At 44.1% G+C, this 57,671-nt stretch carries 53 protein-coding genes and 1 other annotated feature (1 of these 54 running past the window's edge); of the genes, 41 read left to right on the top strand and 12 right to left on the bottom strand.

What is annotated here, in order from left to right; translation table 11 throughout:
* On the bottom strand, window positions 1-558 hold the 5' portion of the coding sequence (locus T525_RS0106970; protein WP_027406616.1) for a sulfite exporter TauE/SafE family protein. The gene continues 201 nt to the left of window position 1, outside the view; 558 of the gene's 759 nt are visible here — the first part of the coding sequence; it begins with the start codon at window positions 556-558; its stop codon lies beyond the left edge, outside the window.
* Between the two features lie 187 nt (window positions 559-745).
* Complete coding sequence (locus tag T525_RS0106965; protein WP_232219198.1) at window positions 746-2,518, bottom strand: M48 family metallopeptidase; 1,773 nt, start codon at window positions 2,516-2,518, stop codon at window positions 746-748.
* A gap of 190 nt (window positions 2,519-2,708) precedes the next feature.
* On the opposite strand from T525_RS0106965, the gene T525_RS0106960 reads away from it, so the two are divergent.
* Entirely contained in the window at window positions 2,709-3,137 is a 429-nt protein-coding gene (locus T525_RS0106960; RefSeq protein ID WP_027406614.1) for a hypothetical protein, read from the top strand.
* Between the two features lie 96 nt (window positions 3,138-3,233).
* On the opposite strand, the gene T525_RS0106955 is transcribed toward T525_RS0106960, so the two are convergent.
* The 8 genes from T525_RS0106955 to T525_RS0106920 all read right to left on the bottom strand — a co-directional run bounded on the left by T525_RS0106955 (window position 3,234) and on the right by T525_RS0106920 (window position 7,616).
* Window positions 3,234-4,493, bottom strand: a complete 1,260-nt coding sequence (locus T525_RS0106955; protein WP_027406613.1) for a hypothetical protein — start codon at window positions 4,491-4,493, stop codon at window positions 3,234-3,236.
* A gap of 222 nt (window positions 4,494-4,715) precedes the next feature.
* Window positions 4,716-4,865: a hypothetical protein gene (locus T525_RS16300; protein WP_156945640.1), complete on the bottom strand. Its 150-nt coding sequence runs from the start codon at window positions 4,863-4,865 to the stop codon at window positions 4,716-4,718.
* 27 nt (window positions 4,866-4,892) lie between these two features.
* Window positions 4,893-5,087, bottom strand: coding sequence for a hypothetical protein (locus T525_RS0106945; RefSeq protein WP_027406612.1), 195 nt, complete (start codon window positions 5,085-5,087; stop codon window positions 4,893-4,895).
* A gap of 99 nt (window positions 5,088-5,186) precedes the next feature.
* The gene (locus T525_RS0106940) at window positions 5,187-5,768 is read right to left on the bottom strand and encodes a DUF2284 domain-containing protein (protein ID WP_027406611.1); all 582 of its coding nucleotides are present in this window, start codon (window positions 5,766-5,768) and stop codon (window positions 5,187-5,189) included.
* A gap of 33 nt (window positions 5,769-5,801) precedes the next feature.
* Window positions 5,802-6,014, bottom strand: coding sequence for a hypothetical protein (locus tag T525_RS0106935; RefSeq protein ID WP_232219196.1), 213 nt, complete (start codon window positions 6,012-6,014; stop codon window positions 5,802-5,804).
* Between the two features lie 339 nt (window positions 6,015-6,353).
* Window positions 6,354-6,782 (bottom strand): hypothetical protein, encoded by a 429-nt coding sequence (locus T525_RS0106930; RefSeq protein ID WP_027406609.1) that lies wholly within the window; start codon window positions 6,780-6,782, stop codon window positions 6,354-6,356.
* A gap of 29 nt (window positions 6,783-6,811) precedes the next feature.
* A complete protein-coding gene (locus tag T525_RS16295) occupies window positions 6,812-6,988 on the bottom strand; it encodes a hypothetical protein (protein ID WP_156945637.1) in 177 nt (58 codons plus the stop codon).
* A 100-nt stretch (window positions 6,989-7,088) separates the two neighbouring features.
* Window positions 7,089-7,616, bottom strand: coding sequence for a hypothetical protein (locus T525_RS0106920; protein WP_037325413.1), 528 nt, complete (start codon window positions 7,614-7,616; stop codon window positions 7,089-7,091).
* A gap of 226 nt (window positions 7,617-7,842) precedes the next feature.
* On the opposite strand from T525_RS0106920, the gene T525_RS0106915 reads away from it, so the two are divergent.
* The 15 genes from T525_RS0106915 to pheT all read left to right on the top strand — a co-directional run bounded on the left by T525_RS0106915 (window position 7,843) and on the right by pheT (window position 23,563).
* Window positions 7,843-8,724: a fructosamine kinase family protein gene (locus tag T525_RS0106915; RefSeq protein ID WP_037325411.1), complete on the top strand. Its 882-nt coding sequence runs from the start codon at window positions 7,843-7,845 to the stop codon at window positions 8,722-8,724.
* Window positions 8,725-9,017: 293 nt separating this feature from the next.
* On the top strand, window positions 9,018-9,380 hold the full coding sequence (locus tag T525_RS0106910) for an MmcQ/YjbR family DNA-binding protein (protein ID WP_027406606.1): 363 nt from the start codon (window positions 9,018-9,020) through the stop codon (window positions 9,378-9,380).
* Window positions 9,381-9,395: 15 nt separating this feature from the next.
* Window positions 9,396-9,704 carry a TIGR04076 family protein gene (locus T525_RS0106905; RefSeq protein ID WP_027406605.1) on the top strand — a complete coding sequence of 103 codons (309 nt, stop codon included), beginning with the start codon at window positions 9,396-9,398 and terminating at the stop codon, window positions 9,702-9,704.
* A gap of 229 nt (window positions 9,705-9,933) precedes the next feature.
* Window positions 9,934-10,713 carry a hypothetical protein gene (locus T525_RS0106900; protein WP_027406604.1) on the top strand — a complete coding sequence of 260 codons (780 nt, stop codon included), beginning with the start codon at window positions 9,934-9,936 and terminating at the stop codon, window positions 10,711-10,713.
* 27 nt (window positions 10,714-10,740) lie between these two features.
* The gene (locus T525_RS0106895; protein ID WP_027406603.1) at window positions 10,741-11,145 is read left to right on the top strand and encodes a hypothetical protein; all 405 of its coding nucleotides are present in this window, start codon (window positions 10,741-10,743) and stop codon (window positions 11,143-11,145) included.
* A gap of 367 nt (window positions 11,146-11,512) precedes the next feature.
* On the top strand, window positions 11,513-12,313 hold the full coding sequence (gene speD, locus T525_RS0106890) for an adenosylmethionine decarboxylase (RefSeq protein WP_027406602.1): 801 nt from the start codon (window positions 11,513-11,515) through the stop codon (window positions 12,311-12,313).
* A 15-nt stretch (window positions 12,314-12,328) separates the two neighbouring features.
* Window positions 12,329-13,777 carry an aminotransferase class I/II-fold pyridoxal phosphate-dependent enzyme gene (locus T525_RS0106885; RefSeq protein WP_027406601.1) on the top strand — a complete coding sequence of 483 codons (1,449 nt, stop codon included), beginning with the start codon at window positions 12,329-12,331 and terminating at the stop codon, window positions 13,775-13,777.
* Window positions 13,778-13,788: 11 nt separating this feature from the next.
* A complete protein-coding gene (gene speE / locus T525_RS0106880) occupies window positions 13,789-14,643 on the top strand; it encodes a polyamine aminopropyltransferase (protein ID WP_027406600.1) in 855 nt (284 codons plus the stop codon).
* Entirely contained in the window at window positions 14,630-15,508 is an 879-nt protein-coding gene (gene speB / locus T525_RS0106875; RefSeq protein ID WP_027406599.1) for an agmatinase, read from the top strand. Before speE ends, speB begins: the two co-directional genes overlap by 14 nt.
* A gap of 16 nt (window positions 15,509-15,524) precedes the next feature.
* Window positions 15,525-16,733: a saccharopine dehydrogenase family protein gene (locus tag T525_RS0106870; RefSeq protein WP_027406598.1), complete on the top strand. Its 1,209-nt coding sequence runs from the start codon at window positions 15,525-15,527 to the stop codon at window positions 16,731-16,733.
* Window positions 16,733-17,923 (top strand): carboxynorspermidine decarboxylase, encoded by a 1,191-nt coding sequence (nspC, locus tag T525_RS0106865; protein ID WP_027406597.1) that lies wholly within the window; start codon window positions 16,733-16,735, stop codon window positions 17,921-17,923. Before T525_RS0106870 ends, nspC begins: the two co-directional genes overlap by 1 nt.
* Window positions 17,898-19,268: a lipase family protein gene (locus T525_RS15605; protein ID WP_051533466.1), complete on the top strand. Its 1,371-nt coding sequence runs from the start codon at window positions 17,898-17,900 to the stop codon at window positions 19,266-19,268. The genes nspC and T525_RS15605 overlap by 26 nt, the downstream gene beginning before the upstream one ends.
* Window positions 19,269-19,279: 11 nt before the next feature.
* Window positions 19,280-19,741, top strand: coding sequence for a MarR family winged helix-turn-helix transcriptional regulator (locus tag T525_RS0106855; RefSeq protein WP_027406596.1), 462 nt, complete (start codon window positions 19,280-19,282; stop codon window positions 19,739-19,741).
* Window positions 19,742-19,790: 49 nt separating this feature from the next.
* Window positions 19,791-19,990 (top strand) — a binding site (T-box leader).
* Window positions 19,991-20,080: 90 nt separating this feature from the next.
* Complete coding sequence (gene pheS / locus T525_RS0106850) at window positions 20,081-21,109, top strand: phenylalanine--tRNA ligase subunit alpha (RefSeq protein WP_027406595.1); 1,029 nt, start codon at window positions 20,081-20,083, stop codon at window positions 21,107-21,109.
* Window positions 21,110-21,127: 18 nt separating this feature from the next.
* On the top strand, window positions 21,128-23,563 hold the full coding sequence (gene pheT, locus T525_RS0106845; RefSeq protein ID WP_027406594.1) for a phenylalanine--tRNA ligase subunit beta: 2,436 nt from the start codon (window positions 21,128-21,130) through the stop codon (window positions 23,561-23,563).
* Window positions 23,564-23,646: 83 nt separating this feature from the next.
* Here pheT and T525_RS0106840 read toward each other — a convergent pair whose 3' ends face one another.
* Window positions 23,647-23,907, bottom strand: coding sequence for a hypothetical protein (locus tag T525_RS0106840; protein WP_027406593.1), 261 nt, complete (start codon window positions 23,905-23,907; stop codon window positions 23,647-23,649).
* A gap of 189 nt (window positions 23,908-24,096) precedes the next feature.
* Here T525_RS0106840 and T525_RS14565 point away from each other — a divergent pair, with 189 nt between their 5' ends.
* The 6 genes from T525_RS14565 (at window position 24,097) to T525_RS0106805 (ending at window position 29,001) form a co-directional block, all read left to right on the top strand.
* Complete coding sequence (locus T525_RS14565) at window positions 24,097-24,390, top strand: LysM domain-containing protein (protein WP_051533465.1); 294 nt, start codon at window positions 24,097-24,099, stop codon at window positions 24,388-24,390.
* 393 nt (window positions 24,391-24,783) lie between these two features.
* On the top strand, window positions 24,784-26,703 hold the full coding sequence (gene thrS / locus T525_RS0106825; protein ID WP_027406591.1) for a threonine--tRNA ligase: 1,920 nt from the start codon (window positions 24,784-24,786) through the stop codon (window positions 26,701-26,703).
* Window positions 26,704-26,917: 214 nt separating this feature from the next.
* The gene (gene infC / locus T525_RS0106820) at window positions 26,918-27,457 is read left to right on the top strand and encodes a translation initiation factor IF-3 (RefSeq protein ID WP_072031637.1); all 540 of its coding nucleotides are present in this window, start codon (window positions 26,918-26,920) and stop codon (window positions 27,455-27,457) included.
* On the top strand, window positions 27,457-27,654 hold the full coding sequence (gene rpmI, locus T525_RS0106815) for a 50S ribosomal protein L35 (protein ID WP_027396134.1): 198 nt from the start codon (window positions 27,457-27,459) through the stop codon (window positions 27,652-27,654). Before infC ends, rpmI begins: the two co-directional genes overlap by 1 nt.
* Before the next feature lie 40 nt (window positions 27,655-27,694).
* A complete protein-coding gene (gene rplT / locus T525_RS0106810; RefSeq protein WP_027396133.1) occupies window positions 27,695-28,048 on the top strand; it encodes a 50S ribosomal protein L20 in 354 nt (117 codons plus the stop codon).
* Window positions 28,049-28,170: 122 nt separating this feature from the next.
* Window positions 28,171-29,001 carry an RNA methyltransferase gene (locus T525_RS0106805; protein WP_027406589.1) on the top strand — a complete coding sequence of 277 codons (831 nt, stop codon included), beginning with the start codon at window positions 28,171-28,173 and terminating at the stop codon, window positions 28,999-29,001.
* Window positions 29,002-29,159: 158 nt separating this feature from the next.
* Here the strand turns inward: T525_RS0106805 and T525_RS0106800 are convergent, their stop codons facing one another.
* Window positions 29,160-29,894 (bottom strand): thiamine diphosphokinase, encoded by a 735-nt coding sequence (locus T525_RS0106800; protein WP_027406588.1) that lies wholly within the window; start codon window positions 29,892-29,894, stop codon window positions 29,160-29,162.
* Window positions 29,895-30,066: 172 nt separating this feature from the next.
* On the opposite strand from T525_RS0106800, the gene T525_RS15600 reads away from it, so the two are divergent.
* From T525_RS15600 to T525_RS0106705, 19 genes are all read left to right on the top strand, one after another.
* Complete coding sequence (locus tag T525_RS15600; RefSeq protein ID WP_051533464.1) at window positions 30,067-32,229, top strand: AAA family ATPase; 2,163 nt, start codon at window positions 30,067-30,069, stop codon at window positions 32,227-32,229.
* 16 nt (window positions 32,230-32,245) lie between these two features.
* Window positions 32,246-33,922: a PcfJ domain-containing protein gene (locus tag T525_RS0106790; RefSeq protein WP_027406587.1), complete on the top strand. Its 1,677-nt coding sequence runs from the start codon at window positions 32,246-32,248 to the stop codon at window positions 33,920-33,922.
* Window positions 33,923-34,133: 211 nt separating this feature from the next.
* A complete protein-coding gene (locus T525_RS0106785; protein ID WP_027406586.1) occupies window positions 34,134-36,866 on the top strand; it encodes a PD-(D/E)XK nuclease family protein in 2,733 nt (910 codons plus the stop codon).
* Window positions 36,859-40,224, top strand: coding sequence for an exodeoxyribonuclease V subunit beta (locus T525_RS0106780; protein ID WP_027406585.1), 3,366 nt, complete (start codon window positions 36,859-36,861; stop codon window positions 40,222-40,224). The genes T525_RS0106785 and T525_RS0106780 overlap by 8 nt, the downstream gene beginning before the upstream one ends.
* A 140-nt stretch (window positions 40,225-40,364) precedes the next feature.
* Complete coding sequence (locus T525_RS0106775) at window positions 40,365-40,655, top strand: helix-turn-helix domain-containing protein (protein WP_027406584.1); 291 nt, start codon at window positions 40,365-40,367, stop codon at window positions 40,653-40,655.
* A gap of 30 nt (window positions 40,656-40,685) precedes the next feature.
* Window positions 40,686-42,596 (top strand): hypothetical protein, encoded by a 1,911-nt coding sequence (locus T525_RS0106770; protein WP_027406583.1) that lies wholly within the window; start codon window positions 40,686-40,688, stop codon window positions 42,594-42,596.
* Window positions 42,597-42,744: 148 nt separating this feature from the next.
* The gene (locus T525_RS0106765; RefSeq protein ID WP_027406582.1) at window positions 42,745-43,443 is read left to right on the top strand and encodes a sigma-70 family RNA polymerase sigma factor; all 699 of its coding nucleotides are present in this window, start codon (window positions 42,745-42,747) and stop codon (window positions 43,441-43,443) included.
* A gap of 26 nt (window positions 43,444-43,469) precedes the next feature.
* Window positions 43,470-43,898, top strand: a complete 429-nt coding sequence (locus T525_RS0106760; RefSeq protein WP_156945629.1) for a hypothetical protein — start codon at window positions 43,470-43,472, stop codon at window positions 43,896-43,898.
* 26 nt (window positions 43,899-43,924) lie between these two features.
* Window positions 43,925-44,494, top strand: coding sequence for a hypothetical protein (locus T525_RS0106755; RefSeq protein ID WP_027406580.1), 570 nt, complete (start codon window positions 43,925-43,927; stop codon window positions 44,492-44,494).
* The gene (locus T525_RS16290) at window positions 44,491-44,661 is read left to right on the top strand and encodes a hypothetical protein (protein WP_156945627.1); all 171 of its coding nucleotides are present in this window, start codon (window positions 44,491-44,493) and stop codon (window positions 44,659-44,661) included. Before T525_RS0106755 ends, T525_RS16290 begins: the two co-directional genes overlap by 4 nt.
* 14 nt (window positions 44,662-44,675) lie before the next feature.
* Entirely contained in the window at window positions 44,676-45,779 is a 1,104-nt protein-coding gene (locus T525_RS14555; RefSeq protein ID WP_051533463.1) for an SPFH domain-containing protein, read from the top strand.
* 39 nt (window positions 45,780-45,818) lie between these two features.
* Window positions 45,819-46,943, top strand: coding sequence for an exonuclease SbcCD subunit D (locus tag T525_RS0106740; protein WP_027406579.1), 1,125 nt, complete (start codon window positions 45,819-45,821; stop codon window positions 46,941-46,943).
* Window positions 46,943-49,966, top strand: coding sequence for an AAA family ATPase (locus tag T525_RS0106735; protein ID WP_027406578.1), 3,024 nt, complete (start codon window positions 46,943-46,945; stop codon window positions 49,964-49,966). The genes T525_RS0106740 and T525_RS0106735 overlap by 1 nt, the downstream gene beginning before the upstream one ends.
* A gap of 128 nt (window positions 49,967-50,094) precedes the next feature.
* A complete protein-coding gene (locus T525_RS0106730) occupies window positions 50,095-52,098 on the top strand; it encodes a hypothetical protein (RefSeq protein ID WP_027406577.1) in 2,004 nt (667 codons plus the stop codon).
* A gap of 289 nt (window positions 52,099-52,387) precedes the next feature.
* Window positions 52,388-53,074: an SbcC/MukB-like Walker B domain-containing protein gene (locus T525_RS0106725; protein ID WP_037325404.1), complete on the top strand. Its 687-nt coding sequence runs from the start codon at window positions 52,388-52,390 to the stop codon at window positions 53,072-53,074.
* Window positions 53,075-53,413: 339 nt separating this feature from the next.
* Window positions 53,414-53,923: a helix-turn-helix domain-containing protein gene (locus tag T525_RS14550; protein ID WP_051533462.1), complete on the top strand. Its 510-nt coding sequence runs from the start codon at window positions 53,414-53,416 to the stop codon at window positions 53,921-53,923.
* Between the two features lie 98 nt (window positions 53,924-54,021).
* On the top strand, window positions 54,022-55,644 hold the full coding sequence (gene dcm / locus T525_RS14545; RefSeq protein WP_072031636.1) for a DNA (cytosine-5-)-methyltransferase: 1,623 nt from the start codon (window positions 54,022-54,024) through the stop codon (window positions 55,642-55,644).
* Between the two features lie 21 nt (window positions 55,645-55,665).
* Window positions 55,666-56,091, top strand: a complete 426-nt coding sequence (locus tag T525_RS0106710; protein WP_027406575.1) for an EVE domain-containing protein — start codon at window positions 55,666-55,668, stop codon at window positions 56,089-56,091.
* Between the two features lie 177 nt (window positions 56,092-56,268).
* A complete protein-coding gene (locus T525_RS0106705; protein ID WP_198022629.1) occupies window positions 56,269-57,474 on the top strand; it encodes an IS256 family transposase in 1,206 nt (401 codons plus the stop codon).
* Window positions 57,475-57,671 lie beyond the last annotated feature (197 nt).

Genomic DNA, 57,671 nt, shown 5'->3' with positions numbered 1-57,671 from the left:
GAGAATTACCATCATGCAGGTACCAATGGCGTAGAGCACGGGAACCCCGAAGATTATCATAAGAGTCAGCTGTATAAAGGCCGCCGCCCCAATACCAAAGGCTCCGGATATAAGGCCGTTCACAATCCCCGCAATACTTCCATAGATGTAGAGCTTATGGCCTTCAAGCAAACCATCCCGGGGCGGAAAGTGCTTATTTAGCCACTGGGGCTGATACACCTTGGTGTAAAGGAGTACAGCGGACAGTACCATGATGGATCCGGACATTTTACCCAATATATCGGAAGGAATAATATTTGATATATTTGCTCCCATAAAGGCTCCCACCATGCCGCTGATGCCCAGCACAGCACCAGTTTTTGGAATAACATTCCCTTCCTTGAAATGGCTGAAGGCCCCTGACATGGTGGTAAAAACCATGGCGGAAAGAGCCACTGCCAGAGCAGTGTGTATAGGAACACCAAAGCCCACAGTCAAAAGGGCAATGGTGATACCGGCCCCGCCAATTCCAATAAATCCAATTATCATACCCATTATCAGCATGGAAACAAATAACATAATTCTTACCTCGTGTCTACGTTCTGCAATACGTCAATATTACATTTTTTCGAAGGAAAACACAACATATATTATTCAACAAAAAACTCCTGTGCTATATGTTCATTTGTTGAACAAATATAGCAAGGAGTTTTTTATTATGTGGTAATTTGAATGGATAATAAAGCAGCTTATTCTTTATATTGTATTACTCGTTGGAATCATATATTTCATCAATGGATCTTGCATCTGCCTGTACTTCATTGGAAAGCTCAGCAGGAACCATATCTCTGTCACCGCCGTGGTTCAGATAGAGGGAGTAATACTTAACAGCACTGCCCTTATCTCCCAGCATAAGACTATTGTAGCCTACAAAACGGTAGTTACTCTTTTCATCAGGCTTGAGAGTGATGGCCTTCAATGCCGCCTCATTGGAATCCGCATAGTTCTGGGCCTGCATCTGATAATATGCCATGTTGCTGTAAAGCCAGTAGGTATCATCAATGGAGTTATCCTCACATATCTTCAGCGCCTTGTCAGTGTATTCAATGGCCTTCTGGGTATAATCATCATTCCAGGTGTCATGCTTTTCCTTATACTCAGCATTCAGGGCATTAAGGGCACGGGACATATTGCCGGTGTGAATATAGCTGTCAGGATTTGCCTTGTAGGCTTTTTCAGCTTCTTTATAGGCCAATACATTAAGCCCCAGCTTGTTGTAGGATTCAAAGTGCCTCTCATAGGAAGATGCGTTTTCAGCAGACATTGCCATATTTTGGCGGCTGGTAATCTTGTCATTGCGTTCCTTTTCGGCCTTTTTCAGCTTTGCCTTGGTGCTTCTGTGCTCCTTGTCATAAATGTCAAGGGAATAGGAATTGGCAAGCATGGTCTGAAGGCTGTCAGAAAGTGCGGTGTCGGACAGGGCAGATTTCAGTTCCGTATAGGCTTTGTCATTAAGAAAATCAGGAGTGCCAAAGCCCCAGGACTCCACGGTGGAATAATCGTGAATACCCTTGCATATACCCCCGGCAATGAGATAAGCATTTTCCCAATCAGTCAGATTAGGTGTTTCACTGGCAGTCATAAAGTGCTTGTCGTCAATGAAAATATCAGTGCCATTTTTCACCTTTACATGGTTATAGCCATATTCCTCCATGCGCTGCTGAGCCTGTTCAAAGCGCTTTTGTGAAGCAGGATGGTTATATGCACCCACAAAGATTTCCTTTAAAAGGTTGCGGTCAGAATTGTCTCCCTTGGCCATATCAAGGGTCATGGCAGGGAAACCGCCAGGGTTAAAGCCTGCACTGCAATGGAGATAGAAGCCGTATTCGTCCGCATCGGCCTCAGAGAGGTTTGTGGTGTTCTTTACAGTAATGTAATTGCCGATATACGATCCCAAAGTTGCCTCCAATACATTGGCATTCATGGTGAGAAGTGCTGTGCCATAAGTGTAGAGTACCTGTTTTGGGGCATCCTTGGCAATATGCTGATGAAGCCCGTGAATCATTTCATGGGACATTACCGCTGCCACCTCGTCATCATTGTTAAGCTCTTCTAAAAGGCCACTGTTGACTTCAATAAAATCATTTGGATAGCAGGCGGCATTAAATTCGTCATTGTTGATAACACGCCATCTGAAGGGCAGACTGTTAGGCTCCATGGCATAGTGGCCCTGTTCTATGAGCTGGTTCAGAACCCTTGAAACCCGCTCGTTGTGCTCCACAGATGTATCGATACCATATTTATTCACGGTTTCATCAAGGGTTTTCTGCTGGGTTTCAGGGCTGTTGCCCCAGTTCAGCAAATAATTTCTCACCTGCTCGTACTCAACGGCAGCCTGGCCAACTGTTCCCAAAATGTTGCCTACCACATCCCAACCGCTGGCTTCTGCCACAGCAGGAGCAGAAAGGGGGGCAAAAGAAAAGGTACAAGCCAGCAAACCAGTGCTGAGGGTGTACATTATTTTTTTCTTCAAATCCATTTTTTTCAATTCCATCACCTCATTATTATTATGTAATTCATCATACTACTTTTGCTGAGTAAATTCATTATAAGAATATTAATGCTTCATTAATAAAAGGCTAATTTTGTTGGTGGATGTGGAATGAAATCAAAATTTATAATACAATAATGCTGGATATGGATTTTGCATCGGGGGAGGCATGGACTGCATGAAATACTACAAAATATTGGCATCGCTTATTTATATTGTGATGCTGTCAATTGTGATTTTTGGTGTTAATATTTCCTCCTGTCAGGCGGCACAGTGGGAATGGGTGACATCGACGGATGAAGTGGACTATGAAATTGACGTTTCCTCTGTGCAAAGAGCAAACCTTAAATTTGCAGGGGATAACGTGTTGTGCTGGGTGAAAACCACCACATTGGACAACACATACGGCTTGGCCAGATTTGCCTTCAGAAACAAGAACGGCAGTAAACAATATGTAATGCTCTCCGGAACTGGTTATGATGAAAACGGAAATGTTACAGGATGGGCCCCAACAATAAATGAACCCTTTGACATTCATTATCGGGCAATCAGCAAGGGCAGTATTTACGACGCTCTATATGACAAAGCTTGGGAATATGTAGATTAATTTGGGAATATGTAGACTAATATATTTGGGGCTGCTTCGGCAGCTCCTTTGTATTTTGTGATGCCAGCCCAGCGGATGGAAGTGGAGTATTGGTCATTAAAGTCGTATCTTTTCGTGGAGGAAGGGGGATTTCACATATTTTACAGGCATAGGCGGTGAAAGTATTGTACGCTCTCCTCCTTTAGTGAAAACATAGGGCTTTATTGGCTCTGCAGTGCGTATTATATCCCTTTCCCTTGGGCTTAGAATCAATGCCGCGGCTTTCCCCGTTTGGCCGTTGACCATTACACGGATCTGACGGTCATTTTCCCCTGCCTCTCTTTTACAGTCCAGAAAGTAAATCGGCAGCAACAAAAAGGCAAATTTATGCTTTCGGAGGTCGTGTGATGCCTGCAAAAGCTTACATTGCCAAATACCCAGTCCGGACCGAAGCCAATATGGTATTTTACTTTGCAAAACATAATTTGGGATGGCCGCCTGCCATTCCCCGATATTCTGGGAGGCAAAAAGCCGCACATTTCCCTCCAGATAGGCTGGCTTCATAATGGAAATCTTTCCGTAATCCCAAGGAGCCAGTTCATCCAGAAGATACCAGTCAAACATCAGCGTGCACACCCATGCCCAATTCAGGCACTCCTGGTAAAACCAGAAGGTGCCACGGTCTGAGCTCACCTCATATTTCCAACGGAAATCCGCCAGCTGGACGGGAACATAGGCAGCTATCAGTTCTGTTTCTGCCCGTGCTTCTATATCGTCATCCAAAAAATCATTCCTGTTCTGCCGCCCCAAGGCACTAATCGCCTGCCGCGCTTCAGATGGTTTTATATTGAAGGGAAGGCATTTTCCGTCAAAATTATACTTCCGTCCCACAATCAACGCTTCATCAAAATCCCCCGTTGACAAATGTCCAAAATCACCAAATTTCTGCCCGCAGTGGGGGCAGGTGAAAATATTATCCGTCAGACGCGGTGTCAGCTTCTTTCCGCAGTGGGGGCAGTTCATATCAATATAGGTTTTGTCATTAATGGCATTGAGTGCGGCTTCATCATATTCACGGATTTTGTCCACCAGACGGGTTCGCCGCATGTGCCACTCAACAGATGGTGGTGGCTGTAATGCCTTCTTGTCCATGATGGCCACATGTCCCAGCTTCAGATAGCCGTCGATTTCCTGCAATGGCTGGTGGCGAAAGGTCATGCCCGGGGTAAAATCCGCATCTGTCAGCGCAAAGGAAAAAAACTCCCCACAATAGGCACAATGAAAGCCACCTTTTTCCATGTCAGGGTACATGGGGGCACCGCATTTATTGCAGGCCAGCACCCCAACGGATACTTTTCCTTCCCTGGTATCGGTCATAAGATATACAATCCTCCTGTTTAAAATCTGATTGATTAATAATATTCCATTTTCTTTGTCAAAACCCTTTTGTGGAATGATCATCTTTTCTTTTTGTTCGTGTTGCCTTTGTTTTTATCCCATTTATTCAAATCAAATTAAAAAAAGGCCCTGCCTGTTATTGTGAGCATAACAGACAGGGGGAGAGTAATGAGAGAAGTGTAAGAAGTGTAAGTTAGCTTATTATTTATTAGAGATTACGCCTTCGCCAAAGGTGATGACTATGCGCTTCGGTGGGGTATACTGTGGAGGATATTTGGCCAAACCGATTCCCCTTGCAATCTTCTTTAATGATTCATTGGTAATTTTCTTTATTAGTAAATCCTTCGTCATAATCATTCACCTCTTTTTCCTACTGGTTTATGCGGCTTTCTCCTGGGCTGGCTTAGTGTCCTTCTGAGGCTTGGTATCCTCTGGCTTAACGATTTTCTTAATCAGCTTGATGATGTCCTTAATAATAGATCCGTTGCCACGGCCCTTGCCAAGGTGAATGCGTGGACGGCCGCCTGCAACCATATCTAATTCCATTTCGTTGAGTTCAAATTTCTTGTTCATAATATTATCTCCCTTCTTTATGGGCTGTGCCCTTGTTGTTTTCTGTCCTTACATACGGACTGGGGAGAAAAGCATTACAAAAATTTTAAAAAAGTTACCTTATTTTTTCCATAATTTTTCTGGTATGGTGGTTTTTGACAGCAGGCCGTGGATTAGGGTGAAGTAATCCGGCAATCTGTCCTTGCACCATTGAATATCAATGGAAAACATATCCTTGGTGATGGCGGTAAGGTCAAAGCCAAAAGCATCCATGGAGTAGCGCATTTTATCCGGTTGCCTGCAGGGGAGACCTTCTTTTCGGCTGCATGCTTCGCAAAAGATGCAGCCCCCTGAGGATAGGGCTACACTATCGGGGATGTGCTTTTCCATATCGAGAAGCTTTTCATCTAAATCAGTTTTCACCGATGATACGATTTCCCAACCCATATCTTTTATTTTGCCAGATGTATCAGCTTCGGCTATGGTATGGCTGCTAAGTTTTATTTTGGCACAAATTACATATATATAAGTGAATTTATCCAAGTATTTATCTACGTCAAAGAACAGGGGAGGGCAGGACCAGGTGGAATTGTAGCGGGGACATTCACGGCAGAACGCCATAAACTTTTCCTGATTCTGATATTTTCCCCTGAAATCACTGATGGTTATGTGGTTTGTATGGTATTCAACAGAATAATTCATAATATTTTTCCCTTTTCATGAGCCCTTTTGTCGTCAGTGGATGTTGTATCTGGCATTGTATTCCATGTTTATGTCGCGTATTTCCTTTTTACCCTCTATGTAAGGGCGGTACATTTCAAAGGCATCGCCAACTCCCAACTGACAGCCAGTGCAATTTTCGCAGCCCTCAGAACAGGCCAGGGCCTTGCGGACAATTTCCTCGCGCTCCTCACGGGTCGTATCTTTGATGAGTATACTTTTTGCCATAAGTTTGCCCTCCATTGCACGATACAATATCATTATCGTGGTCAATTTCTTTGGCAAAATTATAGCATGATGTGGTAGTTCATACCATTTATTTGTGGGTGGGCGTATGTCGGGGGGCTCGAGCGAAACGAAGTGAAGCAGTGCCGTTAAGCCCTCCTTTTATTCAAGTCAAATAAAAAAATGTCCTGGCTCGCTTTTGCCAGAACATTTATATTGATTTTCTGTCTTTATCTCACTTTGCGCGTCAGGCCATCCAAATAAATAATTATCGGTGGTTTCCAAGGACAAAAAAAGAAGGGGTATCGACGCTAATTTCTTAGTGTGATGCCCCTTTGTTTTTTATTTTGCATATCTTTTGGCTATTTGAAAGAATTGCTCTCCATCACTGCCCGGAACAACAGGCCTGTAAACGGAATTGTCAGGAGTGCTGGTGCCCTGATGGTCTATTTGATTGCCTTCACCATCAAATGATATTTTTTCAAAAATGGCATATTCAGGAGCACCGTTGGTTTCCCTAAAGGCGCAATGGTATACATTGCTTGATTTATCCTTTTCGATGTACTTATACCAGCACACTATATTGCGACCCAGCTCAGGATATTCCACCCATTCCACGGAGGATGCATCTATCTCCACAGTCTGCTCAGTACTTTCCGCTACCTTTTCCCATTGGGCAGCCTGACAATAAGATACATTGAAGCTGACCATGGCAAACATAACTACTGCAACACACATTTGGACTATCAAAAGTCTGCAATGCTTTTCCATATTTAACGTCTCCTTTAATTTAAATTCTCTCAGCGGAGATTATCATATCTTTTGGAAGGTGGGGTGAAGATCTTTTTGAAGAAATCACCGATGGCAGTAAGGCCCTTATGAACAGCATTGCTTAAAGCCGGGTTAGGGCGAACACGTGGGCGGCCACCAGCAACCATATCCAGTTCCATTTCGTTGAGTTCGAATTTCTTGTCCATAATATTATCTCCCTTCTGTGTGGGTTGTGACCCTGTTGTTTTCCGTCCTTACATACGGGCTATGAAGGGGTGTATTACAAAATATTTTAAAAATACCTTATTAGTTTGCTGCCATATAGAAATCATCTGAGAATGGTCCGTAATAACTATTGGTGTATTTACTGTATTTGCTGTATTTTTCCATATCTCCATAAAACTTTAGTTTATTAGCCAGATAAAAGCTCATTTCCCCGGCGGGCATTCTTATTCCTGTTTCTGCCCAGCTTCCCCAAGGATCAAGGTAATCCCGCTTGCCGTTGAAATCCTGATACATCCGTCGGGTGTCCCAGTCATAGAAGAAGCGGTATTCCATTATACTGACTATTACCCCCTGTCCGCCTTCGTAAAAATCCCGTTCATCGTCAATGGCACTTCTGGCAGTAACTACATTGACATCGATAATGTATTCAGGCGGTGCACACTTCTGAACCTTAAGTGAACTGCGGTCCACATACCATGCTGTTCCCATATGTCCGTCCACCAGGATATAATTTTTGTCCCCGTTAAGGTGGGTGGGGTAATTTGCTGAGGCAATGGCTGCAATGGCCAAAAGCATCAAACATAAGAAGAACATTATTACTTTTTTCATACTGATTATCCTCCCGCTGCGTTGTTATTATCTCTAATGAATAATTCTCCCAGTCATAAAAAAATCCTTTTTCTGATTGTTATTTATATATTATTTGGATAATAACCATCCAAAAGAAAAAGTGTCTTCCTTAATAGGCGGCCATTTTTTTGCTGGAATATGGAATAAAATCCAAATTGATGACATAATACTATTAAATATGGAATAGGGATGTGCATTGAAAAATATGGTATCAATAAAAGAAACAGTAAGGGATATATTTGGTTCGGAAGTCAGAGTAGAAAATCAACAATCTGTTTTAGGCGGTGACATCAATGAGGCATATCGTCTTTTGCTGTCAAATGGTGAGGAGGTTTTTCTCAAGATCAATAAAGGTGTTGGAGAAAACTTCTTCAGTGCTGAGGCAAAGGGGCTGGTGGCACTAAAAGATGCGGGGGCAAATGTGCCGGAAGTTCTTGGGATTGGGAGTGAGCCCACGGGGGAGAGATTTTTGCTCCTTCGTTACGAGAGAAGCAAGCACCCTGCAAAGGACTATTGGGCTCTCTTGGGACATAATCTTGCCAATATTCATCGTGCCAAAACAGCCTCCTGGACCAGGGACGGTGTGTATGGATTTTACGAGGATAACTTTATCGGTGCCACAAAACAAAAAAATAGCCCCAAGTCAGGCTGGACGGAATTTTTCCGTGACAACAGACTTGGGGCACAGATGAAATTTGCGGACCATTATTTTGACAAAGAAGACAGACGACTTTGCCATAAGCTTTTGGAAAAACTGGACGATTTTCTTGTTGAACCCCAGTTTCCGTCCCTGCTTCATGGTGATTTGTGGAGTGGCAATGTTATGCCGGACAGATTTGGCAAACCTATGCTTATTGATCCGGCAGTGTATGTCGGGCATCACGAGGCCGATATTGCCATGACGGAGCTTTTCGGTGGTTTTTCTCCTATATTTTATGCTGCCTACCATGAGATTATTCCCAAGGACTCCGGTTATGTGGAACGGCGGGACATATACAATCTTTATCACTTGTTGAACCACCTGAATCTTTTTGGAGGCTCTTATCTTGTTGCAGTCAGACGGATTTTGAAGAAATATGTGGGGTAGCTAAGACTTTAAATTTCATTGTTTTAGACTATCTAAGAGCCTTTAGCAGGGGATTTATCCTGATATAACGAGCTTTAAGATGTCCCCCACCTCTTTAGGTGGGGGAAAACAAACTACAACAGCTGGCGAGCATATCTCCCAGCTCGTTGAAACGCTAATTGGAAGATTTTTCTTCTAAAGAAGAAAAATTTGAACAATGGCGTTATAAAGGGTTTTTACATTATCAAATGGAATATAACTTATATATGTGTATTGTGTAGGAAAGGCGTTAATCGTAGAAGGTTGGTGGTGTGATGACCAAGAAGCAGGCTGTGGAATATATAAAAAGTGAATATGGCGTTGAGGCGGACTATCCCTGGGAGGAGCTGGATGCCTTTGTTTTTCGCCATCGGGTAAGTCAGAAATGGTTTTGCCTTTTTATGGATATCCCCGCCAACAGATTGGGGCTAAATGATGATACTGTCATTACTGTAATTAATCTTAAGGCTCCTAAATCCATGCGGGAGGATTTGCTGCGGGAAGAAGGTATTTACCCGGCCTATCACATGAACAAGCAGCATTGGATAAGTCTGGATTTGCGCAAGGCAAACAAAAAGATGCTGGAAGTGCTGATGGATATGAGCTTTAAGGCAACGGGGCTGAAAAAAGATATGTAATAAGGAGCATTTTGCATGAAAAAGATTCGTATTACGGTTATGAGGAAGGCCTGTTATCATGACCTTATGGAAAAATATGAAAATCCCATAGACCATGCCTGTGATATGGTGGAGGAACAGGTCTTTATTGCTGACGGGTGGCAGCGGCCTGAGGGCCTTTGCGAAAGTGCCTGGGAAAGTATGTCTCCCTTCGTGATGACCCTTGCCCACGGGGGCGGTAATTTCTATGACGGCTGGATGAAGAATCCGAAGTCTGCCATGATTTCATGCAATGACGGCTTTCGTCCCGTGAGCTTTTTAATAGAAGCTATTGAGGAAGAATAAGTCAGTATTTTGCCCTGATGGAAGTCGCTGATGACATAAGGTGGACAAAGAAGGCCAGATAGTAAAAAAACTTCCCATTAGAATTGAATTAATATTCAAAATAGTTTTATAGTTCTATTGTAGGAATATAAACAATTGTATATAATGTGTGTACCTAGAATTCGGGGGCAGAGATGCAAAGGGCGTATCTGCCGTGTTGATTTGTAAAACTGAATAGGAGGGATTTGACGTGAGGTTTGGTTGGTTTCCTAAATGCCTGATGGCCATGGCTTTGGCAGCTTGCTTTGCCTTGGGGTGTGGCAACACTCCAATGGCTTCAGCAGAAGCGGACATGAGCAAGGTTGACACCAGCATTCAGGCCATTATCGGTACCTGGCGTGAGGGGGATGCCCTTGATGCCAGAGTTTTAAGGGTAAATCCTGATTACACCTATGAACTGGACTACAGGGGAGGAGGAGCTTCCTATGGTTCAGTAAGGGTAATCGCTGAAGAGCATCCGGATGGCACATATTCTCCTTGGTACGTTTTCGATGAACCGGACGGGGAGAACTGGGCCATGTTCCCAAAGAATGATGAGGACGGTACTCTTCAGAAGCATCTCTGGTCCGGCCAGGACGGTGCCCTGCATTTTATCCGTTTTGACAATTACGAGTATGCTGGCAGCACCGAGGGCATAGCTCCGGAGGATTACCTTGGGGTATGGGCCTGCGGCCGTTGCACCATCGTTATCGAGAAGGAAAACAATGCTTATGTGGCAAATGTTAAGTGGGCCAGCAGCGCAGCAGAGCACAGGGAATGGTTCTATAATTGCCGTTATGACAAGGACAGTGCCATTCTTGTTTGTCCTGGTAATGGTATTTGCACCGATTCCATCGTATATGATAACGGCAAGGAAAATGACGTTAACGTATACGCCGATGGAAGCTGTGAGCTCGTTCTCCGTGAGGGCGTGCTGAAGTGGTATGACAACAAGGAAAAAGCCGGCCAGGATATGGATTTCTTGAGATGATTTTTGATTTTAAAGAGGAGGGTATATATGAAAAAACGTTTATTTATTGGCTTGTTTGCATTTTTTGTTATGTCATTGCTTTGCATAACAACCCTTTCCCCATCCGCAGAGGCAAAGCCGCATATTGTTTACCATGTGGAGCATGTATATTTGCAAACACCTGGTGAGGCTACCATTGAAGGTTATTTCGTCAATGAAGGTGATACCGATGCTTATGCAAAGTGGGTTGATCTTGACCTTTCCCTTACAGCCGACAACGGACAGCTGATGTGGTCAGACAGCGGTATTCGTCATTATTTGGATATTGAGGTTCCGGCCTATGAATATGTATATTACACCTACTATATCCAGAACGATGACATTCCGGAATATCATCAGAGATTCACCTGGAAATCCCATACCAACACCCATTGGAGCACCAGCGCCGGCTGATGGAACAGTTTTAACCAGTAAGTTCGGCGTGGATGCCGGATAATTTAAGAGGGGAGCTATGACGCAAAAAAGTGTCGGCTTCCCTTTTTGCTTTCATTGAAAATGTCGGTGATGACTAAGAAAATTTAACGCTCAATGGGAGGGGGAGCATGCTTGATTTTATGAACTATTTAATATACAATATATATGCTTAAGAGGGAGAAATACCCAAATCAGCAATAACTGTAGAAGCAGCATTTTCGACTGTTCCGCAGCACAATGGCTCATTTGTGGTTAATTGCTGTTTTTTCTCAGGGTGAACAGAGCACAAGCTGCTGTACCTGAGTTTTTTTATGTAAAAAATTATGATTAGGGGCGTGAGATCAGATTGGAAGATAAGCTGAAAATTTACGGGTTTAACAACCTGACCAAATCCCTTAGCTTTAATATCTACGATATTTGTTATGCTAAGACACCCAGAGAACAACAGGATTATATAAAGTACATTGATTCACAGTACAATTCTGAGCGTCTGACCAAAATTATGTTTAAAGTGACGGAAATGATAGGCGCCCAGGTTCTTAGTGTGTCCAAACAGGATTATGATCCCCAGGGGGCCAGCGTAACCCTGCTCATTGCGGAGGAGGCGGCGGTTTCCTCGGGGCAGAAGAAGCCATTGGGAAATACTGTGGTTAAACCTGTTAATGAAACAATACTGGCCCATCTGGACAAGAGCCATGTTACAGTGCATACTTATCCAGAATTTCATCCGGAGACCAGTATAGCTACCTTCCGCGTGGATATTGATGTTGCCACCTGCGGGGAGATTACACCGCTGAAGACCCTGGATTATCTTATTGGCATGTTTGATTCGGATATAATCACCATGGATTATCGCGTAAGGGGCTTCACCCGTGACCTTTCCGGCAAAAAATTGTTTATGGATCACAATATCACTTCCATTCAGAACTTTATTGACAAGAAGACCATCGATGAATACGACACGGTGGATGTGAACGTATATCAGGCCAATTTGTTCCACACCAAGATGCTTATCAAGGAGCTGGACCTGAAAAATTATCTGTTCAATACGGATATTTATGAGATACCACCAAAGACCCGCCTGGAAATACATGACAACCTGCGCAAGGAAATGATTGAAATCTTTAGCGGGATTAATGTTTTCTAAGGAGATAAGGTAAGAATGGAATACTATTCTCAGGACAGAGCCCCTGTTTTGGAGGCTTTGGAGAAGATGAAGCGGGCCCGCCTGGTTCCCTTTGACGTGCCCGGGCATAAGCGGGGCCGTGGCAATCCGGAGCTGACTGAGTTTTTGGGAGAGCAGTGCCTTTCCGTGGATGTAAATTCCATGAAGATGCTGGACAATCTCTGCCATCCCGTGTCAGTTATCAAGGATGCTGAACGACTGGCGGCAGATGCCTTTGGGGCTGCCCATGCCTTCTTTATGGTGGGGGGCACCACCTCGGCGGTTCAGGCCATGGTGATGACTGCCTGCAAGCAGGGGGACAAGATTATTATTCCCCGTAACGTTCACAGAAGTGCCATCAATGCCATGATTCTTTGCGGCGCGGTGCCCGTATATGTTAATCCCCAGATGGATTCCATGCTGGGTATATCCCTTGGCATGAGCGTGGCCGACGTGGAGCAGGCCATTAAGGATAATCCAGACGCCAAGGCGGTTTTTGTAAATAACCCAACATATTATGGTATATGTTCAGATATTAAATCCATTGCAAAGCTGGCCCATGATAATGGCATGCTGCTGTTGGCAGATGAAGCCCATGGGTCTCATTTGTATTTCAGTGATAAGCTGCCTGTTGCCGCTATGCACGCTGGTGCGGATATGGCGGCACTTTCCATGCACAAGTCCGGGGGTTCCCTTACCCAAAGTTCCATACTGCTCATTGGGGACCGGGTTTCAGAGGGGTATGTACATCAGATTATTAATCTGACCCAGACCACCTCAGCTTCCTATTTGTTGCTGGCCAGCCTTGATGTTTCCCGCAGAAATATGGCCCTTCGTGGCAGGGAAATGATAGACAAGATTATAGATCAGGTGGAATACGCCAGGGATGAAATCAACGCCATTGGCGATTATTATGCTTACTCCAGGGAGCTTATTAACGGGGATTCCATTTTTGATTTTGATATAACCAAGCTTTCGGTTTACACCCGTTCCATCGGCCTTGCGGGCATTGAGGTATATGATCTCCTTCGGGACGAGTACGATATTCAGACGGAGTTTGGGGATATTGCCAATTTGCTGGCCTATGTGTCCGTGGGGGACCGCTTGAAGGATATTGAGCGCCTTGTGTCTGCTCTGGCGGAGATTCGCAGAAACTACCGTCAGACAGGACGTAAGATGCTGAAGGCAGAATACATCAACCCTCAGGTGGTGTGCGGACCTCAGGAGGCCTTCTATGGGGAAAAGGAATCATTGCCTATAGATAAAACTGTGGGACGTGTTTGCAGTGAATTTGTAATGTGCTATCCGCCGGGAATTCCGATTTTGGCACCGGGGGAAAGGATTACGGAGGAAATCCTCCAGTACATCCGTTACGCCAAGAAAAAGGGCTGTTCCATGACAGGTCCTGAGGATATGGATATCAAGTTCCTAAATGTGATGAAATAAAGGTGATACAGATGGAGTTATGGTATACAGAGAAACATACTGAAAATGTTAGCCTTTCCATAAAAGTTGACAAGCAGATATACAGCGGCAAAAGCGAGTTCCAGCGCATTGATATTTTCGAGTCCAAGGAATTTGGCCGAATTATGGTTCTGGACGGTTATCTGATGCTGACGGAAAAGGACGAATTCATCTACCATGAGATGATTACCCATGTGGCCATGTGTGTTCACCCAGACCCTAAACGGGTGCTGGTTATTGGGGGCGGCGACGGGGGTACCGTCCGTGAGCTGACCAAATACGATTTTATTGAGAAAATTGATTTGGTGGAAATCGATGAGGAAGTGGTGGATGTCAGCAAGAAGTATCTTCATTCCACTGCCCTGAAGCTGGATGACCCGAGGGTTACCTGCTATTACGAGGATGGACTGAAATTCATCCGCCGTGTCCATGATGAATACGATATTATTATTGTGGATTCCACGGATCCCTTTGGCCCGGGTGAAGGACTTTTCACCAGAGAGTTCTACGGCAATTGCTACAAGGCTCTCCATGATGACGGCATAATGGTAAATCAGCACGAAAGCCCATTTTACGAGGGGGATGCTGAGGCCATGCAGCGGGCCCACAAGCGTATCTGTATGTCCTTCCCTATATCCAAGGTGTACCAGGTTCATATTCCAACATATCCGTCGGGGCATTGGCTCTTTGGCTTTGCCTCCAAGAAATATCATCCTGTAAAGGGTGTAAATTGGGACCGTTGGAAGAATTTTGGCCTTAAGCTGAAATACTACAATACGGCACTTCATGCCGGTGCCTTTGCTCTGCCAAATTACGTAGAGGAGTTGCTGAGAGATGTTGAGTCCTAATATAGAGACATTTTTGGGCTGCGAGGCCCCATTTAACGAGGCGCGGATTGTGCTTTTCGGTGCTCCCTTCGACAGCACCACCTCATTCAGACCGGGCACCCGCTTTGCCTCCAAGATAATGCGGGGGGAGTCCTATGGGCTGGAAACCTACAGTCCGTATCAGGACCTGGATATGGAGGATGCCAAGGTATTTGACAGCGGGGATTTGGAGCTGTGCTTCGGGGATACGGAAAAGGCCCTTAAGGACATTGAAACCAGAGCCGAGGAGATTCTCGATGCCAACAAGCTGCCCTTTATGATTGGCGGGGAGCATCTGGTATCTTTGGGCGCTATCCGGGCTGTGGCCAGAAAGTATCCTGATCTGCATATCCTTCATTTCGATGCTCATACTGACCTTCGGGATGAGTATTTGGGCACCCGTCTCACCCATGCGGGAGTCATACGACGGGCATGGGATATTGTGGGGGATGACCGTATCTGGCAGCTGGGAATCCGCAGCGGTATGCGGGAGGAATTCCAGTGGGCAAAAGAGCACACCCACCTTCATAAATTCGACTTAAAGGCGATGCCTCAGGCCTTGGCGGCCTTGAAGGGCAAGCCGGTATATTTCACCATAGATCTGGATGTAATGGATCCGTCGGTGTTCCCGGGAACGGGCACCCCTGAATATGGCGGGGTTTCCTTTAAGGAGCTTATGGAAGCGGCCATTGCGGGCTGCAGTCTTAATATTGTTGGCTGTGATGTGGTGGAGCTGTCCCCTGGCCTTGACCAGAGCGGAGCTTCCACAGCAGCGGCACTTAAAATACTCAGAGAAATGCTGTTAAAGCTGGAGGAGCCATTTATTAATGGCCCTCAGTTAGTATAAATATAGGAGGAACAAAATGGGTAAGGTTTTAGTTATTGGCTGCGGCGGTGTAGCCAGCGTTGCAATTCATAAATGTGTTCAAAATCACGAGGTATTTCAGGAGATCTGTATTGCCAGCCGCACCAAGAGCAAGTGCGACAAGCTGAAGGAAGTTCTGGAAAAGCAGTATGGCAATGTGTGCGAAATTACCACTGCCCAGGTGGATGCCAACAGCGTGGAGCAGCTGGTGGCCCTTATGAAGGAGGTTAAGCCTGATGTGGTGCTGAATCTGGCACTGCCTTATCAGGACCTCACCATTATGGACGCTTGCCTTGAATGCAAGGTCAGCTATGTGGACACTGCAAACTACGAGCCAGAGGACACTGCAAAGTTTGAGTACAAGTGGCAGTGGGAGTATCGTGAGCGCTTTGAAAAGGCCGGCATTACTGCCCTTTTGGGCTCCGGCTTTGACCCTGGTGTTACTGGTGTATTCAGCGCTTACGCATTAAAGCATGAATTTGATGAAATTAACTATATTGATATTCTGGACTGCAATGCTGGTGACCATGGTTATCCATTTGCCACCAACTTCAATCCTGAAATCAACATCCGCGAGGTTTCTGCCAAGGGCAGCTACTGGGAGGATGGCAAGTGGGTTGAAACTGAGCCTATGGAGATCAAGAGAGTTTATGATTTCCCTGAGGTGGGCCCTAAGGATATGTATCTCTTGCACCACGAGGAGCTTGAGTCCCTTGGCCTCAATATTCCGGGCATCAAGCGTATCCGCTTCTTTATGACCTTTGGTGAAAGCTATCTCCGTCATCTGAAGTGTCTGGAGAATGTGGGCATGACCTCCATTGAGCCAATTGAGTTTGAGGGCAAGCAGATTGTTCCATTGCAGTTCCTTAAGGCTGTATTGCCAGACCCTGCCAGTCTTGGTCCCCGTACTGTGGGCAAGACCAATATCGGCTGTATTTTCCAGGGCAAGAAGGACGGCAAGGACAAGACCTATTATCTTTACAATGTATGCGACCATCAGGAGTGCTACAAGGAGGTTGGCTCCCAGGCCATTTCCTACACTACTGGCGTTCCAGCCATGATTGGGGCCATGATGGTAATGAACGGCACTTGGAAGAAGGCTGGCGTATATAACATTGAGGAGTTCGATCCAGATCCATTTATGGAGGCACTAAACAAGTGGGGCCTTCCTTGGCAGGAGAGCCATAACCCTGCATTGGTGGACTAATGAGCTTTGTCTATCAGCCTAAATGGCTGCAGGAGGTTCCTTCACCCAGCTATGTGGTGGAGGAAGCACGGCTTAGGCACAATCTGGAAATACTTAAGGGGGTTCAGGACAGAACTGGGTGCAGTATTTTATTGGCCCAAAAGGCCTTTTCCATGTTTCACTTCTACCCCCTTATCAGCACATATCTAAAGGGGGCTGCTGCCAGCGGTCTCTTTGAGGCCAAGCTGGCCCATGAGGAATTTCCCGGGGAAAACCACGTTTTTTCTCCCGCCTTTCAGGAGAAGGATTTCCCGGAGATTTTGGAAATTTGCGATCATATAGTTTTTAATTCCATTGGGCAGCTGAAGAAGTTTGCCCCAATGGCGAAAAAGGCCCATCGTTCCTACGGCCTCAGAATTAATCCGGAGCATTCCACCCAGCCGGAGGAGCATGCCATTTACGATCCATGCTCCGGGGACAGCCGTCTCGGCACCAAGCTCAGTGAGCTGGAGCAGGCCCTGAAGGAAGCCCCGGAGGGGGACTTCCTATACGGCATCAGCGGCCTTCATTTCCACACACTTTGCGAGCAGGGGGCTGAGCCATTGGCGGAGACCCTTGAGGCGGTGGAAGAAAAGTTTGGCAAGTATTTTAAGCATCTTGAATGGCTGAACTTTGGGGGCGGCCATCACATTACCAGAGATGACTATAACATTGCTCTTTTGGAAGAGTGTATAAAAAGAATACAGACAAAATACAGTTTAAAGGTGTATATTGAACCTGGAGAGGCTGTGGCCCTTGATGCAGGATTTCTTGTGGCAACGGTGCTGGAGATTATTGAGGCAACCCCGGATAATGGGCGGAAGGCAAATATTGCCATTCTTGACACCTCCGCGGCATGCCACATGCCGGATGTTCTGGAAATGCCTTACAGACCGCCTCTTATGGGAAGCGGCGAGGCAAATGAGAAGCCACATACCTACACCCTGGCAGGGCCTACATGCCTTGCGGGAGATACTATTGGAACCTATTCCTTTGACAATGCCTTAAAGCCCGGGGACAGACTGCTCTTTGGGGATATGGCAATCTACAGCATGGTAAAGAACAACACCTTCAACGGAATGCCCCTGCCACATATTTGTGCAGTTAATTCCAAGGATGAGGTGGAGATTGTAAGGGGATTTGGCTATGAAGATTTTAAGATGCGCATCTAAAATAGCCCTGTTTTTTAATAGGATTGTATTGGTGGCAGCCCTATTGCTGTTTTTGGCTGTGGGGCAGGCCAATGCCTCATCAGAGGCAGTTAAGAAGGCAGGCCTCCAGTATGCCTGTGCCCTTTTGGATATGATGTCATACAAGAGTCAGCTTAATGAGGTAATCAGGGATGTTATTTCCGATTTTGGATATGACATTGTAAACTATGCCAATGTTGATAAAAATGCCGATACCAACTTCATTTTGCTAAGATCAAAGGAGCCGGAGGAGCTTACGGGGAATTACCTCAATATCGTTGCTGTTCCGGGTACGGAGAAGATGAAGGATGTGCAGGTGGATCTAAGATTTAGCAAGGTCCTCTTTGGAGGCTCGGTTCCTTCCGAGTTTGAGCAATACGCCAAAACTGAGAAGACCACCTCGGAACAGCCTTTGGTCCACAAGGGCTTTAACGATTACACCCAGACGGCCTTTTTTACTCCAAAGGAGGACGGCTCCCTGGGAGTAGATCCACTGATGGATATAATCTACAAGGATAACGAGGACCTGATTCTAACTGGCCACAGCCTTGGTGGCTCGGTGGCAGTCCTTCTTGGCTCCCGCATGGTGTGCATGGGGGTTCCCCCGGGGAAAATTCAGGTGGTGACCTTTGGTGCCCCTGCAGTGGGGAACAAGACCTTCGCCAAGGATTATGGTGATGCAGTGAAGCATACCAGATATACCATAAGCGGTGATCCCGTCCATGGGCTGCTGCAGTTTATTAAAGCGGGCTATGAACAGACTGGCGAGGAGATAAAATGCAAGTCAAATCCAAATTCTTTAAAATTCAGTCACAATATGTCCGAGTATCTTGATGCCTCTATCCGCAATTATTTGGATACCCTTGAGGAAAAGAATATCAAGCTCCATAATAATCCCCCTGCAAATGGGACAGCCGGGGTATTTGCCCTGCCGAAAGAGCCTGTTAAGGGGAGGGTTTATCTGGTTCCTGCTGTAGTTCATGTTCCCGATGATATTGATAATGACATAGTTTATATGAAGCAGCTTACGAATCTGATAGAGGGCTATGATTTTGATGATTATATAGATGGTGATGAGACTGATGAGGCGGCCCAGAATGCGGCGGCTATCAGAAATTCCTGTGACCGTATATGCCGTGTCACCATCGGGGCAAAGCAGATGACCCGAAAGGTATATCAGATTACTGTACAGGAGGATATTTCTGATCCTTATGGAAATATAATCAGTACCCAGACCCGTGGCACCACCACGGATAATTTATCACCTATAGAGGCTGTTTTTTATAGCCTTGGCCGTTGCACCATGAACAGAGAAAGTTTTGAGTGAGAGGATTATAAATGGATAAAAAAACATCAGTAACCCAATCAATTGAAATGACCATGTCAGCCCTTGTTATGTACTGGAAAAGGTTCTTTGAAAGGAGCATGAAGGAATACTCCATCAGAACCGTAACCACAGGGGCAGTGCTGTATTCATCCTATCTCCATGAGGGACTGGTGCAGGATGAAATCGGCAAACTCCTGAATATGGACAAGGCCTACGTTACCAGAGAGCTTAATTCCCTGGCGCGGCTGGGCTATATTGTCCGTGCAAAGGACGCAGCTGACCACAGAAAGAACCATATTATTGTTACCCCTGAGGGCAAAATTGCCGCCAAGGCCATTGATGATTGCCGTCAAAAGTGGATTAAGGCTGAATTTGCGGATATTTCCCAGAATGAAAGGGAAGTATTTTTGGGCATTCTCAGCAAAATGGTGGGGAACTTAAAGGAGAAGCTTTTCTTTGAGGCATCTGAATAACCCTAAAGATTAATTTGCATTATTTTTCCTTTAGTGATAGAATGTTCTACATTAGGCAAGGAAAGAGAGAGTAGCCGGAAAATATGCTCACAGGAAGTCCTGATAACTGAGAACAGGGCAGCTAAAGTCTGGTGAAGTTCACTCTGGAGTCTCCCCGGTGAAGAGATGTAGTCGGGGCGCACAGCAGCGTTATGGCGTAAATGAGTTATAAATTAGGGTGGTACCGCGAATCAGACCTTCGCCCCTTTTTGGGTGAGGGTCTTTTTGTTTTGTTATTGCCTTCCCCTTTGGGGAAGGTGTCAACGAAGTTGACGGATGAGGTTATAATAGGAGGCAATTATGGAAAGCAAGATTGAGCAGCTGCGTCAGGAAGCAGCCAAGGCTATCAGTGATGTAGCCGATACTCTTAATGATTTAAATGATATTCGTGTAAAGTATCTTGGCAAAAAGGGTGAGCTTACCTCTATTCTCAGAGGCATGGGCCAGCTCAGCGCCGAGGACCGTCCGCGCATTGGACAGATTGTAAACGAGGCCCGTCAGCAGCTGGAGCAGCTTATTGCTGAGAAAAATCAGGAGCTGAAGGCCAAGGAAATGGCAAAGCGTCTGGCCAGCGAGAAGATTGACGTAACCCTGCCGGGCCGTCCAACCAACCATGGCCATATTCATCCTCTTACTGTAACCCTTATGCAGATCAAGAATATTTTCATGCGTATGGGCTTCAGCGTGGAGGAGGGTCCTGAAATCGAGAAGGACTACTACAACTTTGAGGCACTGAATCTGCCAAAGGATCATCCTGCCCGCGATATGCAGGACTCTTTCTATATCACTGAGGATATTCTCATGCGTTCCCAGACCTCCCCGGTACAGGCCCGTACCATGGAGGCCCATGAGCCAAACAGCCCAATCCGCATGATTGCCCCGGGCCGTGTATATCGTCGTGACGATTATGACGCCACCCATTCCCCAATGTTTACCCAGATTGAGGGCATGGTTATTGACAAGAATATCAGTTTCTCTGATCTGAAGGGTACCCTTGAGGACTTCCTCAGACAGATATTCAACAAGGACGTAAAGGTACGTCTCCGTCCAAGCTTCTTCCCATTCACTGAGCCAAGCACCGAGGTGGATATTTCCTGCGTAATGTGCAAGGGCCAGGGCTGCCGTGTGTGCAAGGGAACCGGCTGGCTGGAAATTCTTGGTGCAGGCATGATTCATCCAAACGTTCTTAAAATGAGCGGCTACGACCCTTCCAAGGTAAGCGGCTTTGCTTTCGGCATGGGTGTTGAACGCATTGCCATGCTGAAATTTGGTATTGATGATTTACGTCTGTTCTACGACAACGATGTCCGTCTGCTGGAACAGTTTTAATTAGGGAGGGGACAGAAAATGCAGGTATCAATTAAATGGCTTCACGATTATATAGATTTCACCGAAACATCCGATGAGCTGGCTGACAAGCTGACAATGGCGGGTATTCCCGTGGAGAATGTGGTTCACGCCGGGGAGGGCCTGGATAAGGTCGTAACTGGCAAGGTTGAGTCCATTGAGCCACATCCGGATTCTGATCACATGTTCATTACCCAGATGAATGTGGTCCAGCCGGAGCTGGTTCAGGTGGTAACGGGTGCCCAGAATGTAAAGCAGGGGGATATTGTTCCCGTTGCCATGATTGGCGCCAAGCTGCCAAACGGCCTGAAGATTTCCAAGGGCAAGCTCCGTGGCGTTCCATCCAATGGTATGCTTTGCTCCGCTGATGAGCTTAAGATGGATCTTACCGCTTTGACTGACGAGCAGAAGGATGGTATTTACATTCTTCCTGCTGACACTGAGATTGGCATTCCTGCCAAGGATGCCCTGGGCCTTGACGATGATATTCTGGAGTTCGAGCTCACTGCCAACCGCGGTGACTGCTTCAGCGTTTTTGGACTGGTCCGTGAGGTTGCAGTTCTTACGGGCAATACTCCGAAGTGGCCTGAGATTAAGGTCAATGAGGATGACGAGGCCTCTGCTGCCGATATGATTAAGATTGGCATTGAGGCAAATGACCTTTGCTCCCGTTTCTCCGCCAGAGTTTTGAAGAACGTAAAGGTTATGGAATCTCCTGAATGGATGAAGGCCCGCTTGGAAAATGCAGGAATCCGTGCCATTAACAATATAGTTGACGTAACAAATTTCGTAATGGTGGAGCTGGGCCAGCCTATGCACGCCTACGATTATGACCAGATTGCAGGCCAGAGCCTTACTGCCCGTCGTGCGACAGAGGGAGAAAACCTCCACACTCTTGATGACTCTTCCCGTCTTGCCAAGGGTGATGAGCTGGTTATTGCCGACAGCGAAAAGCCAGCCGGTCTGGCTGGTATAATGGGTGGCCTGGAGTCTGAGGTTACTGAAAATACTACCACTGTTGTATTGGAAGCCGCAGCCTTCAATGGCGCCAGCATCCGTCGCACCGCCCGTGCCTGCGGTCTCCGCTCTGAGGCATCCGGACGCTTTGAGCGTGGTGTGGATGAGACCCAGACCATGCGCGCTTTGGACAGAGCAGCCCAGCTCCTTCAGGACATGGGGGCATGCACTGTTACCAAGGGCATCGTGGATGTATATCCAGAGAAAAAGGAGCCAGTTTCCGTAGACTTTACCCCGGAGCAGATCAACAAGCGTCTGGGTACTGATATTTCTGCCGAAAAGATGGTGGAAATTCTTGAAAGCCTTGATTTCAAGTGCGAGGTCGACGGCAAGGGTGGCTACCATGTGGCAGTTCCTTCCTGGAGAAACGATGTTACCTTCATGGAGGACATTTCCGAGGAAGTAGCCCGTATTTACGGCTTTGACAATATTCAGTCCACCACCCCTAAGGGCACCATGGTTCAGGGCGTTCAGAGCCCATTGCAGGACTATATCGACCACATTAAGGTTACCCTGACCCACATTGGCCTCAGCGAGGAGCTGTCCTTTAGCTTTAGCAATTATGATATAATGGACAAGATGCTGATTCCGGCTGACAGTCCGCTGCGCAAGGCTATTCCTCTTATGAATCCTTTTGTTGAGGAGGCACAGCTGGTTCGTACCAGTCTTTTGGCTAGCGTCATTGAAAATGCTGTCCGCAACCTTTCCCGCAAAAACGAGGATATCCGCCTTTATGACGTGGCACCTGTATTTTATCCAAAGTCCCTGCCTCTTACAGAGCTTCCTGATGAGGTGGTGAAGGTGGCAGGCTTTATGTGCGGCCGCCGCAACCCTATGGGCTGGAATACAGGGGACGATATGATTGACTTCTACGATGCCAAGGGCGTTGTGGAGGAGCTGCTGGCAAGACGCAATATCACCAGATATCAGGTGGAGGCAGGGGAGTACACTGCAATGCACCCTGGCAAGACAGCTCTCTTTAAGAAGGGCAAGGATATTATTGCTGCTGTGGGCGAGCTTCATCCGCAGGTGGCCGAGAACTTTGGTATCACCAAGAAGGCATACATTTTTGAAATGGATGTACCTACTCTTATGAAATACAGCTCCGCAAAGTTCAACTTTGATGTGCTGCCTAAGTACCCTGCTGTTTTACGTGATTTGGCCATACTGGTGGACAAGGATGTAAATGCCACTGACATCGAAAAGACCATTGTGGGAAATGGCGGCAAATACTTCAGAAGAGCTGTACTCTTTGATCTTTACAAGGGCAAGCAGATTGAGGAGGGCAAGAAGAGCCTGGCCTTCAGCATGCTGTTCCAGTCCAATGACAAGACCCTCACCGATGAAGAGGTGGATGAGTCCTTCAACAAGATTATTGATGCGGTGGAGAAGAAATTTAACGCCCAGCTCCGCAAGTAATACGCAAAAAAAGAGTAAAATAAAATTAACCATCCCAAAGTGCTGGGGTGGTTAATTTTTTTGCCACAATTTCATTTTAATTTTTAATAAATGTGATACACTTTCCATGGAATCCGATCCAGGGGTACGGTTTTCAAAAATTCCACAATATCCTTGCGCCCATAGTAGTGGGGAGTACCATCATTGTCCTGGGACATGAGGATAATGGGCATGTTAGGAAAAAATGGCCTGATGGCCTGGCGGAATCTGGTGGAACGGACAGTGTATTGGGTAACGGACTGCTTTACTGAAATAAGAGCAAATTTAACGCCCTGCTCAAGAATAACGGCTCCGTGTAAAACCATGGGAACCTCCTTTGTACTACGTTTAAATCAACAAAGATACTGTATCAAAAAGGGAAAATAAAATCAACGAAAAAATGTTTGGTTATCTGTTGACAGAACATGGATTCCATGTTAATATATCACCAAACAAAGGTTTTAAGAACTTACTTTCTTGGAACTAATTTTCTTAATAGTAAAGGAGCAGTTATTATGAAAAATGTTATTATTGCCATCATTATCGGACTTGCTGTTCTCTCTCCATTTAATTTGACAAATTCCTATCTCAGAACATCTGATTTTGATACTGTGGTTGTGCAGCATGGGGAAAGTATTGAGACCATTGCCAGCCGCTACACCTCTGACAGCGAACAGCTGCAGGAGCTCACTGTTGCCATTAAGGAAATTAATGATATAAGGAATGACCGGGATATGAGAGCCGGACGGAGACTGCAGATACCTGTTATTGCCAGTGACAGCCAAAAGGTTCAGGTGGCCAGCCGTTAAAATGAATAGTTCTGCTTGACAGTGAACAATGCGGATAATATAATGAGACAGTATTCAGATATTGAAAATGCTATGAAGAAGACATGACCCGGAAGTTCGTTATTCAGAGAGGGACAGTTGCTGTGAAGTCCTATAATTGAGTCTGTGGTTACCCCTTTGGAGCTGTGGCGTGAAGTTTAAAGCATTAAAGCTTGTGGGCTTTGAGATTAAAATAAATGCCGCCGGACTGATTCCGTTAAAATCGCAAAAGTTGGTCACATTGTGTTTTACGTTACGTTTATATGGTGTGGCAAGCAGGGTGGAACCGCGAAGTATATACCTCGTCCCTATTTGGGAACGGGGTATTTTTTTATTTCCCTGTGAGTATATTTTATTATTTGGGAGGAATAAATCATGATTAAATTAACTATGCCCGATGGTGCAGTTCGTGAAGCTGAGGCCGGTATCAGCGGCCTTGAGCTGGTAAAGTCCATCAGCAACAGTTTGGCAAAGAAGGTTCTGGCTATCAGCATTGATGGTGAGACCAAGGATATTACCACCGTTCTTGACAAGGATGCCAGCATTAAGTTCCTGACCTTTGAGGACGAGGAGGGACGCTGGGCACTGCGCCATACCGGTTCCCATATTCTGGCCCAGGCCATCAAGAGACTTTACAAGTCCGAGAATGTACAGCTGGCTATCGGTCCTGCCATCGATAACGGCTTCTACTATGATATTGATATGGAAAAGCGCCTTACTGAGGAAGATCTTAAGGACATCGAAAAAGAGATGAACAAGATCGTAAAGGAGAACCTTAAGCTGGAGCGCAAGGAAGTCAGCCGTCAGGAGGCCCTTGACATGTTCAAGGCTGCTGGCGAAGGCTACAAGGTGGAGCTCATTAATGACCTGCCAGAGGATGCAACTATTTCTCTTTACACCCAGGGCGAGTTCACTGATCTTTGCGCCGGCCCTCACGTTATTTCCACTGGCAAGGTAAAGGCACTTAAGCTTCAGAGCGTGGCTGGTGCATACTGGCGTGGTGATGTAAAGAACAAGATGCTTCAGCGTGTATATGGTACTGCCTTTGAGAAGAAGGACGAGCTGGACGCATATCTCCACATGCTGGAGGAGGCTGCCAAGCGTGACCACCGCAAGCTGGGCAAGGAGCTGGATCTCTTCAGCATTCACGAGGAGGGTCCTGGCTTCCCATTCTTCCATCCAAACGGTATGGTAATCAGAAATGAGCTGATTAACTACTGGCGTGAGGTTCATCGCCGCTATGGCTATCAGGAGATCAAGACCCCAATGATTCTGAACCGCCAGCTTTGGGAGCGTTCCGGTCACTGGGCTCATTACAAGGAGAATATGTACTTCACTGAAATCGATGGTGAGGATTATGCAGTAAAGCCAATGAACTGCCCAGGCGGTATGATTGTATACAAGACCCAGCAGCACAGCTATCGTGATTTGCCACTTCGCGCCGGTGAGCTTGGCCTTGTTCATCGCCATGAGCTTTCCGGAGCTCTCCACGGCCTGTTCCGTGTACGTAACTTCACCCAGGATGATGCCCATATTTTCATGACTCCTGAGCAGATTGAGGGGGAAATCCAGAAGGTTATTGACCTCTTTGATGAAGTGTACAGCACCTTTGGCCTTGAGTACCATGCAGAGCTGTCCACCCGTCCAGAGGATTCCATGGGCTCCGATGAGATGTGGGAGCTGGCTACCAACGGTCTGAAAAACGCTCTGGATCATCGCGGACTTGAGTATATTGTAAACGAGGGTGATGGCGCCTTCTACGGTCCTAAGATTGACTTCCATCTGAAGGATTCCATTGGCCGTACCTGGCAGTGCGGAACCATTCAGCTGGATATGCAGCTGCCTGAGAAGTTTGATCTGACCTACGTGGGCGAGGATGGCCAGAAGCATCGTCCTGTTATGATTCATCGCGTAGTATATGGTTCCATTGAGCGCTTTATCGGTATCCTCATCGAGAACTATGCCGGTGCCTTCCCAACCTGGCTGGCTCCTGTACAGGCCAAGATTCTCCCGATTACTGACAAGCACATGGATTATGCCTTCGAGCTGAAGAAGAAAATGTTCGACATGGGCTATCGCGTAGAGGTGGATGACCGCAACGAGAAGGTTGGCTACAAGATGCGCGAGGGTCAGGTGAAGAAGATTCCTTATCTCCTGGTAGTTGGTGACCAGGAGGTTGCTGACGGCACTGTAAACGTTCGCTGCCATGGCCAGAAGGAAACCAGAACCATGAAGGTGGACGAGTTCATTGCCCTGCTTCAGGAGAAGATTGCAACCAAGTCTGCTGAGTATTAATATAAGTTTTAAAAAAATATAAAAATATCTGTTGACAGGGTGGCTTCCAAGTGGTAACATATTCAAGGTAAACAAAGCAGAGGCCACCGCTTCTCACCTTGCTGATACGGTCAGCGGGTCTGATACAGATTGTATTTGTTGAGGGTGGTGTATGCCGCCCTCATTTTGTTTTATATAATGAAAGTTAATAATATGAAGCAGGAGGTGTTTTATTATTAGTAAGGAAACTGAGAGAATCAACGAAGAAATCCGTGTTCGTGGCGGTGAAATCCGCGTGACTGACGCAGAAGGCCAGTCATTGGGTTTAATGCAGGTTAAGGATGCATTAAATATGGCAATGGAGCAGCACCTTGATCTGGTGGAAATCGCTCCTAAGGCAAAGCCACCTGTTTGCCGTATCATGGATTACGGTAAGTATAGATATGAAAAGCAGAAGCGTGAGAAAGAAGCACGCAAGAAGCAGAAGGTTATTTCCATCAAGGAAGTTAAGCTTCGTCCAAACATTGAACAGCATGATTTTGACGTCAAGTTGAAGAATGCTACGCGTTTCCTGGGTGATGGGGACAAGGTTAAGGTAACGATTATGTTCCGCGGCCGTGAAATGTCCCATCCGGAGCTTGGCAAGGATATTCTTACCAAGTTTGCAGATGCGCTGAAGGATTCAGTAACCGTTGAACGGGATGCTAAGCTTGAAGGTAGAAATATGATTATGATTTTAGCCCCTAAGGCTCAAACTAAAGGAGGAAAACAGTAATGCAGAAGATGAAAACCCGTAGAGCAGCTGCAAAGCGCTTTACTGTAACTGGTACTGGCGAAATTAGAAGAAACAAGGCTTATAAGAGACATATCCTGGAGAAGAAGTCTCCAAAGCGTAAGCGTAACATGCGTAAGGCAGCTCTGCTGGTAGCAGGCGATTACAAGCGCGAGATCAAGTGTCTCCCATACGCTTAATTTTTAAGGTCAATTTACATACATTTAGGAGGATAAGAACATGCCAAGAGTTAAAAGCGGCGTGACTGCACATAGACGTCATAATAAGATTTTAAAGTTAGCAAAGGGCTACAAGGGCTCCAAGAGCAAGCAGTTTAAGAAGGCAAATGAGACCGTTATGAAGGCTCTCTACTACGCTCGTCGTGACCGTCGTGCGAAGAAGGGTGTTTTCCGTCGTCTCTGGATTGCCCGTATCAATGCTGCAGCACGTGCTAATGGTATTTCCTACAGCCGTCTCATTGCCGGCCTCACCAAGGCTGGTGTAGAGGTTAACCGCAAGATGCTGGCTGACCTTGCTATCAGCGATGCTAACGCATTTGCTCAGATGGTTGCAGTTGCAAAGGAAAACCTGTAATATCAGAAATTAAGAGCTGTCTACGGACAGCTCTTTTTATTTTAAGCTCTTTTCCCTTTTATTTTGGTACAAAAATATGCCTTTGTGGTATAATACAAAGATGAGAGAAAGGAGCTGAGCTGATGATTGAACTTGAACGCATAGAAAGTCTAACCAATTCCAAGATAAAGCTGGCAGCCAAGCTGCATACAAATAAATATCGCAAATCTGAAAATCTCTTTGTTGCCGAGGGGGTTCGCCTGGTGGAAATGGCGGCCCAGTCTGACTGGCCTATGGAATTTGCTCTGATTTCTGATTCTGCCACGGAAAACCAGAGGGCAGTGGCAGTGGTGGAACAGCTCCAGAACAGGGGCTGCCCTGTATATCAGGTCAGTGACCAGATTTATGACAAGGCCGCTGATACAGTGACGCCTCAAGGATTGCTGCTGGTTATGGGGTTCCGTATCTTTACCTGGCAGGAGATTCTCAAGTCAAACACCGATGAAGCATCAGCACCGCTTATTGCCGTTCTTGACGGGGTCCAGGACCCGGGAAATGCGGGGAATATCATTCGCACCGCAGATGCCCTGGGCTGCTCCGGAGTAGTGTGTCTGGAGGGTACGGCGGATATTTTTGCCGACAAGGTGGTACGGTCTTCCATGGGCTCCATATTCAATATTCCCGTTATGACAGGAGTACAGCCTGAGGAGCTGCGGGACGTGTGCCAGGACAATGAGGTGGCCCTTATTGCCACCGCTGTTGATGACACTGCTGTACGTCATTATCTGGCAGATTATGTAAGCCCATGTGCCATTATTTTTGGCAACGAGGGCAACGGCGTATCTCAAAAGATGCTGGAGGAGGCTGATCAGAAGGTATTTATCCCAATGACTGGCAAGGCAGAATCACTTAATGTTTCCGCTGCTGCAGCAATTCTTTTGTATGAGGCCTTCCGCAAACGCTCCATTTTGTGATATAATATACTTCAGAGTTAAAAAATTCCCCATACATAGGCTGTTCCCATCTGTATCCAAAGCCTATATAAGGGGATTTTTTTTTTGTTAATTATGCTATTTTCTGGTTGGCACCTTATCTGGTTAGGACGTTTTCTGTTTCGCCGTTTTTTAGGGGATTATTCCTTCCAGCATAGATATACTGCCAGTATTCCTTTTTTTACGGAAACTGTGAAGGCGTTGCTTTTAGGGGATTCAGCGGTCGTGTGGTGGGCAGTTGTGTCGTCGGCGGTCATATTGCTGATGGCATAAGGATTCGTCTGGGTAAGCTCTGCATCATTAAGCTCCCAGTGAAGGCCATGGGTATTAACTCCTGATACCATAGGCGTTATTGGCAGCAGGGAAATGGCCTTTGGCGCTGTCTGGGGGGTAAAAGTCAATGACTCATCATCCCTTAAAAAGCATATAGTTTCCCTTTCGTCGGCGATGCAGCCCTTTGCCCCGGAATTGCCAAAGGAAAATATGGTGCTGTAGGTATGATCAAAACGTTTTCCCAGGGCTCCTGTAAGAATACAAAATGCCTCGTCTTCACGGGCATATCTTATGGCTGCCTGGGTATCCGTAAAATCCTTGTGGACCTCAAATTCCTCGATAATAGCACTTTTATCTTCGGCCCAATGGAGGCTGTCAGCATTGCAGCTGTCAAAGTCACCCAGCAAAAAATCCGGCACCAGGCCCAGTTCATGGCATATATCCACCCCGTGGTCAATGCACCAAATAGTTCTGTCCTTGGCCACATCCTTCAACCAGTTTTTGGAAGGCTGTCTGCCGCCACCCACCAGCACCAGCTGTCTATTCGGCAGCTCACCATCATATTTTATACTCAATCCCGGAATTTTTATCTCTGAAATCATAATAATCCTCAACCTTGTATTGTGTAATACTTTGCACTAATACAATCCTACTACAGCCAAAAAAATATGGCAATTGCCAAAAACTAAACTGTCGGTTTAATGCCGGCAGTTTTTTTGTGAGTATACTACAGTGAAAAGCTAAACAGCACGGAAAAAGATGGGAGGAATAAATATGATTTACTTATTTTTTCAGGCCAGATTTCAGCTGGCTACCCTTAAGGAAGACATCAAGCAGGGCAAATACAACATTTTGTTTGATATTAACCGCAGAGATGAAAGGCAGACGGCTCTTTACAGGCTTAATAATATGATGCGCTATGGTGACAGCTACGATGTTATCTGCCTGCCCCCTCAGGAGGATAATACCCTGGATATGATGGCTGTTTTTAAGCAGCGCCCTGATGTGGTAAGTATTGATGATATTTTGAAGGAAGAATATGAGAAAATCTGGAAAATCCTTAAGGTTACTTATGAAGACAGTGATGATGAGAATGAAATGGACTATCATGCCATGGCCCTTGTTAAGGATTCGGTGAAATACTTAAGCTGGGAGGAAGCAGCTCATCTGATTAACGACAATTATTGTGTAGATGACAAGTATGGCAGATGTGAGGAGTATTCACTGTGCCTGATGACAGATAAAAGGTTTAAAAATGAAAAACAAATGTCCCTGCGCTGGAATATGAGAAATTGTTCCCCGAAAATTTTGTACAAGGAGGATGCCCAACGAGAGGCAAAAAAGCTTCTGGCAGGTCCCGACTTTATGGCGGAGCTGGAGAGAATATACGACCCCAATAATGTCCAGGACTTCTGTGGTATTCCTGTGCATTACCGTATTACAGCGGAGAATGACCGGGTGGCAGAAAAGTATATTGATTTATTGGTGGGAGCTTTATATGGTAAAAACCGCATTTTGTCGGATCATATTACACATATAAAAATTGGCTCAGATGAAAGCAATTATAAAAATACAGATGAAGACCTGGTAGATAGGGTTATGAAGGGCTCCTATGGCTGTGTGGTGGTATTGGAGCTGAACTGCATGAACACAGAAGAAAACATCAGGGCCGTGGAGGACGAAACCAGGGAATATATCATGAAGAATGTCCTCAAATACCACAAGGATACAGTCTTTATTTTTTTAAAGCACAGCGACAGGGAAGGGGATATTGATACATCAGACAGGAACGGGAGACCTGTATTAAAAATTGTGAATCTCAATGAAGGCTATGGAACAAGGGAGCAGGCTGAAGAAATCTTTCGTGAGCTTGCAGAAGACAGCGAATTTGCCCAGTATGCCTCTGAAGAGGATTTTGAGGAAATGATGTCGGAGAAAACCCAGTTTACTTGCTCAGATATTTATGATTCCTTTGAGCATTGGTCAGAAAATGTAATGAAAAACAAGGCATACAGCAGTTACCGTAATTTACAGACTGAAGATGAAGTGTCGGTGTATAAACACATTGAAAGGGATAATGATCCTTATAAGGAATTGCAGGAAATGGTAGGACTGGAAAAGGCCAAGGCCATGATTGATGATATTCTCATGGGGCAGGAGATGAGGGCACTGAAAAAATCCAGGGGCTTTAAGACCAATAAGGGCTCCAATCATATATTGTTTACGGGGAATCCAGGCTGTGCCAAGACAACTGTGGCCAGACTTATTGCCAGAATTCTTTATGACCGTAAAGTTATTAGCAACCCGCATCTTGTGGAGTGCGGACGATCGAATCTCGTTGCCAAATATGTAGGCAATACTGCAATCCAGGTCCGCAAGCTCTTTCTGAAAGCTTCGGGGGGTGTGCTGTTCATTGATGAGGCCTATTCTTTAGTGGATGGGTATAGGGGCTCCTTTGGGGATGAGGCCATTGCCACCATAGTTCAGGAAATGGAAAACATGCGAAACAGTGTAATCGTGATTTTTGCCGGCTATAAGCAGCCTATGGAAAGGTTCCTTCAGGCCAATGAAGGCCTGCGCAGCCGTATTGGATATCACGTAGATTTTCCTGATTACAACGCAGACGAGCTTACGGCAATTATTAAGCTCATGGCATCACAGCAGAAGTATGTAATTAGCGGCAAGGCCATTCAGCGTTGCCATGAAATCTTTGCCCAGGCCTGCAAAAATGAGGAATTTGGCAATGGCCGCTTTGCCCGTAATGTTTTGGAGCAGGCAATTCTTCATCAGGCCAGACGCATTTTATCCGCCCACAGAAATGATAAGGATTCAATTACCGATAAGGAGCTTAGTCAGCTGGAGCTGGAGGATTTTGACGTAAATGTGGCAGATCAATATAAAAAACAGAGCCGCCTGGGGATTGGATTTATGGGCTGAATTGAGGTGAAGAAATATGCAGCTTTACTACATATATGACTGTGAAAAAAGAACCTGGCGGGAGTCTCAGGAGGAATGGGTAAAGGAGGATATGGAAAAAATCCCTGTAAAGCTGATACTTGAGGCAGATAGCCAGGAAAAAATTGACAGATTATTGGCTGAGAATAACCAGCACACTCTTTTGGCCTATTCCACAAAAAACGTACATGATTATAGACAGGACCATTTAAACAAATACGCAGTGGCCAGATGGCGGGTGCAGCTTTTTGAAAAGCAACAGACAGCTATTATAATTGCCGATGTATTAACGTTAGTTAGTGATAACGATACGGAATATCCTTATAGTTTTTCTCTTACCAAAAATTCGTGGCAGCAATTCTCTTTTAGGCTTGATTATGGTCGGGGAAAATATATGGCAAATCCTTACATTAATCTTTCGTCAGAGCTTTATGGTCATCATGTTAAAAATAAATGGGACTGGATTGATAATCTTGGCCTATATCATAACAGCTTTAGTATTTATCCCGTATTGCCGGATACAGTTGGGCAAGGGGTTATGGAGTTTTTGAAGAAACTGGCAGGAAAGGAATTTGGTTTTGAGCCCACGGTGTCTGATAATATTCCTATGGGCCGCCTATTAAAGTATTTTATCCAGTTCCCCCTGGATGTAAATGTAGGCTGGTATGCTGATCTTTTAGGGGAGGACTTTAAGCAAAGGATAAACAGAAACAATGACAGCAATTTTAAACTGCTTTGTGAGGTGTTAGGACTCCCGCCTCTCAAAAGTTTAAAAAAGGCCTACAATAACAATTGCCGGGTGCTGTTTATATGCTTTATCCTAAAATCAATTGGTTTGGAGGATATAAATGCCTGGCAGCAATTTTATGGGATAAAGAAGATAATGGGAGAGGATATCGAAAACCTGAGATTAGTTTTGGGCAGAAGTGGAGCATTTAAAAAAGGGCAAATTTTTATTAAAACTTCATATAAATGGCGCAATTTGGGGCGTGGAGGAAAATGGATGTATGGTTATGACAGTGATATTACATACGACATCAGCAGCTCCTCAGAGCTTGTGAAGTGGCTCCTGGAAAAATGGGGTATCAAACGGACCGTGGAAATTATCTATCCGATAATTAATGAGTGGAATGATACGGTTAAGGATTCAATACGGATGTGGAGGTTGTTGAAAAACACAGAATATATGCACAGGAATATTATTCAGTCCATTTATCGGAACGGCTTTACCGATGAATTACATGATATTATGATGTATCATTTTATTCGTTATCAGGAGGCAAGAGATGCAGAGATAGCGGAAAGAAATAAAGTTGCGGCTGAAAGAAGAAAGGCACTGTTGTCTCTTAAGTTTTCGCTAACTCATGAAGAATTATGTCGTGCTGAAGAGACAAAGTACGGGACCTTCCATATTGCCCGCTCGGGTGCAGATTTGGACTGTACAGGTAAGCTGTTTAAAAATTGCGTTTTTTCCTATGTTTATTCAATGGAAAAAAAGCAGTGTACTATTTATTATCTTATGAAGGAGGAAATCCCCCTTGCCTGTATAGAAGTCAGGGGTAAGAATATATGCCAGGCATCCGGCCCACGTAACGATAGGATGAAGCCGGAGGCCAGAATGGCTGTGCAGGAGTGGGCTGAAAAACATGGACTGTATTTGCCGCCTAAGCTTTAGAAGGATAAAAAATGCCGGCAATACCCGGCAATGAATTTTTTTAACAAATAAAGTTAATAAATGTTATAACGAGATGAGATATATTCTCATCTCGTTGAAACGCTGATTGGAAGATTTTTCTTTGGAAATGAAAAGAAAAATTTGAACAATAGCGTTATAATTTATATCAGATGTTTTTTGTATGTAAATAGGATAAGATGGGGAGATATTTATGGGGGAAACGATAATTTTTGCCCCTGGGGCCAATGGCAGGGAATTGCTGCGCAGCCTTGCCCGCTTCGGGGAGAAATGCTTTAATATCAGGGCTTGTGGCTCCGCTGAGCTGGCGGAGCTTGTACTCATGCGTGCTGGGATTGTCCTGGACAAAAACAGGATTGATTATTCCGGGGAGCTGGCCCTTATGGCTGAAGCAGTAAAAAAGGGCGACAAGGATAAGTATTTCAAGTATTTGTCCTATTCTGATTTATCGGAGATAACCAAATCCATGGATCAGATGCGGATGATGGCTGAGGGGGAAAATGAATCTGAATTATTGTCCCAGGGCCTTAAAAAAGGCATATTCACGGAAAAAAACAATACCCTCATTAAGATTTATCAGGAGTATATGAAGCTCCTGAATAAAAGTGGTGTGGATCTGGTGGAGCTGGTAAGACAGGCGGCCCAGGTGGATGCTGCCACGGTGCAGAATGCCTTTAAGGATACCCGCTTCATTAAGCTGGGGGAATACCCTCTTATGCCACTGGAAGAAAAGCTGTTAAGTCTCATATCAGGCGGAAAATATGAATTGCTGCAGCTTAAGGACCTCTTTTCTGTGGAAAGGGCGGATGCAGCGGCAACCAAAAACACCTACTACAGCTGCTATGGGGCGGCCAATGAGGTGGAGCAGGCACTGGAGGAAATCTACAGAAATCATAATCTGGAGGACTGCACCATTGCAGTTACTGATCCAGGGCAGATGAGCCAGCTGATTTATGATTATGTTCAGCTTTATGACATTCCATGTACCTTTGACACAGGAGTTCCTATCAGCAACTCAAATCCCGCCAGATTATTGAAGCTGTACCAGACCTGGATGACCAGCGGATATTATGGGGTTGATGCCTTAAACAGTTTAATATTCAGTGATTACTTTGACAGACAGAAGTTTATCGGGGAAATTTTGAAGGGGGTAAAGACTGAAAAATTAAAGGGAACCAGACTCCTTACCAGCAAGGAGAAACTGAATCTGGCAGTATTAACTGAAATGGCGGGACAACTGCGGTTGTCCTCGGACAGTACCGTCAACAAGGAGCTTATTAAAAATTTTAAGTCCCATGTTGCCGTGGAAAAGAAATATGGGGAAGCCAAGGACAGCAAAAACTACAAGGACTGGCTCACAGTTCAGCAGGCATTGCCATTGCTTAAGAATGCAGCCAGTGAACTGTCACTGCCTCTGGCTGAATTTATCACAAAATATTCCCGCATTCGTTATGTCGGGGATTCCAATGGGGAAAAATTCAATACTTTGTTGGATCAGACGGCGTTAAAGGCAATATGCCGCCAGCTTGAGTCCCGTACAGCTGTTGGACTGGATGAAAATCTTGGGGAATGTATTAACGGAATATTATCCTCCAGGGCAGGACGAAGTGACAGCCAGCCGGGAAAGCTTCATGTCACCACTATGGAGGGGGCTCTGTGTACCATTAGACCCCATCTATATATTCTTGGATTGTCCGCCACCAAATATCCCGGGGCAGCCAGGGAAAACTATTTGTTGCTGGATGATGATTTGGATAATCTGGCTAATGGCAATAATCAGGGAGAGTGGCAAAAATCCCAGGGGAAGGTGCAGCTGAAGCTGGACAGACTCCTTGGCCTTGTGGACACAATGCACAAGCTGAAGGGAAATGTGGTCATTTCCTATTCCGCCTATAATGTGGCGGAACTGAAAAAGGAAAATCCTTCTTCCATTGTGTATAAAATCCATGAAAAGGAGCAGGGGGGAGCCCATGAAATTCCGTTTGAAGAAATTGCATATTTTAAGCCGGCCATAAGTATCAACAGAGGTATCGGGGCGGCTTATGTGGGGGATAAGGAAATAACCCGTGAATCCAATGAATGGTCCCAGGGTCATAGTGAGCCCGTGTCCTACACCCTGCAGGGTGAATATTCCCCGTCGAATTTGGAGAAGTTTTTTAAATGTCCCAAAAAGTATTTATTTGAAAAGCTCATGGGGCTGGAGGCCGGGGAAGATACTGATGCCTTCGAAATACTGTCCAATAAGGACAAGGGAAATCTGGCCCACAAGCTCATGGAAATTCTGGGTGCCTATAGAATGGAACACCAAAATCAGCTTATGGATAACGGGGATTTTATGGAGCATTGCGGCGAAATCTTCGACAGCTTTATTAAGTCCCATACAGCCCTTGTGCCAACACAGGTATCTAAGGTCAGGGCGGATTTTATGGCTATGATGGCTGATGCTTATTTTGGTGAAAAGGCAGGAACGGACAGCAGCATTAATATGATGGAGAAAAAGCTGCAGGGTGAAACCCCGGAGGGAATCAAGCTGGGGGGCTATCCTGACAGGGTGGAATGCCAGGACGGAGATTATAAAATCGTAGATTTCAAGACGGGAAAAGCTGATAACTATAAGGATAATAATGTGGCAAAATGCCTGCAGGTCATGATTTATGCCTATATTCTGGAGCAAACTATTTCCAATGCCAAAATCAGTGGCGGTGAATACAGATTTTTGGCTAAGAAAAATAAAATCATCAGCTGCGGATATAATGAAGATGCGAAAAGCACATTGCTGGAAGCTTTGTCCAAGTTTAAGGAACACATGGAGCAGGGGAATTTCCCTTGCGAGCCGTTGCTGGAAGGGCTGAAGGAAGATTGTGAATATTGCGGTTACGCAGATATTTGCGGAAAGGATAATGGAGGCTGTGCTGAGGATGAATAAGGAAAACACGAGTTTAACAGCCGATAAAAAGGCACGAAAGGATATAGTCAGCTGCATTGACAAGAACCTCTTTGTGGAGGCCGGGGCTGGTTCCGGCAAAACCACCATGCTGGTAGACAGAATGACAGCCATGGTGGAAGGGGGGATTCCCATTGAAAAGATAGCGGCCATTACCTTTACCAAGGCGGCGGCCCGGGAATTTTACAACCGTTTTCAGAAAAAGCTCCGTGAGGCCAGTGAGGCGGGCAGTGAACGGTGCAGGGACGCCTTGCGCAATATAGATCTTTGCTTTATGGGCACCATTGATTCCCTGTGTCAGCAGCTGTTGTCGGAGCATCCGGCGGAAGCTGGAATTCCCTCCGGCACCCGTTTAATTACTGATGAGGAAGCAAAAGAATACTATGATTACATATTCGTGCAGATATGTAATGGAAAGTACGGTGATAAACTGGCCCGACAAGCCACATTAATAGACAATTTGATTACAGGTTTTAAGCCGGCATTTCACCTGGGGTTAGATGTTATTATGGATAACAGAAATGTTGATTTCCAGTACAAAAAAATTGCTGATGCTTCCATAGACGATACCTATGCCCGTGAAATCGCTGCCATACGGAGGTTTGTTCATTTTCTGGCTGACAACAGGGACAATCAACATACCGACCGTAAAGAGAGCAGAAGTGCTTGGGAAAGCTTTGATGAGCAATTAAAAGTAATTGATGGAAAGTGGGAAGGGAACCTTCCTTCAGTTGAAAACGCCCTCTCAGAATTGGAAAAGATACATCTGGTAAGGAGCGTTTATGACGATGCTGATGATGATATAAGGGAAAAGCTTGGTACTGATTCTACTCAAACCAAGCAGTGGACCACCATAAAAAAAGGCGTATTGTGCGGTATTTTGAAGGAATACAAGCATGATTTGCTGATGGATTTTCTGGTGAAAAGCGCCCATATAATGGAAACCTTCATGCAGGAAAGGGGACTGCTCACCTTCTTTGACGGTTTGTATTATCTGCGGAACATGCTGCGGGCTGATGCAAAAAAAGAGGGTAAGCTGATCCGCTATATCTACAGCAGACACAGCTATTTTCTGGTGGATGAATTTCAGGATACCAATCCTTTGCAGTCGGAAATCCTGTTTTATCTCACAGCAGAGGAGCCGGTGGCCAAGTGGGATGAGTGTACTCCCCGTGCGGGTTCGTTGTTCATCGTGGGAGACCCAAAGCAGTCCATTTATAGGTTCCGTGGTGCAGATGTGTCGGCCTTTCAGCGGGTAAAGGGCCTTTTTGAGGCCCATGGAGGAATTCTGCTGCAATTAACCAGAAATTTCCGCTCCAACAAGGCCTTATGTGAGCGCTTTAACAATGTATTTGAGCATACTTTGCAGGAAAAGAAGGGGATTCAGAGCGGCTTTGCGGCTATCCCTTTGCCGGATCCTGTGGAGGATGATGACTGCCTGCGGGGTTTCTACACTTATGAGGCGGAGGAAGACCAAAGTAAAGGAAAAGGCAAAAACAATGATAAAGACAAAGATAAAGGCAATAATAGTGTTTCCGATGTGGTGAAGATTATTTTGAAGCTGGTGAACAATGATCAGTACAAAATTTTCAGCCGGGAAGACAAGCAAATACGGAAAATTGATTTTTCCGATATAATGGTCATTACCAATAAAAAAGAAAATATTGAACCTATTATGGAATCCTGTTCCCGCTTTAATATTCCTACCCGTGTGGAGGGGAAGGTTCCTTTTAACAGTACAGCAGGCCTGAAAGCAATTGCAGATATTTATGAGGCTGTATTGTCCCCTGATAATTCCCTGGCGGTATACAGGGCTCTTACAGGGGATATTATTGGCTGTACCAGTGAAATGGTTCAGCGTTTCCTTCAGGGGGGCGGTTCCTTAAAAAGCGGTAAATGTACTGAGCCCGTTTCCAATGAAGAAATGGAGTATGTACAAAATTCTGTTGAATGGTTGAAGGAAACAGGGAAAAAAGCGGCCTCCATGTCCCCAGCGGCCCTGTACTCCTATATTATGGAGGAATACAGAATTTTCCGGTATGTGGAACCAAACAATCTGGAGGTGGTGTATTATACCCTGGAGCTGCTCCGCCATAAGGAAGCAGATGGCAGTATCATTTCCCAGCAGGATGGTCTGGTTTATTTAAAGGATCTTATGACAAAGAAAAATACCGAAGAACGCTGTCTGAGCTTTGGGGAAACCAATTGTGTCCATATAGCCAATCTCCACAAGGTAAAGGGACTGCAGGCGCCAATCGTAATATTGGATGCAGCGAAAGCCACAAACCGGGAACCAACGTACAGTATTATTCATAATCCAGTTGATGATAATGGTAACAAAGGATATATTTTTACATTACAGCATCCTCATTTCACTAATACAATATATTCTAAAACATCCAGATATGCTGCACAGTCTTTCCATGAAATGGAAATCAGGCAGGCTGAACAGGACCGTCTCATATATGTGGCTGCCACCAGGGCGGAGAATGCCCTTATCGTTGGCTGCAGTGACGAAAAGAAATTGTGGAAGCCTTTGATTTCAGAAGATAATAATCCTGATGCCATTGATGATAATATTCCTGTATTCCCTCTGGAGGAGGCAACAGAATCAGCTGTTAATGTAAAGAAGGAAACGGCAGAAGCCAAAATCCTCTACGATGAAAACAGCGATAATGCCATTACAGCTAATAGAGCCAAGGAGACAAATAACTATGTGGAAAAGCTGCCAAGCAAGGAAAAGCTCATACTAAAGCATAGGATGGAGCAGAGGGATGATGTGGTCGAACTGGCAGAAGGTGAATCGGAAGCCCTTGAAGAAACTTCGGAGAGTGAAGATGGAAAAGTGCCAGCTGATGTCCGTGGCACCATGATTCATAAGCTCATGGAAATGCTGGTATCTTCTGGTGGAAGAATCTCTCCGGAAACTGCGGCCAGGGATATATGTCAGCAGCTGCTTCCGGCGGAGCTTCAGGACCATGCAGAGAAAATGGAGGCGGAGCTTATTGCTTTAGGGCAGCGTATGTTAAATGGAGGCGTTCCCCAGGACAATGGAGTTCCCCAGGATATTTTTAATACCATGCTTTCAGCCCAGGAGGTTTATTGTGAAGTTCCATTCCAGTTTAGGGAGGATACAGCTGAGGGACCGGTGATGTGGAGCGGCGTTATGGACGCCATCTATAAAACCAATGGACAATACCATATTATAGAATACAAAACCGGTGAGGAGACAACAGGACTTGATGAAAAATATCAGGGCCAGTTGGCTGCATATATAAAAGCCTTTAAGGCAACCACCGGTCAGGAGGCAGATGCCCATACCTACCATATAAGAGCATAAGATTAAAAGCAGAATCCCCCAGAGAGTATTCTTTGGGGGATTATTATATTTACAAATAAGCATTTTTATGGTAAAATACAACCATAAAATCAACGGTAAAAAGAATGACGTGATAGTTATAAATATAGGAGGCAGGTATTATGTATAAAAACGTCTATATTCCCGAAATTGACACAGTTACCAGCGGCTTCCGTTTAGGGGAGATGATACGGGACAAGGGATACTCAGTGGCAGAGATAGCCTTGATTTTGCGTGTATCACCTCAGACCATTTATAAGTACATCCGGGGAGAGTCATACCCTAAAGCAGATCATCTTTTGGCGTTGTGCCACTTGCTTGGCTGTGATGTAAAGGACTTGTATGTTTATAGAACTGATAGTAATATAGATATGGATGAGCGGTTTTACACACATATTCTAAATGTGCAGTAAAAAATTACCATAGAATGTAGGAGATAGCTTATGATCATAGATTATGAAGAATTTCAGGAATTGCTCCAGCAGCGCCGGGAAATGAACGGCAGCGATTGGGATAAGCTGTTGGGAAACCTGAACAATGATGAAAATGTAGTTCTTGGTACCGTAGAAAGTGGTAACAAGTATACTTATCGGGATGTTGCGGCTATTGCCCTGCTCCATAGAAGGTTTGGAAGTTGGGACAGAATGATGGATGAGCTGATTAACAAATATCCTTTCGCAGATATGAAAGGATTATTGGGTAAATACAGCAAATTGGACCAGTACAGTGATAAAAACATCCGAAAAATCAGTAACCGTCTGTCTGTTAATGATTTAATTATTATTATGCTCTGGTATGATCATTGGACGGTGGACCCTAATGATAAATACCGCCGTAGGCCAAAGAGCTGCTATAATACTGTGTGTGCACTTAACAAGGTTGTGAGCGCCACAGTAAGGACAGCTTTGAATGTAAAAGCTGGTTTTCCGTTAAATGCAAGCACTATGAACCTGGATGGAATCATAGCTGTTTTGGAGTGCCTTAGTGAAAGTGAATGGGATAATCAACAATTTTGCTATATAAGTGAGAAGCACTCAAGCATAGAGGAGGCTTTGCTGGTACTGGAGGCTATGGATGCCCCGTTGGTTGAAATGACTAAGGGACAGATAAAGGCGGCAGTTTCAGTATTTCCGGATTATAATGGATATAATTGCCATCCATCTCCGCAAGCTACGGAACAGGAGTTGGCTGACTGGTTCGATAAACTTGTCTGTAGACAGCTGGAATTATTGGCACCGGAAGGAAAACTGGCCCTGATGTTGGATGCAGAATGGGCGGATTATCCGGTGGTACAGGAACTAATAAAACCATATATGGCAAAGGAACAGGTTGGATGTATTTTTAATATTCCAGCAACGGAATATGCCAAAGACAGGTTTGTCAGCTTTAAGTTGGCAGATATCAGGTGTATAGTATTTGCTCAAAGATCGGCTAATGAAAAAGTTAAGGTAATAGACTTTTCTGATTTGCTGAATGGAAAAGACTACAAGGTCTTGGCAGATGAAAAAATACTTAATGATATGCAAAAGATCATTGAAGCAAGACTTAACGGCGATGGCGATAATGTAATATTTGCCGATAAAGAATTCTTTTTGAATCAGTCAAATGCCTATAATCCATATTATTGTAACAGTATTTTATACATGGAAAAAATGCAGCAGGAAGGAAAATATATTTCTCTGGAGCAGCTGATGGGCAAAGCTGAACTGCCTGAGAAGGTGATAACGGATGGAATTGCTGTTCCGGAAATGATATCCGTTTTTCGTCCTGTGGCCATGAAGCAGCTGGAACGGGCCAAAAAGCGATCAGCTATGGATGAAGGGAAAACAAACGGGGCAGATGTCATGGTATATACTGTGACTGCAAAACATATTAGGGATGGTGCCCTGTTTGTAAAGAATGATGATTTGGAAGGAAGTATGATAGAACCTGATATGATGAAAAAAATCCAGCGGTATATTTTGCAGCCGGGAGATTTGCTGGTTTCCCGTATAGGTGGTGCGGTGATGGGACTGGTCACAGAGGAGGATTTGGATGGGCGGTTTTTGATGGCGTCTGATTCCTTGCATATTATCCGCTGCAATTCAGATGTGGTACAAAAGCATCAACCTCTTATGAATACGCGGTTTATGTATATGTATATGTCCAGCCAGGCCGGTAGGCGTCAATTGGCCAGTCTTGGCAAGGGCAGAACAGTGAACCTTATTTCCTTGAAGGAATTATCGAAGGTAATTTTTCCGGCTAATACCGGGGTAATTAAAAACGTAACGGAAAAATGGAACCAGATAAATGAGGCCAGGAAGGTTATTGATAATTGTTTTACTGAGTGTGATAAGATACTAAGAATTAAATAGTGAAGGCATGTAATACCCCAGAACATTAGTTCAATGTTCTGGGGTATTTTTTTACCATTAAATATTAATGGTAAATGGTACATTGACAAATAATAAAAAATATGGTATATTATTACCAAAGACAAAGATTGGTAAAGGAGAGGTAGATATGAACGATGGTATGGTAGCAGAAAACATCAATATTTTTCAGGAAGTATGTCAGGCGCACCCCCAGCTGATAGCTATCAGTAATGAAGAGCTCATAGGCATGTTGCCTGAACATCCGGAGCTTTTAGATTTTTTCCTTTCCAAAAACGAGAAGATGGTTAGGGATATCGTTAATAAATTTGTAAGAAGCAGGGGGCTTAATGTTGACGAGGAATTCAGGGAGGAGTTGTTTCAGGTTTCTCTCATTAAGCTTTCCCATTGTTACATGAAATATAACCCGGCTTTGGGGTATAAGTTTTCCACATTTATTTACAATGCACTTTTCCGCAATCTGATTAATTACTGCAGATGCCCCAAGAAAAACGTAACACTGGATTGTGTGGGGGATGAGAAAATGGATTTTATGCTCCCGTCAACTGAGTCCCTGGAGACGACAGTATCCAATAATCTTCATACTGAAGCAATTTACCAGTCACTGACTGTGTTAAGTGAACTGGAACAGGTGGTTATGTGCCTGAAGCTGGATCTTGACCTTACTGCGCTGATTATTCATGGACCGTTGATGCCATATCTTATAGAGGCACAGTCCCTTAGTAAAAGAAAGCTGAATTATATTTACACCAGGTCAATTAAAAAGTTAAGAACTAACCCGGAGGCATATACAAAGCTGGTGGATGCCTATGAATACCGTGTAGCGTAAGAAATTACAAAAAGGAGGTTCTCAACGTGGACCTGTCGACTATGAATTTTAAAACCACTTGCCAAAGCTGTGGACATATAACGGAAATCACTGAGGCTATGATCAGCAAGGAGGGCTTTCAATGCGATGCCTGTGGCAGTCATATCAGTCTCTGGAACTTGCCGGATAAATATTTGGTCAAGAAGCTGCTGAGCATGAGGAAAGATGAGCTTCACACGATGTGGCAGGAGAAAAGCGCCCAGCACAGTGAATTTCAGCAATTGTTGAGAACATATAAGAATCGCCTGGATAGGCTTAATACCCCATATAGTGGCTTTTTCTTTCTGAAGCAGAGCCGTAAAGAGGATTTGCAGGACAGAATTAAGGAGCTGGAACCACGGGTCCAGGCCGCAGAGCTCGAATACAAGCGGGCAATGACGCAATATATGGACATTCTTCGGCGTGTAGACAACTAACTGATTATGATGGGGAGGAAATAATTATGGCAAATGAATCTACTGGCTGTGGCTGTCTGTTTATAATCCTGGCAATAGTAGTACCGTTATTTTTCGAATGTCTGGCGCACGTAGGAATGACTTTCACCATGCCCACAGGCCACGATTATGTAGAGTTTTGTTATAAGGAAAAGGTATTTAAGGAAGCAAGAAAAATGGCTGTTGATGCTGAAAAGAAATATTGGGAAAATCATGGGTATTCGGCTGATAGAGATGTAAAAACCTATGAAACCTATAATTTAGATTTTGAGGGAGAAAAAGATGATGATGCAGTGAAAAACCGTACCACCTATTTGGGGCAGGGCACCTACGAGGTTATGATTCCTGTGACAACTCATTTAGGCTTTAGGAACACTATTCGTTATTACCCTGAAAAAAAGGTTGGCCGTGAATACAAGGTTATTATCAGCTGTCATCCCAAAAGGCGGTTTTATGGAACTGTGGATCTGGGGTTGACCAAGGATGCTGTGGAGCTTGTAGAAAGTGTAGATGACCCGTCAAAGATGTCTTATTGGGAAAAGCTTAAGGAGAGAAAAAGGAGGGAAGGTTATTTATGAGCCTATATAAGAATTGCCGTCCCTTGTATGATTTTATAAAACAGCTTACCAATGATTTTGATGATAAAAGGATGGACAATATAGGGACAGCCATTGCCTGGGTGGTATTATTAACGATTCTTTGGCTGTTTTTCCAGATATTGTCCGATTATTTGGCAACCTGGTGAGAGGAGTTGGAAATATGAGCAGAGTATTTTTAGATGTCATTTCCTATGAAGGGGATAATCAAACCCTTATATATAAATTTCCGGAAGCAGATTTTAATACACTGTCCCAGCTGGTGGTACATGAATCCCAGCAGGCGATTTTGATGAAGGACGGCCAGATGCTGCAGACCTTTGGTCCAGGCCGTTACACCATGGATACCAAGAATATCCCCCTGCTCCGTGAATTCGTTCAGCTGCCATTCGCAGATCATAAATCTCCATTCCACTGTGAAATTTACTTTATTAATCTGGCTGAGCAGCTCAATGTGCACTGGGGGACCAATCAGGCCGTTGAGTACATTGATCCAAACTACAATGTGGTAATGAACATTGGTCTCAGCGGTACCATGAGTATCAAGATTAAGGATGGCCGCTTCCTCCTGAAGCATCTGGTTGGTACAGAGGAGCTTATGAGCCGGGATGGTATTACAGGTTGGCTGAAGAATATTTGTCAGTCCAAGCTGAAGGCCTATATTGCCAGCTATATGCAGAAGCCGGAAGTAAGCATCTTTAATATGGACACCCAGCTGGAACACATGAGCAAGGAACTTCAGCTTAATATGGAGCCGGTGATGGGTGGCTATGGTTTCCAGCTGATGTACTTTGTTGCTACCAATTTTGTTCGGCCGCAAAACTGTGAAGGGTACAACAAAATCAAGGATCTCATGCTGAGACAGCGGGTGGCCGTAGATAATGCCCTGGTAGACCAGAAGCTGGAGCTGATTCAGGAGGATACCGAGGCCAAAAAGCTGGTTATTGAGGCCAAGGGCCTGGCTGAAAAGCGTGTGATTGAAGGCTTTACTTATCAGCAGGAAAGACAGTTTGATATTATGGAAAAGCTGGCAGCCAACCAGGGAATCGGTGATTTCAGCAATGCCGGTATCGGCGTGGGCATGATGGCCAGTCTGGGCAATGTTATGGCCACTCAAATGACTGGCGTGCTGCAGCAATCCATGAATGCTGCTCCCGTTCCTGCAGGGGCACCTTCAGAAGGAGGGGAAGCATTATTCTGTGTTTTCTGTGGGAAGCCTGTAAACAAGGATTATAAATTTTGCCCGTTTTGTGGAAAAGAAAAGTGATATACTATTAACGTTATTGATGCTTTGGAGGGATTATATATGCGTTTTATTCATACAGCGGATTGGCATTTGGGACGGACCCTTTACAACCGTCCTTTATTGGATGACCAGAAGGCAGCTCTGGATGAGCTGCTGAAGGTGGCAGAGGAAAAGAAAATCGATGCACTGGTTATCGCAGGGGATATTTTCGACCGTTCCAATCCGCCGGGGGATGCCATCGAGCTTTTCGATTCTGTTTTGGCACGGCTGAAGGATTTGGGGATTAAGGTGCTGTTTATTGCCGGTAACCATGATGGTGCCCAGCGTATTGATTATGGACGCCAGCTTATGGCAGCCAGTGGTGTGCATACCAGAGGAATTGTTACCCAGGGGATGGAGCCAGTGGTGCTCGAGGATGAGTTTGGGCCGGTGTATTTCTCCCTTATTCCTTATGTGACGCCGGAAATCGTGAGAGAAGTATTTCTGGAGGAAGAACGGTTGGATTTTAATGCTGCAAACAAGATTATGGTAGATGATGCCAGAAAACTTATTCCTGAGGGCGTCCGTAGTGTGGCTGTGGCCCATGCCTTTATTACCGGAGGCAAAAGCTCTGATTCCGAACGTGAATTGTCCGTAGGCGGGGCATCCAACGTGGATTGCCATATTTATGAAAAGTATAATTACACGGCTCTGGGACATCTTCACGGACCGCAAAGGGCCGGCAAGGAGAATGTCCGCTACAGCGGTTCTTTGCTGAAATATTCTATTGATGAGCAGCATCAGGACAAAGGGGTATTGCTTATTGATATGGATGGCCAGGGGGAGATTTCCGTCGAGAAGATCAAGCTGCCTGTGCTCCACGATGTGCGGGTAGTGGAAGGCCTTATTGAGGATCTGGAGCAGCTGGAACCGTCTGAGGATTACGTGGAAGTGCGGCTTAAAAACAATCACTCTGTTATGAGCCCGGCAGACCGCCTCAGAGGCGTTTTTCCAAATCTGTTGACAGTAGTACAAAATGATTATGCTGTGGATATTAATAACGAGTATAAGGTGAATTTCCGTGGCCGAACCAACGGTGACCTGTTCCAGGAATTTTATAAGAATGTTACTGGCCGGGAAATGAATGAAGATGAATTGGACCTTTTGGATCGGGTGGTACGTAAAGTAGAGGGGGCAGATGAATAATGAGACCGATTAAACTGGAAATGCAGGCCTTTGGATCTTACTTGGAGAAGACTGTTATTGATTTTGACAAGCTGGGCAGTGATTCATTGTTTCTTATCAATGGCGCCACTGGCTCAGGCAAGTCGATGATTATGGATGCCATGGTTTATGGCCTTTATGGAAAAACCCGTTTCACAGAGCAAAGTGCAGGCCGTAAAAATATAAGGCACTCATTGGCCAAGGATGAAGATTCAACCTATGTTAAGTTTACCTTTGCATTGGGGGATACTGTCTATCGGGTAGAACGCACTCTGGTGCTGCCAAAGAAAGAAAAGGGGAATGTAACCCGGAAAATTAAGATGTTTAATGTAACGGCTGATGAGGAGATGAAAGAACAGAGCGACAAAAAGATTGAGGAAATGTTGGGCTTCAATGCTCAGCAATTCAAGCAGGTTATTCTTCTTCCCCAGGGGAAATTCCGGGAGTTGTTGGTAACCCAATCCGGTGACCGGGAAAAAATGCTGAAGTCTATCTTTAAAACCGAAATTTTCGACCAGATCAGCAATGCTTTAAAAGACGAAGTGAAGAAGCTGACTGCTTCCAAGAAGGATTTGGAGAGCCGTAGAAATGAGCTCTTGGAGAATGAGGAGTCGGCCGATAAGATTACGGAAAAGATTTCTTTGGCAGCCAAGCAGCTGGAAAATTTTGATAAGGAGAAAGACCTTCTTGCTCAGCAACGTGATGAGTCAAAGAAGAATTATGATGCTGCTGTGCAGTTGAAGAAGAATATTGATGAGCTGAACAAGGTGCAGCAGGAGCAGCAGGATAAAGAAAAGCTTGCTCCGACCATTGCCAAGGAACAGGAATTGCTGTCCAAGGCGGAAAAGGCAGCTGTGGTCGAGGCTTATTACAATAATAAAAAGCAGCTGGACCGCCAGTCCGCTGAGCTTAAGGATACCATGAAGAAACAGGCTCAGGAACTGGCAGAAAAGGAGGAAGCTTTACAGACTGCCACCAAGAAAAGTGAGCAGGCTCAGAAGATGGAACAGGAAGCCAAGGCACTTCGGGCACAGGAAACCAAGCTCCAGCAGGAAAAGGAGAGATTGGAGAAGCTGCTGGATGAGGTGAAGAAGCTCAAAAAGCAGTGGCGGTTGGCTGATGCCAACTATGGCAGTGCCAAGGCTGATGTGAAAGCCTTTACTGAGGCAGTGGAAAAGGCAGAAAAGCGAAGCCAGGAATTGACCGTAGAAAAGCAGAATGCCCAGCTGGCCGCTGCCAAGGAAAATGAGCTGAAACTGGGCATTGATAAAATGAATGAACAGAAGAAGCTCTTTGGTGAAATCGACCAGCTGGCAGAAAAGCTGAAGGAGCTGCAGGAAAACAAGCAGCAAAAGGAAGTGGAGCTGGAATCCTGTGAAGCGGCAGTGAAAAAGCTCAGCAAAGATCTGGAAAAGGCCCAGGAGCTGTTCCAGCAGGGACAGGCCGGATTCCTGGCCAAGGGCTTGGCTGAGGGGAAGCCGTGTCCAGTGTGCGGTTCCATCCATCATCCAGCTCCGGCGAAGCTTTCAGATATCATTCCTGATAAAAAGGATATTGAGAGAAAGCAGAAGGCCTTGGACAAGTCCAATAAAGACTGCACTGACAAGAAGCTGCAGCTTAATGATCTGGATAAGGACGCGGAAAATATCGCCAAAACCTTGGCAGATAAAAAGGGCCAGCTTCCAGCGGAGCTTTCTGAGGATAATCTGCGGGCTAATTTGAAGCAGGCTCAGGCAGAATATGAGGCTGCCAAAGCGGCTGGTGAGAAGCTGGCCAGCATGGAAGAAGAAAGCAAGGCTGCAGCAGAGGCTTTGCAGGAGAATCAGGCCAAGCTGAACGAGGCTCAGGAGTCTGCTGGCAAGCTTCAGCAGGAGCTGGAAGTGGTAAAGAGCCTTTGTGATGACAAGGAAAAGGAAATCCCGAACGGTGGGGAAACCTTGGACAATCTTGGGGATGAAATCCAGAAATGTCAGCAACAGTATACCAGCTTGGAAGAGACAATCAGCAAGGCACAGACTGCTTTTGCCAAGGCTACCAGGGAAGCTGCAGAGATCAAGGCTTCTCTGGAAACCAATAAGAAGCAGGATGCAGCTTTGGATAAGGAGCTGGCCAAGGCAATCAAGGATTATGATGCCAAGATGCAGGAGTGTGGTTTTGCTGATGCGGCCGCTTATCTGGACATTATGGAAAATAATCTGGTAAATACCCGGGCTGCCAGAGAAAAGATGGCAGCAGCTCATGAGAAATACAAAGCAGATTGCATTAAACTGGAGGAGAGAGCAGCTACTTTAAAGAAAGCTGTTGGCAATCAGGCGGTGCCGGCTGTGGAAAAGTTGAAGGACCAGGCGGAAGAAGCTGAAAAGAAGCTTCAGGAGAGTATCAGCAAGGCCGGGGCGGCCAAGAAAACTTTGAGTGATTTGAAGGATAAAGCTGCCCGTCTGCAGGATATCGAAACTAAGCTGCAGACCATTTACAAAGAGTATGAAGTAGCTGGCACTTTGGCAGATGTGGCTGAGGGAAAGGTGTCAGACAAGCCGTCCTTCCAGCGGTATGTGCTTCGGTCACTGATGTACGATGTATTGGTTCAGGCCAATCGTCGCCTGCTGGTGATGAGCCGCAACCAGTATGAGCTGCGCCAGCAGACGAATGGCGATGGATTGTCCATGGAAGTATTTGACAATTCCACTGGCAGCAGTCGCCCGGTAGAATCCCTTTCCGGCGGCGAGAGCTTCCTGGCTTCCCTGGCTATGGCCCTGGGCCTGGCGGATGTAATTCAGAGCTACAGTGGCGGTATCAGCATGGATGCCATGTTCATTGATGAGGGCTTTGGTACTCTTGATCCAGAAACCCTTGATATTGCCATGAAGGCCCTGCTGAAGTTGCGGGCATCCGGCCGCATGATTGGTATCATCTCCCATGTGGACGTCCTGAAGGAACGTATCGACAGACGTATTGATGTAATCAAGGATGCGGAAAAGGGCAGCAGAGTGAAGATTGTTTGTTAAGTAAAGTTAAGGATTGTGTAAAATTAAAATAGCAGCCCTCACGGGCTGCTATTGTCGGTAGATGGCTAATAAATGATATATAATAATTAACGGATGGACTATAGTCTTAAAAAAGGGGAGGGGTTTATATGTTTTATCGTGATTGGATTCAGATTGTTAGAAGCCAAGCAAAAAACGATAATAAAGAGGTATTTTTGGAACATTTTAATCGATTGATAGAGGCTAATGACAATCAAGAATTTGATGTAGTAATTGAAGAGGCTACATGGTTAATAAAAAATGATGATAAACTTAAAAATCAAATGGAATACAGAAGATTAAGAGGTGGGGCCCTGAATTGTAAATACAAAGAAATAGAAGCATTGGATGATTTTTTAGGTTATTATATACGGTCAAAAGATGATGGATATATAAAACATGGCGATGGCTGCTTAAATTTTGATATAGCTGTATATTGTTCTATAGTAGGATTTGAAAAAGCGGCAAGCGTATTTTTTAATGTTTGGAATAAGCAATACGATAGTGACGATATTGATTATTATACTATAGATAATGTCATTGGGTTAATTGAGTTTTGTTGCGATTATAATATTAGCTGCCAACACCAAAAAAATTTCAAGCCGTATATAGAGTATTTCCTTAAAGAATCTGATTACGCAGCTGATGAAATCTTTTCTTTAGTGGAGCCACTTGAAAAGTGGTATGCGTATGAACTGATTCAATATATTTCAGAAGGCATTGTTGAAAAACTTAGGTTGCATCCGGAGCCTGACAGCGAGCTGTTATTGGAGGACGTACATTTTTGGTTATGTAAGTGCTACTTAATTCAGGAACGTTATGAGGAGGCTTTGCTTGAAATCTCACTGTGTTTGGCCTATGAAGAATGGAAGGAAGAAAGTGAGAGTACTTTTAAATTCATATTTGAATGTTATAGAGCTGGCTGTCTCATGGCCATGGGAGATACTCGTTGGGCTATTGAGGCATTAACTAGATGTTTGGAAGATAATAGCTGTAAACTTGATGAACTCGATTATTTTAATCGTGCAGAAGTATATGCAAATCGTGCAGAATTTAACATTTCTAGTCTTTATTATGGTGACGCTATAGATGATTATGGAATGGCATTAAAGCATCATAGCCTGGATGCACTTGATTTTAAGAATAATCCTCAATATTATTTTGAGCAATGGGCATTATATAAGACTCGATGTGCTGATGCGTGTTATAAAAAAGGTTGGTACAAGGACGCTATTGAGCATTGTAATAATTTTCTTCATTATTTGACCCCGGGCGGTTTAGAGGAAATAGAGAAGCGGTATATAGCATTTTATTCAGATTCAGCAAATGTTGATGATGTTGTAAAAGATAATGATACTCTTATGGAAGAGGCAAAAAAGTTTTCTGGAGGGCTTTTGTCTCGTGTTGAACGGGAAATACAGTATGCCTATGCTGTACGGGCAGATGCATATATGAGTTTAAAAAACTATGCTGAAGCAGTGCTTGACTATTATAGAGCAGTTTTCCAAAGAAGTATCCATTCGCTTGTTGGTTGCAGTTGCAAGGATTATATGATTAGAAGATTTGTGTGCAGAAGTAATCTTATGAAGGTTCACTCTTCGTATTTTTTTGACTATAATATCCATGTGGAAGATGATTTATCAGCAGGTCTAGATGCTAAGTTTCCTATTTTGTCATCTGTCTATAAATATGAGGCATTATTAGAATCATTAAATATTACTGATGTAGATGATTCTCCGTTAGAGTATTATTCTGCATTACAGAAAGTTTGCGATAAACTTATCAGTATGCTTACTGTTTTCCAAAAGGCTATTGATGGGATTCGGGAGAAAATTAATAATCCAGCAGATGAAGATGTTGAAATTTTAGATAAATTTACAAAACTTAAAGCAGGTGCCAGTGCGGATTTTGATATGTTGTTCAAGAAATTGAATAATATCAATGAAAAAGCTGGATGTAAGGAACAGGCCATTTTACAAGCACTAAATAGCGATGACGTGCTGGATGAGTTGCCAGGCTATTATAACGAAAAAATTGCACCGTTTAAACTCATTGTAAAACATCTGGTGGAGCAGATTCAGAATGAATTAAAGAAGGTAGAACCTGACTTTTAATAAGTAAAAAAACGAAGTCCAGGCGGGGGAATCCTGTCTGGTCTTCGTTTTATTTAAAGAAAAGGCAAAAAAAGATAAGGATAAAAATATTTATTATTGTGTTGGTGATCAACCACAAGAAGGAATATATGTTGTTGAAGGAAATAATAACGAGAACAATTATTGGCTTGAAGAGGAAAGTGAGTATTATTTAACACATACAAAAAATACATTTATTTATAAGCGTAAAGAAGGAACAGGCTTTTCCAAGTGGTTAAAAAAACTAATAAATGATATTATTGCCGCTGGTATGAACAATGATATTAGAAATGATGAAGCATATTCTTCTATTTCTAAATTATGTGAAATGTATGCCACAGAATTAAATGTTAATGACTATGAATATCTTATATCTTTGGCATATTTTACAGAAGCGACTTGTGTAGATGAGAAAAAAGAATCAATTAAGAAGTGCATGAAAGCTATTTCAAAAAATGTAGCTGACGGAACAGTGTCAGGTAATAAGCTGTCCTTCCAGAAGTATGTGCTGCGTTCACGGATGTACGATGTTCTCATGAAAGCCAATAGCCGCTTGATGGTCATGAGCCGCAACCAGTACGAGCTGCGTCAGCCTTTGAATGGTGATGTATTGGCCATGGAGGTATTTGACAATTACACTGGCAGCAATCGTCCAGTGGAATCCCTCTCTGGCGGTGAGAGCTTCCTTGCCTCTCTGGCTCTGGCCCTTGGCCTTGCAGATGTAATCCAGAGCTACAGCGGCCGTATCCACCTGGATGCCATGTTCATTGATGAGGGCTTCGGTACCCTTGATCCGGAAACCCTTGATATCGCCATGAAGGCCCTTCTGAAGCTCCGTGCTTCAGGCCGCATGATTGGCATTATCTCCCATGTGGAGGCCCTTAAAGAGCGCATCGACAGGCGCATCGATGTGGTAAAGGACCCTGAAAAGGGGAGCAGAGTGAAGTTGGTTTGCTGAGAGTATTTGAACAACTGCAGGAAAAAGTAATAGACTTCCCATAAAGCCCCCCTTGTCTAAAGGTATAAAATTTCATCCCCCCGAAACAGTATCAATACTGCTTTCGGGGGATTTGATATTATGTAGGATTTTTGAAATATGGTGTTGGGATGTAGAGATTTTTAAAATAGTTCTTGAATTTAGAATACATGTTTTGTATAATAAAAATAGAATTCATGTTCGATTACAAGGGGGTGAGGTGGCATATTTTTTGGAAAATAAAACGTTTGATATTTTTTTTAGTGTGGTAAAATATTAAATGTAGATTTTAAAACTGTTGGTACACTTTAAGAGGTTATTATGGCCAAACAAAAGTATAGTGCAGAATGGAAAATTGCCCGTGTAAAAGAATATCTCGATGGAAAAGGCTCTTACAAAAAAATAGCCGATATGTATAAAATGGGTATCACCACACTCCGGGGATGGACAGCAAAATACCTAGCTTATGGTGAGGAGGCATTTGTTAGTAAAAACTTAATGAAAGGCTATAGCGCAGATTTTAAATTGATTTGTGTTAAAGAAGTGATATTCAATAATAAGAGTATTGAAAAAGTTGTAGCTCAATATAACATATCAAGCAATTCTGTTCTTAATTCATGGATTCGGAAATACAAAAACAATGAATTACTGGAAGAGTACAGTCCTCAACAACGGGTTTATAAGACAGCTGCATATAGAAAAATTTCAATTAAGGAAGCGGAAAAGATAATTGAATACTGCTCTTCCCATGATTATGATTATAAAAATACAGCTGCAAAATTTGATGTATCTTATGGTCAGGTATACAGACTGGTAAAAAATAAAAAGTAGAAAGCATCGAATATTTTGTTTGATGCTTTGTATATTTGATGCTATAATGCATATTAAAGAACATATATTTTGTATTTTTAAGTGAGGTAGAGCGACAGATGAAGGCGTGTTACAATAACCTATTTAAGATGCTGATTGACAGAAATATGACAAAAACTGATTTAAGAAAAAAAGCAAAAATCAGTAGCAGTACATTGGCAAAAATGAATAAGCAAGAAATCGTAAGTGAAGATGTCTTGAATAAAATATGTGATGTATTAGGATGCAACGTTGCTGATATTATTGAATTAATAAAGGATGAAAATGAAGAGTATGTTGTGGAAAATGATCCTAATAAAATGAAAGTTGTCTCTTTATTTTCGGGAGCCGGGGGGATGGACCTTGGCTTTATTCAAGCTGGTTTTGAAATAGTTTGGGCCAATGATTTTTTTGAAGATGCAGTAGCTTCATATCGAAAAAACATTGGCAAGCATATGATACATGGTGATATTACTAAAATTTCAAGTGATAATATTCCTGATGATGTGGATGTCATCATAGGAGGATTCCCATGCCAGGGCTTTTCAGTGGCAAATACAAAGCGCAATATGGAAGATCAGCGCAATTTTTTGTATCGTGAGATGCTTCGAATTATAAAGGATAAGAAACCTAAGTTTTTTGTGGCAGAAAATGTCAAAGGCTTGTTGTCCATGGAGCATGGAAAAGTTATAGAAATGATAAAAAATGACTTTTCTGAGCTAGGATATAAGGTAGATGCACGGTTATTAAACGCGGCTGAATATGGCGTTCCGCAGGCTAGAGAGCGTGTAGTAATAATAGGCAATAATATTGGAGTAGAAAATCCATATCCTGAAGCTACGCATTTCATTGAAAGCGATGAATATATTAAACATAAACCAACGTTGTTGCCAGCATTTACCACAGAACAGGCAATAGGTTTTTTGGCTGACAAAAAAATAACTAACCACGATATTATAATTTCAGAAGAAGAAATCAAAGAACATATTAAACGCAAAAAAATTATTGATGTTAAGGGATTTTATAAGATACTTGGTGTAGAGCCTGGCTTTAAAGAGCTGGTAATTAAAAATCATGTTGCATCTGAAAACGTGGCAGATACTTTCTGGGGAAGAAAGTATGATATTAATCAGCATGATATCTGTGATTACTTGAGAGAATGGCGCGATAAAGCTGGTTGGACGACCAAGAAAGTTGATGAGCATTTCGGTTATTCGTATACTGCTGGCCATTGGTTTAGAAAGGACAATAATTCTGGCAGCATTCCAAAGCCTGATGACTGGTGGGAATTGAAGAAGATGTTTGGCTTTGATGATAAGTATGATAAGCAAGTAACCACGTTGGTTGAGAAAGAAATAAAATATGAACAGTCATTAAGAATTACAAACTGGGATAGGCCAAGCGATACAATAACCGCTACAAGCCCGGAAATTCACGTTAATAAAATGAGACGGCTGAGTGCCAGAGAGTGTGCAATTTTGCAAACATTTCCTGTAGACTATGAATTTACAGGAAGTTTAAATAAGATGTATACTCAGATAGGCAATGCTGTTCCGGTAATTCTAGCTAATAAAATAGCGTCTGGCGTTAAAGAGGCTATTGAATTATACGAAAGCCAAAATATTATTGAAGATGACTTTGATGAGGCAATTCCTGTTATGATGCCTAAAAAGATTGAAGTAGAGCATGCTAGCCTATTTTAGGGTTATGAGTAAGGTGATTTCGTGGCAAATTATTATATGATAGTTACAAATGCGATCGACTATGAATGGGACATAGATAATAAATTTGCTTGTGCTGGTTTTCCGCCAAGAAATAAAAAAGCTGTAAATAGGATGAATAAAGGCGACAAAATTATTTATTATGTTACTAAAGTTTCTAAATTTATGGCTGCTGTAGAAGTGACTGGCGAGTATTATTATTCTGAAGAACCTATTTGGGACGATCCATACGACTTGTGGCCGCATCGCATTCCCACCAATCCATTGTGTTTTATAGAGGACACTGATGATGGAATTTATATTAAGGATATCTGGGATAATTTAGAGTTTATAAAAAATAAAGAAAGATGGGGCAGCCAGGTTCAAGGTAGTTTGAGACGCATTTCAGAACATGATTATAAGGTAATATTATCTGCAATAAAGAAATGAGCAATAAAAAACGGAAGCTATCAGATAGCTTCCGTTTTTTTATTAAGGGAGAGTGTGAAAGTTTTTCTGTAAATAATAACAACAGTAACAGTTAAGGTCTTCTATGGTAAAATATAAAATCATAGGAGGCCTTTTCTTATGGCAAAGAAAGCAAAGAAACCCATTCACCATGTTCAGATGACAGACGGTAAGCGACAGATCATTCAGCAGCTATTGTCTGAATATGAGATTGAAACCGCGGAAGACATTCAGAATGCTTTGAAAGATTTACTGGGCGGAACCATCAAAGAGATGATGGAAGCTGAAATGGACAGCCATCTTGGCTACCAGAAATCTGAGCGTTCAGACAACGAGGATAGTCGTAACGGCTACAAGACTAAAACAGTCAACAGCAGTTATGGCAGTTTTCAGATTGATGTACCTCAGGACAGACAGTCCACCTTTGAACCACAAGTCGTTAAAAAGCGTCAGAAGGACATTTCGGATATTGACAAGAAAATTATATCCATGTATGCCAAGGGCATGACCACCAGACAGATTTCGGATACCATCGAGGACATCTATGGCTTCGATGTTTCTGAAGGCTTTATTTCTGATGTTACGGATAAATTATTGCCTGAAATACAGGACTGGCAAAATAGAGCCTTATCCAGCATATATCCGGTGGTATTTGTTGATGCAATTCATTACTCTGTAAAGGATAACGGCATCATCCGGAAAATGGCAGCTTACGTAATTCTGGGAATAAATAGAGACGGAATAAAAGAGGTATTGGGCATCTACATTGGCGAAAATGAGAGTGCCAAGTATTGGCTCAACCTGTTCAATGAACTTAAAAACCGTGGTCTTAGGGATATTTTAATTATCTGTGCCGATGGCCTGACCGGCATGAAGGAAGCTGTTGTAGCTGCCTTCCCAAAAGCTGAATACCAGCGCTGTATTGTTCATCAGGTGCGCAATACCTTAAAATATGTGGCAGATAAAGACCGCAAGGAATTTGCAACTGACTTAAAGAGCATTTACCACGCAGTTACTGAGGAACAGGGCCGCAAAAACCGCGATGCTGTTACCGAAAAGTGGAAAGAAAAATATCCTAACGCCATGAAGAGCTGGAAGACAAATTGGGATGTAATAACGCCAATTTTCAAGTTTTCGTCGGAGGTTAGGAAGGTTATTTATACTACCAACGCTATTGAAAGCCTCAATTCCAGTTACAGGCGCCTTAACCGCCAGCGCAGTGTTTTCCCTGATTCACAGGCCTTGATGAAGGCACTGTATCTTGCTACTCTGGAAGCCACTAAAAAATGGACTATGCCGATTCGTAATTGGGGCCGTGTATACGGCGAATTAAGCATTATGTATGAAGATCGGCTTGAATATTAGGCTATTTCTTGTTACAGCTTTATTAAAATTGAGGCCTGGAGCCAGTCCTCAGTTTGTTGAGTTGTCTAAAATTAAAGCTAAGAAAAATGCTGGAACCGGTTTCAACCAATTCCAGCAAAATTATGAAATATATAGTTTTTTATTGCCATAGAAGACTCTATTTACAGAGTTTTTTTCACAGGCTCTATTAAGGGAGC

Origin of the sequence: Anaerovibrio sp. RM50, from assembly GCF_000622005.1 — a bacterium.
Taxonomy (GTDB): domain Bacteria; phylum Bacillota; class Negativicutes; order Selenomonadales; family Selenomonadaceae; genus Anaerovibrio.
The sequence above is the reverse complement of the archived record's forward strand: the minus strand, read 5'-3'. Positions and strand labels throughout refer to the sequence as shown.

What these genes read in the sequence shown, in the direction of transcription:
- T525_RS14555 (WP_051533463.1), top strand. Translation starts at nt 44,676, where the DNA reads ATGAGCAGAGTATTTTTAGATGTCATTTCCTATGAAGGGGATAATCAA.
- pheT (WP_027406594.1), top strand. Translation starts at nt 21,128, where the DNA reads ATGCAGGTATCAATTAAATGGCTTCACGATTATATAGATTTCACCGAA.
- T525_RS0106935 (WP_232219196.1), bottom strand. Translation starts at nt 6,014, where the DNA reads ATGGCAAAAAGTATACTCATCAAAGATACGACCCGTGAGGAGCGCGAG.
- T525_RS14550 (WP_051533462.1), top strand. Translation starts at nt 53,414, where the DNA reads ATGGCCAAACAAAAGTATAGTGCAGAATGGAAAATTGCCCGTGTAAAA.
- T525_RS0106945 (WP_027406612.1), bottom strand. Translation starts at nt 5,087, where the DNA reads ATGAACAAGAAATTTGAACTCAACGAAATGGAATTAGATATGGTTGCA.
- T525_RS0106840 (WP_027406593.1), bottom strand. Translation starts at nt 23,907, where the DNA reads ATGGTTTTACACGGAGCCGTTATTCTTGAGCAGGGCGTTAAATTTGCT.
- T525_RS15605 (WP_051533466.1), top strand. Translation starts at nt 17,898, where the DNA reads ATGAAGATTTTAAGATGCGCATCTAAAATAGCCCTGTTTTTTAATAGG.
- T525_RS0106770 (WP_027406583.1), top strand. Translation starts at nt 40,686, where the DNA reads ATGATCATAGATTATGAAGAATTTCAGGAATTGCTCCAGCAGCGCCGG.
- pheS (WP_027406595.1), top strand. Translation starts at nt 20,081, where the DNA reads ATGGAAAGCAAGATTGAGCAGCTGCGTCAGGAAGCAGCCAAGGCTATC.
- T525_RS16300 (WP_156945640.1), bottom strand. Translation starts at nt 4,865, where the DNA reads ATGACGAAGGATTTACTAATAAAGAAAATTACCAATGAATCATTAAAG.
- speB (WP_027406599.1), top strand. Translation starts at nt 14,630, where the DNA reads ATGTTGAGTCCTAATATAGAGACATTTTTGGGCTGCGAGGCCCCATTT.
- T525_RS15600 (WP_051533464.1), top strand. Translation starts at nt 30,067, where the DNA reads ATGATTTACTTATTTTTTCAGGCCAGATTTCAGCTGGCTACCCTTAAG.
- T525_RS0106855 (WP_027406596.1), top strand. Translation starts at nt 19,280, where the DNA reads ATGGATAAAAAAACATCAGTAACCCAATCAATTGAAATGACCATGTCA.
- T525_RS14565 (WP_051533465.1), top strand. Translation starts at nt 24,097, where the DNA reads ATGAAAAATGTTATTATTGCCATCATTATCGGACTTGCTGTTCTCTCT.
- dcm (WP_072031636.1), top strand. Translation starts at nt 54,022, where the DNA reads ATGAAGGCGTGTTACAATAACCTATTTAAGATGCTGATTGACAGAAAT.
- T525_RS0106805 (WP_027406589.1), top strand. Translation starts at nt 28,171, where the DNA reads ATGATTGAACTTGAACGCATAGAAAGTCTAACCAATTCCAAGATAAAG.
- T525_RS0106965 (WP_232219198.1), bottom strand. Translation starts at nt 2,518, where the DNA reads ATGGATTTGAAGAAAAAAATAATGTACACCCTCAGCACTGGTTTGCTG.
- T525_RS0106910 (WP_027406606.1), top strand. Translation starts at nt 9,018, where the DNA reads ATGACCAAGAAGCAGGCTGTGGAATATATAAAAAGTGAATATGGCGTT.
- rplT (WP_027396133.1), top strand. Translation starts at nt 27,695, where the DNA reads ATGCCAAGAGTTAAAAGCGGCGTGACTGCACATAGACGTCATAATAAG.
- T525_RS0106730 (WP_027406577.1), top strand. Translation starts at nt 50,095, where the DNA reads ATGTTTTATCGTGATTGGATTCAGATTGTTAGAAGCCAAGCAAAAAAC.
- T525_RS16295 (WP_156945637.1), bottom strand. Translation starts at nt 6,988, where the DNA reads ATGGACAAGAAATTCGAACTCAACGAAATGGAACTGGATATGGTTGCT.
- T525_RS0106895 (WP_027406603.1), top strand. Translation starts at nt 10,741, where the DNA reads ATGAAAAAACGTTTATTTATTGGCTTGTTTGCATTTTTTGTTATGTCA.
- nspC (WP_027406597.1), top strand. Translation starts at nt 16,733, where the DNA reads ATGAGCTTTGTCTATCAGCCTAAATGGCTGCAGGAGGTTCCTTCACCC.
- T525_RS0106955 (WP_027406613.1), bottom strand. Translation starts at nt 4,493, where the DNA reads ATGACCGATACCAGGGAAGGAAAAGTATCCGTTGGGGTGCTGGCCTGC.
- T525_RS0106870 (WP_027406598.1), top strand. Translation starts at nt 15,525, where the DNA reads ATGGGTAAGGTTTTAGTTATTGGCTGCGGCGGTGTAGCCAGCGTTGCA.
- T525_RS0106800 (WP_027406588.1), bottom strand. Translation starts at nt 29,894, where the DNA reads ATGATTTCAGAGATAAAAATTCCGGGATTGAGTATAAAATATGATGGT.
- rpmI (WP_027396134.1), top strand. Translation starts at nt 27,457, where the DNA reads ATGCAGAAGATGAAAACCCGTAGAGCAGCTGCAAAGCGCTTTACTGTA.
- T525_RS0106735 (WP_027406578.1), top strand. Translation starts at nt 46,943, where the DNA reads ATGAGACCGATTAAACTGGAAATGCAGGCCTTTGGATCTTACTTGGAG.
- T525_RS0106960 (WP_027406614.1), top strand. Translation starts at nt 2,709, where the DNA reads ATGAAATACTACAAAATATTGGCATCGCTTATTTATATTGTGATGCTG.
- T525_RS0106755 (WP_027406580.1), top strand. Translation starts at nt 43,925, where the DNA reads ATGGCAAATGAATCTACTGGCTGTGGCTGTCTGTTTATAATCCTGGCA.
- T525_RS16290 (WP_156945627.1), top strand. Translation starts at nt 44,491, where the DNA reads ATGAGCCTATATAAGAATTGCCGTCCCTTGTATGATTTTATAAAACAG.
- T525_RS0106920 (WP_037325413.1), bottom strand. Translation starts at nt 7,616, where the DNA reads ATGAAAAAAGTAATAATGTTCTTCTTATGTTTGATGCTTTTGGCCATT.
- T525_RS0106885 (WP_027406601.1), top strand. Translation starts at nt 12,329, where the DNA reads ATGGAATACTATTCTCAGGACAGAGCCCCTGTTTTGGAGGCTTTGGAG.
- T525_RS0106905 (WP_027406605.1), top strand. Translation starts at nt 9,396, where the DNA reads ATGAAAAAGATTCGTATTACGGTTATGAGGAAGGCCTGTTATCATGAC.
- T525_RS0106765 (WP_027406582.1), top strand. Translation starts at nt 42,745, where the DNA reads ATGAACGATGGTATGGTAGCAGAAAACATCAATATTTTTCAGGAAGTA.
- T525_RS0106790 (WP_027406587.1), top strand. Translation starts at nt 32,246, where the DNA reads ATGCAGCTTTACTACATATATGACTGTGAAAAAAGAACCTGGCGGGAG.
- thrS (WP_027406591.1), top strand. Translation starts at nt 24,784, where the DNA reads ATGATTAAATTAACTATGCCCGATGGTGCAGTTCGTGAAGCTGAGGCC.
- speE (WP_027406600.1), top strand. Translation starts at nt 13,789, where the DNA reads ATGGAGTTATGGTATACAGAGAAACATACTGAAAATGTTAGCCTTTCC.
- T525_RS0106780 (WP_027406585.1), top strand. Translation starts at nt 36,859, where the DNA reads ATGAATAAGGAAAACACGAGTTTAACAGCCGATAAAAAGGCACGAAAG.
- T525_RS0106940 (WP_027406611.1), bottom strand. Translation starts at nt 5,768, where the DNA reads ATGAATTATTCTGTTGAATACCATACAAACCACATAACCATCAGTGAT.
- T525_RS0106785 (WP_027406586.1), top strand. Translation starts at nt 34,134, where the DNA reads ATGGGGGAAACGATAATTTTTGCCCCTGGGGCCAATGGCAGGGAATTG.
- T525_RS0106740 (WP_027406579.1), top strand. Translation starts at nt 45,819, where the DNA reads ATGCGTTTTATTCATACAGCGGATTGGCATTTGGGACGGACCCTTTAC.
- T525_RS0106915 (WP_037325411.1), top strand. Translation starts at nt 7,843, where the DNA reads ATGGTATCAATAAAAGAAACAGTAAGGGATATATTTGGTTCGGAAGTC.
- T525_RS0106930 (WP_027406609.1), bottom strand. Translation starts at nt 6,782, where the DNA reads ATGGAAAAGCATTGCAGACTTTTGATAGTCCAAATGTGTGTTGCAGTA.
- T525_RS0106725 (WP_037325404.1), top strand. Translation starts at nt 52,388, where the DNA reads ATGAACAATGATATTAGAAATGATGAAGCATATTCTTCTATTTCTAAA.
- T525_RS0106705 (WP_198022629.1), top strand. Translation starts at nt 56,269, where the DNA reads ATGACAGACGGTAAGCGACAGATCATTCAGCAGCTATTGTCTGAATAT.
- T525_RS0106775 (WP_027406584.1), top strand. Translation starts at nt 40,365, where the DNA reads ATGTATAAAAACGTCTATATTCCCGAAATTGACACAGTTACCAGCGGC.